This is a genomic window from Amycolatopsis sp. NPDC043887 (genome assembly GCF_056435665.1).
Genome location: NZ_JBWKEB010000006.1, coordinates 279,821 through 337,491 on the forward strand (window position 1 = coordinate 279,821; position 57,671 = coordinate 337,491).

Annotated in this window: 38 protein-coding genes and 1 pseudogene (2 of these 39 running past the window's edge); 22 read left to right on the forward strand and 17 right to left on the reverse strand. The window is 71.0% G+C overall.

Annotated features, from left to right (window positions below; translation table 11 throughout):
* The 11 genes and pseudogenes from AC069H_RS18445 to AC069H_RS18495 all read right to left on the reverse strand — a co-directional run.
* A protein-coding gene (locus AC069H_RS18445; RefSeq protein ID WP_478228029.1) for a phosphatase PAP2 family protein crosses the window boundary here: on the reverse strand, nt 1-78 show its 5' end (the start). The gene continues 432 nt to the left of window position 1, outside the view; only the first 78 of its 510 coding nucleotides appear in the window; its start codon is at nt 76-78; its stop codon lies beyond the left edge, outside the window.
* A 63-nt stretch (nt 79-141) separates the two neighbouring features.
* Nucleotides 142-730, reverse strand: a pseudogene (gene ligD / locus AC069H_RS18450) (non-homologous end-joining DNA ligase LigD); the annotation flags it as partial.
* Nucleotides 731-987: 257 nt separating this feature from the next.
* On the reverse strand, nt 988-2,451 hold the full coding sequence (locus tag AC069H_RS18455; RefSeq protein WP_478233121.1) for a class I adenylate-forming enzyme family protein: 1,464 nt from the start codon (nt 2,449-2,451) through the stop codon (nt 988-990).
* Nucleotides 2,448-3,821: a CoA transferase gene (locus AC069H_RS18460; RefSeq protein WP_478233122.1), complete on the reverse strand. Its 1,374-nt coding sequence runs from the start codon at nt 3,819-3,821 to the stop codon at nt 2,448-2,450. The genes AC069H_RS18455 and AC069H_RS18460 overlap by 4 nt, the downstream gene beginning before the upstream one ends.
* Nucleotides 3,818-4,609, reverse strand: coding sequence for a class I SAM-dependent methyltransferase (locus AC069H_RS18465; protein ID WP_478233123.1), 792 nt, complete (start codon nt 4,607-4,609; stop codon nt 3,818-3,820). Before AC069H_RS18465 ends, AC069H_RS18460 begins: the two co-directional genes overlap by 4 nt.
* Nucleotides 4,600-6,093, reverse strand: a complete 1,494-nt coding sequence (locus AC069H_RS18470; protein WP_478228033.1) for a class I adenylate-forming enzyme family protein — start codon at nt 6,091-6,093, stop codon at nt 4,600-4,602. The genes AC069H_RS18465 and AC069H_RS18470 overlap by 10 nt, the downstream gene beginning before the upstream one ends.
* Nucleotides 6,090-7,394 (reverse strand): FAD-dependent oxidoreductase, encoded by a 1,305-nt coding sequence (locus tag AC069H_RS18475; protein ID WP_478233124.1) that lies wholly within the window; start codon nt 7,392-7,394, stop codon nt 6,090-6,092. Before AC069H_RS18475 ends, AC069H_RS18470 begins: the two co-directional genes overlap by 4 nt.
* Nucleotides 7,391-8,314 (reverse strand): UbiA family prenyltransferase, encoded by a 924-nt coding sequence (locus tag AC069H_RS18480; RefSeq protein WP_478233125.1) that lies wholly within the window; start codon nt 8,312-8,314, stop codon nt 7,391-7,393. Before AC069H_RS18480 ends, AC069H_RS18475 begins: the two co-directional genes overlap by 4 nt.
* Entirely contained in the window at nt 8,311-8,952 is a 642-nt protein-coding gene (locus AC069H_RS18485; RefSeq protein ID WP_478233126.1) for a class I SAM-dependent methyltransferase, read from the reverse strand. Before AC069H_RS18485 ends, AC069H_RS18480 begins: the two co-directional genes overlap by 4 nt.
* On the reverse strand, nt 8,952-10,073 hold the full coding sequence (locus AC069H_RS18490; protein WP_478233127.1) for a DegT/DnrJ/EryC1/StrS family aminotransferase: 1,122 nt from the start codon (nt 10,071-10,073) through the stop codon (nt 8,952-8,954). The genes AC069H_RS18485 and AC069H_RS18490 overlap by 1 nt, the downstream gene beginning before the upstream one ends.
* Nucleotides 10,070-11,218 (reverse strand): DegT/DnrJ/EryC1/StrS family aminotransferase, encoded by a 1,149-nt coding sequence (locus tag AC069H_RS18495; RefSeq protein ID WP_478228038.1) that lies wholly within the window; start codon nt 11,216-11,218, stop codon nt 10,070-10,072. Before AC069H_RS18495 ends, AC069H_RS18490 begins: the two co-directional genes overlap by 4 nt.
* Nucleotides 11,219-11,385: 167 nt before the next feature.
* Between AC069H_RS18495 and AC069H_RS18500 the strand changes: the two genes are divergently transcribed.
* Genes AC069H_RS18500 through AC069H_RS18525 form a run of 6 tightly spaced genes read left to right on the forward strand, consistent with a single transcriptional unit; the run spans nt 11,386 to nt 16,751 of the window.
* The gene (locus tag AC069H_RS18500; protein WP_478233128.1) at nt 11,386-12,405 is read left to right on the forward strand and encodes a Gfo/Idh/MocA family oxidoreductase; all 1,020 of its coding nucleotides are present in this window, start codon (nt 11,386-11,388) and stop codon (nt 12,403-12,405) included.
* Nucleotides 12,395-13,213: a sugar phosphate isomerase/epimerase family protein gene (locus AC069H_RS18505; RefSeq protein WP_478233129.1), complete on the forward strand. Its 819-nt coding sequence runs from the start codon at nt 12,395-12,397 to the stop codon at nt 13,211-13,213. The genes AC069H_RS18500 and AC069H_RS18505 overlap by 11 nt, the downstream gene beginning before the upstream one ends.
* Nucleotides 13,210-14,430, forward strand: coding sequence for a M20/M25/M40 family metallo-hydrolase (locus tag AC069H_RS18510; RefSeq protein WP_478233130.1), 1,221 nt, complete (start codon nt 13,210-13,212; stop codon nt 14,428-14,430). The genes AC069H_RS18505 and AC069H_RS18510 overlap by 4 nt, the downstream gene beginning before the upstream one ends.
* Nucleotides 14,427-15,476, forward strand: coding sequence for an Ldh family oxidoreductase (locus tag AC069H_RS18515; protein WP_478228042.1), 1,050 nt, complete (start codon nt 14,427-14,429; stop codon nt 15,474-15,476). The genes AC069H_RS18510 and AC069H_RS18515 overlap by 4 nt, the downstream gene beginning before the upstream one ends.
* Nucleotides 15,473-16,417 carry a Gfo/Idh/MocA family protein gene (locus tag AC069H_RS18520; RefSeq protein WP_478233131.1) on the forward strand — a complete coding sequence of 315 codons (945 nt, stop codon included), beginning with the start codon at nt 15,473-15,475 and terminating at the stop codon, nt 16,415-16,417. The genes AC069H_RS18515 and AC069H_RS18520 overlap by 4 nt, the downstream gene beginning before the upstream one ends.
* The gene (locus tag AC069H_RS18525; protein WP_478228044.1) at nt 16,350-16,751 is read left to right on the forward strand and encodes a DUF6917 domain-containing protein; all 402 of its coding nucleotides are present in this window, start codon (nt 16,350-16,352) and stop codon (nt 16,749-16,751) included. The genes AC069H_RS18520 and AC069H_RS18525 overlap by 68 nt, the downstream gene beginning before the upstream one ends.
* A 45-nt stretch (nt 16,752-16,796) precedes the next feature.
* Here AC069H_RS18525 and AC069H_RS18530 read toward each other — a convergent pair whose 3' ends face one another.
* The 3 genes from AC069H_RS18530 to AC069H_RS18540 form a co-directional block, all read right to left on the reverse strand.
* A complete protein-coding gene (locus AC069H_RS18530; RefSeq protein ID WP_478228045.1) occupies nt 16,797-17,333 on the reverse strand; it encodes an EF-hand domain-containing protein in 537 nt (178 codons plus the stop codon).
* A gap of 81 nt (nt 17,334-17,414) precedes the next feature.
* Nucleotides 17,415-18,662 carry a nucleotide sugar dehydrogenase gene (locus AC069H_RS18535; protein WP_478228046.1) on the reverse strand — a complete coding sequence of 416 codons (1,248 nt, stop codon included), beginning with the start codon at nt 18,660-18,662 and terminating at the stop codon, nt 17,415-17,417.
* Between the two features lie 35 nt (nt 18,663-18,697).
* Nucleotides 18,698-19,006: a hypothetical protein gene (locus AC069H_RS18540; RefSeq protein ID WP_478228047.1), complete on the reverse strand. Its 309-nt coding sequence runs from the start codon at nt 19,004-19,006 to the stop codon at nt 18,698-18,700.
* A 589-nt stretch (nt 19,007-19,595) separates the two neighbouring features.
* On the opposite strand from AC069H_RS18540, the gene AC069H_RS18545 reads away from it, so the two are divergent.
* The 15 genes from AC069H_RS18545 to AC069H_RS18615 all read left to right on the forward strand — a co-directional run bounded on the left by AC069H_RS18545 (nt 19,596) and on the right by AC069H_RS18615 (nt 51,131).
* Nucleotides 19,596-20,003, forward strand: coding sequence for a hypothetical protein (locus tag AC069H_RS18545; RefSeq protein WP_478233132.1), 408 nt, complete (start codon nt 19,596-19,598; stop codon nt 20,001-20,003).
* A 195-nt stretch (nt 20,004-20,198) separates the two neighbouring features.
* Complete coding sequence (locus AC069H_RS18550) at nt 20,199-20,537, forward strand: hypothetical protein (RefSeq protein ID WP_478233133.1); 339 nt, start codon at nt 20,199-20,201, stop codon at nt 20,535-20,537.
* 507 nt (nt 20,538-21,044) lie between these two features.
* Nucleotides 21,045-21,905 (forward strand): peptidase inhibitor family I36 protein, encoded by an 861-nt coding sequence (locus AC069H_RS18555; RefSeq protein WP_478233134.1) that lies wholly within the window; start codon nt 21,045-21,047, stop codon nt 21,903-21,905.
* A gap of 165 nt (nt 21,906-22,070) precedes the next feature.
* Entirely contained in the window at nt 22,071-22,412 is a 342-nt protein-coding gene (locus AC069H_RS18560) for a helix-turn-helix domain-containing protein (protein WP_478228051.1), read from the forward strand.
* Nucleotides 22,409-22,924 carry a hypothetical protein gene (locus AC069H_RS18565; RefSeq protein WP_478233135.1) on the forward strand — a complete coding sequence of 172 codons (516 nt, stop codon included), beginning with the start codon at nt 22,409-22,411 and terminating at the stop codon, nt 22,922-22,924. The genes AC069H_RS18560 and AC069H_RS18565 overlap by 4 nt, the downstream gene beginning before the upstream one ends.
* A gap of 38 nt (nt 22,925-22,962) precedes the next feature.
* Nucleotides 22,963-24,834: a S1 family peptidase gene (locus tag AC069H_RS18570; RefSeq protein ID WP_478233136.1), complete on the forward strand. Its 1,872-nt coding sequence runs from the start codon at nt 22,963-22,965 to the stop codon at nt 24,832-24,834.
* 50 nt (nt 24,835-24,884) lie between these two features.
* Nucleotides 24,885-28,307 carry an ALF repeat-containing protein gene (locus AC069H_RS18575; protein WP_478233137.1) on the forward strand — a complete coding sequence of 1,141 codons (3,423 nt, stop codon included), beginning with the start codon at nt 24,885-24,887 and terminating at the stop codon, nt 28,305-28,307.
* Between the two features lie 588 nt (nt 28,308-28,895).
* Nucleotides 28,896-31,343, forward strand: coding sequence for an ATP-binding protein (locus tag AC069H_RS18580; protein WP_478233138.1), 2,448 nt, complete (start codon nt 28,896-28,898; stop codon nt 31,341-31,343).
* A 133-nt stretch (nt 31,344-31,476) separates the two neighbouring features.
* Entirely contained in the window at nt 31,477-39,576 is an 8,100-nt protein-coding gene (locus AC069H_RS18585; RefSeq protein WP_478233139.1) for an amino acid adenylation domain-containing protein, read from the forward strand.
* The gene (locus AC069H_RS18590) at nt 39,573-46,508 is read left to right on the forward strand and encodes an amino acid adenylation domain-containing protein (protein WP_478233140.1); all 6,936 of its coding nucleotides are present in this window, start codon (nt 39,573-39,575) and stop codon (nt 46,506-46,508) included. Before AC069H_RS18585 ends, AC069H_RS18590 begins: the two co-directional genes overlap by 4 nt.
* A 5-nt stretch (nt 46,509-46,513) precedes the next feature.
* Nucleotides 46,514-47,452 carry a threonine ammonia-lyase gene (locus tag AC069H_RS18595; protein WP_478233141.1) on the forward strand — a complete coding sequence of 313 codons (939 nt, stop codon included), beginning with the start codon at nt 46,514-46,516 and terminating at the stop codon, nt 47,450-47,452.
* Nucleotides 47,439-48,443: a 2,3-diaminopropionate biosynthesis protein SbnA gene (gene sbnA / locus AC069H_RS18600; protein WP_478233142.1), complete on the forward strand. Its 1,005-nt coding sequence runs from the start codon at nt 47,439-47,441 to the stop codon at nt 48,441-48,443. The genes AC069H_RS18595 and sbnA overlap by 14 nt, the downstream gene beginning before the upstream one ends.
* A gap of 9 nt (nt 48,444-48,452) precedes the next feature.
* On the forward strand, nt 48,453-49,376 hold the full coding sequence (locus AC069H_RS18605; protein ID WP_478233143.1) for an ornithine carbamoyltransferase: 924 nt from the start codon (nt 48,453-48,455) through the stop codon (nt 49,374-49,376).
* Nucleotides 49,373-50,419, forward strand: coding sequence for an ornithine cyclodeaminase (locus AC069H_RS18610; RefSeq protein WP_478233144.1), 1,047 nt, complete (start codon nt 49,373-49,375; stop codon nt 50,417-50,419). Before AC069H_RS18605 ends, AC069H_RS18610 begins: the two co-directional genes overlap by 4 nt.
* Nucleotides 50,420-50,579: 160 nt before the next feature.
* Nucleotides 50,580-51,131, forward strand: a complete 552-nt coding sequence (locus AC069H_RS18615) for a hypothetical protein (RefSeq protein WP_478233145.1) — start codon at nt 50,580-50,582, stop codon at nt 51,129-51,131.
* 72 nt (nt 51,132-51,203) lie between these two features.
* Here AC069H_RS18615 and AC069H_RS18620 read toward each other — a convergent pair whose 3' ends face one another.
* Nucleotides 51,204-53,690, reverse strand: a complete 2,487-nt coding sequence (locus tag AC069H_RS18620) for a tetratricopeptide repeat protein (protein WP_478233146.1) — start codon at nt 53,688-53,690, stop codon at nt 51,204-51,206.
* A gap of 263 nt (nt 53,691-53,953) precedes the next feature.
* Between AC069H_RS18620 and AC069H_RS18625 the strand changes: the two genes are divergently transcribed.
* Entirely contained in the window at nt 53,954-56,488 is a 2,535-nt protein-coding gene (locus tag AC069H_RS18625; protein ID WP_478233147.1) for an ATP-binding protein, read from the forward strand.
* A gap of 7 nt (nt 56,489-56,495) precedes the next feature.
* On the opposite strand, the gene AC069H_RS18630 is transcribed toward AC069H_RS18625, so the two are convergent.
* Both AC069H_RS18630 and AC069H_RS18635 read right to left on the reverse strand, forming a co-directional pair.
* The gene (locus tag AC069H_RS18630) at nt 56,496-57,314 is read right to left on the reverse strand and encodes a carbohydrate ABC transporter permease (protein ID WP_478228065.1); all 819 of its coding nucleotides are present in this window, start codon (nt 57,312-57,314) and stop codon (nt 56,496-56,498) included.
* Nucleotides 57,314-57,671, reverse strand: partial view of a carbohydrate ABC transporter permease gene (locus tag AC069H_RS18635; RefSeq protein ID WP_478228066.1) — the 3' end only. 611 nt of this gene lie beyond the right edge of the window; the window shows 358 of its 969 coding nt (coding positions 612-969); its start codon lies beyond the right edge, outside the window; it ends in the stop codon at nt 57,314-57,316. The genes AC069H_RS18630 and AC069H_RS18635 overlap by 1 nt, the downstream gene beginning before the upstream one ends.

Genomic DNA, 57,671 nt, shown 5'->3' on the forward strand with positions numbered 1-57,671 from the left:
CACGACCGGATGCGCCCGCGAGGTCGGCAGGCCATGGTCGTCCAGTTTCCGTAGCGCTTCTTCACCTACCGGCCACATCGGTTGTGGACACCTCCTGCCGATGACTTACCCCGAATGGGCGAAGATCATTCGGGGTAAGTCCTAAGGCAGAGACGCCCGTTTGCTGTCGAGATCGGCGAGCAGGTCACCGTATTCGGCGGCGCGGTCGCGCACGTCGTCCGCGGTGAACACCAGCTGTGTCGCGCGGCGGCAGGCGCGGACCTCGTCCCAGTTCACCGGGGGTCGAGTCGGTGGGACGGTCGCGGCCGCGCAGCGAGTACGGCGCCACCGTGGTCTTGGCGGGGTTGTTCTGGGACCGGTCGATGAACACCCGCCCGGCCCGCTGGGCTTTGGCCATCACGGCGGTCACCCGGTCCGGTGTCTCGCGGGCCAGGCGCTGGGCGAGTTTCTTGGCGTAGGCCGACGGGGGGGCCGCGGGGTCGTCTGTGGTGATGGCGCAGTAGAGCTGCACGCCTTTCGAACCAGATGTCTTCGCCAGCGGGGAAAGTCCGTCTTCGGCCAGTGCGTCGTGCAGTCGTTCGGCGACGCGACAGCAGTGCACGATCGAGGTTCCCGGACCGGGGTCGAGATCGAACACCAGCCGGTCCGGCGGACGGCGGGCACCGTCGTCGCCGACGGTCCATTGTGGAACGTGGAGTTCGAGGGCCACCATGTTCGCCGCCCACACCACGGCGCGGCCGAGCGCCGCGCCCTTCCGCCGAACTGAGACCGTGCCGGCTACCGATCAACTATGGAGGTCCTTGTGCGAGGGCAAGGACCATCACGCGGTCGGGCGCCCCGAGTGTCCGCCCGCACTCGATCTTCACGCCGCCGCCGCGGCCCGGCGCGATCACGCCGGTAACAGGACCGGGCCAACCGGCTCGTATCGAGAATGTTCGTCAGCGATTCCTCGCCACGATTCCGCCGGTGAGGCACGTCAGTGTCACCTCAAGACGTACTCCGGTACAAGCGAGCCGCGAGATCGGCCAGCGTGCGGTGGCAGGTCTTACCGGTGCGGCCCAGCGGAAGTTCGGGAAGGGTGACCAGGAACTCCGGCAACTTGCGCACGGCGAGGCCTTGGGCGGTGAGGAACGCCGCGAGTTCGGGCAGCGTCGGCGTGTGGCCGTTCCGGGTCGCCACACAGGCGCAGAGCCGTTCGCCCAGTTCGGTGTCCGGTACCGCGACACAGGCGACCTCCCTGATCGCGGGATGGTCGCCGAGCGTGCGCTCCACCTCCGCCGGGCTGATCGTGTACCCACCGCGGATCACCACGCGTTTACTCCTGCCGGTGACGTGGAGCCCGCCGCGCTCGTCGAAACGGCCGTTGTCGCCGGTCCGCACCCAGCCACCGTCCGGCCGGTATGCGGCGTCCAGCTCCGGCGCGGCGACGTGGCACAGCGGTGTCATCGGGCCTCGGGCGTGGATTTCGCCGTCGGTGATCCGGATCTCGCACACCGCGGGATCCGGTACGCCCACGCCGTTCTCCGGTCGCGTCGTATGACAGTTGACGCCGTCCGACGAGCCGTAGACGTCGATCATCTCGACGCCGAACCGTTCACGGCACGCGGCCAACGTCGACGGGGGCAACATGTCGCCGCTCGACACGATGGCCGCGAGCCCGGCGGTGTCCACGGTCGCGGGATGGTCGGCCATGCGCCGCCACATCGCGGGTACGGCGAACACGTGGGTCGGGCGGTGCTCGGTGATCAGGCGCAGCGCCGCGCCCGCCTCGAACCGGCGCGTCGAGATCAGCGTGCCACCGAGGCGGCACAGCGTCACCGGCGCCCCGAACGAGCCGAATCCCGACGTCGGCGAGACCAGGACGAGATCGCGGGGAACCTCCGTCCCGCCGTGGACGGCACGGAGGTAGTTCGCCCGCCCGCCGGCGAAGGCGTTGTGCGAGTAGGCGACCATCTTCGGCGCCGACTCCGAACCGGAGGACACCAGGATCCGTGCCGGGGCCTCCGGATTCGGACGGACGATACGCGTCGCACGGCTGGATTCACCCACCACCCGCCCGTTCCCGACGACGAACCGCACACGCGCGCGTTCGAGGAGATCGCCCGAGCCCGGCGGCAACGGCAGCACGACGGCGCCGAGCGCGAACACGGCCAGTTCCGCGACCACCGCCGCTCGTCCGGCCGGTTCCCGCACCCCGACGATGTCGGTCGAGCCGCATCCGGCGGCAGCCAATCGGGCTGCCAGCTCGCGTACGGCGGCGTCCAAGCGCGCGTAATCGAGCGATCCCTCGTCGTCGATCACCGCCGTGCGAAGCGGATGTTCGCGCACCCGGTCGCCGAAGAGCGAGTACAGATCCCTGTCCGGGCAGTGTCCACATCGGACCCATTCGCGGCGGAGCCCGGCCGGCACGAGGTCGCGCAGCACCACCCCGGTCGCGGACACCCAAGTCATGACGTGAATTCCCACGGCGACGCGACGAGTACGCAGTCATCGTGGATCAGCGCGCGGGAAAACCGGGGGTCCGCGGCGAGCGCGGCGAGGTCGTCACACACCGGCACGCTCACCGGACGGGCGCAGCGCCGCCGGGCGCCCGCGTTGAGCCTGCTCGCCGCGGACAGGAGCGACGAGTCGGCCCGCGTGGCGCCGCGGGCCAGGGCCGTCACGATGCCGTGCGCGCAGACGACCCCGCCGAACACGTCGACGATCGTCATCAGCGTCGGCGGAACGCCCGCGTAGGCCTGCACGACGAAATCCGTGCCCACCGGCGGTTCCGGCCCCAGCTCGGCACCCCACCCCGACGCGTGCGCGTACAGGATTCCGGGCCGGGCACGCGCCAGGTCGAGTGCGCTCAACGCCCACTGCCCTGCCTTTCCGGGCGCCCAGTTGTGCAGGAAGACGTCGGCGCCGACGGCGAGGTCGAGCAAATGGCCTCTGCCGTCCCGGGTGCTCAAGTCGATCTCGATGACTTCCTTGCCGTCGTTGAGCGCACGGAACCTGGCCGACGCGTCGCCGGCGATCGGCGGGACCCACCGCAGCGGGTCGCCACCCGGCGGCTCGATCCGCAGCACCGTGGCACCGAGCAGCCGCAGCAGGTGACCGGCCAGCGGGCCCTGTACCCGGCGGCATGATTCGAGGACCACCAAACCGGACAACGGGAGCGGCACCGACGGCCGGGCCTGCCGGTGCCCGCGGCCCAGCCCGCTCACCGCGAACGCGGGCAGCCGGTCGAGCCTCCGATCCGCCACCCTCACCAGCGTCATCCCGGTACGGACCGCGATCCGCTCCGCCTCCGCGACCGGCCGTGCCGCGAGAGCTTTCACCAGCCCCGGTGGCAGCGGGCAGGTCGCGGTGGCGAACCGGAGCAGGAACGGCCGCCAGGCATTCGAGATCACCCGCCCGTCGATGCCGAGTGTCCTCCAGAACCGTTGCCACACCGCCGGATCGAGTGTCTCGATCTCGTACGCGACACCGTCGGACGAACGGAACGGCGGCCCGCCGGGGAAGAAGTCCTCGGCATGGTCGTCTTCGGCCGTCGCCGCGGCCAGATACTGGGAGACGGCCAGCAAAGCCGCCTGCGCCATCGAGGTGGACACGCCGCGCAGCGGGATCCCGCGATCACGAGCGAGCCCCAATGCGACGCCGCCCAACTCGGCGAGTTCGGCCGCGAGGATGGACGCGTAGTCCAGTCCGAGCGGGGTCGGTTCGCCGAAGCGCCGGCCATGTACGTGCATGATCCCGCAGGCGGCCTGCACGTCGAGCTCACCGGCCAGCGGCAGGTCGATCGGACCCGCGACGGTCACGGCGTCCACCTCGGTGATCATGCGGGGCGCCTCCCGTGCACGGAGTACAGCACGCACGACGAGGCCCGGAACCCCGGATCCGCCATGACCGAACGCACCTCGGCGAGTTCCTCGTCGGTCATCCCCGCGGCGATCAGCCGGTCCCGCAGATGATGGGTGTGGTGGATCAGCAGCCGCAGGCCGGGCGATCCCGCCCGCCACGGGAAGACCAGCGGTACCGGGTCGACGTCGACCAGGCCCGCGTCGGCCATCGACGCGGCGACCCTGCGGCCCCACGTGCCGTCTCCGCCCGCGGTCCTGAACGTCTTTTCCTTGGCCGCCAGGAAAGCCTCGTAGACACCCGCCGCACGGGCGTCGGGTGCGAGCAGCACCGGACCGTAGGAGATGTCGAACTCGTCGATCTGCATCCAGCCACCCGGCTTCAGTGCCTGTGCCAGCTTCCGGAGGACGGCCTCCCGCTCCGGCAGATGCTGCAGGACCAGCCGGGCGTGGACGAGGTCGAACTCGCCACCCGGCAACGGATCGTGGACGACGTCGTGCCGGAGGACGGTCAGCCCCGGCCCGGTTCCGATGTGGTCGGGCTTGATGTCGGTCGCCAGCACCGATCCGGTCGGTGCCACCCTGGCGGCGAGCCACCGCGCGACGCCGCTGCCGCCCGCGCCGACTTCGAGACAGGACCAGCCCTCCCGCACGCCGGTCCGGTCCAGCCGCGCGAAGGTGGCCGGGTCGTACGCCTCGGAGAGGCACCGATGCTGCTCGGTCGCGTGGTCACTGTGGTTGTCGAAGACGTAGGCCGTCGTCACGTCCACCTTCCCGATCCGTTCGTGGCGGCCGTCCCGGTCAGCCGCTCCAGCAGTTCCAGCCGCCGCACCTTCCCGGTGCCGGTGCGCGGTACCTCGTCCCACGTGAGCGTCACCGGCTCCCCCATCGGCGGCAGATCGGCCACGGCCGCCCGCCACCGCGCCGGCTCCAGTCCGGTGTCGGTCACGACGACCGGGATCGGCGCCCGTCCCGCCGCGGAAAGCACGACGCATTCGGCGATGGCCGGAAGCCGGTCCTCGATCGCGTCCTCCACCGAGAGACAGCTCAGCCCGGGGACGCTGTCGACCTCCCGGTCCAGCAACGTCACCGCGCCGGTCCGGCTCACCACGCCGAGATCGCCGGTGTTCCACCACGATCCGTGTGCCTTGTCCTCCCAGCGGTCCTGTTCGCCCACGTAGGCCACACAGCGAGCACGGGTGCGTGCCAGGAGGAGTCCCGGAGTGCCGCGCGGGACCGGTTCGGCGGTCTCCGGGTCGACGACCCGCAGTCTGGCGAGGCCGGGCAGTGGCCTGCCGATGTCCCGCGTCGCCCGCACGGAGCGCCTGGTGAAGAACCGGAACGAGAGGGGGCCGGTCTCCGATTGACCCCAGCCTTCCATCCACAGTGGACGTTTGCGGCGGGTGGCGTTCAGCATCGTCCTGATCACCGGTGGGTGCACGGCGTCGTAGGTGCTGACGAACCGCCGGACCCGGCGAAACGGGTTCTCCGGCGAGTGCGCGAGTGGCCGCCAGCGCACGAACGTCGACGGGAGGGCTTCGATGACCGTCGGCCGATGCCGTCCGAACACCCGCTCCGCCGAGGTGGGCTCGCTCAGGATCACGATCTCCCGTGGCGCGAGGCACAGCGCCGACGCCGTCCAACAGAAGGTCCGGCCGTGCGCGTAGGCGCTGGCGTTGCCCAGCACGTCGTCGCGCCGGACGCCGAGGACAGGCCAGCGGACCGCCTCCGGCCGGGCCAGCCGGTCGATGATCGTCCGCGTCGTGTGGACCACCAGTTTCGGTGTCCCGGTCGTCCCCGACGTATGGCAGATGAGCAGCGGTTCGTCGGCGTTCCTTCGGTACGGCTCCGGCGATGGGGCGGCGGCGAAACCGTCGATGGGCAAGACCCGGTCTCCGCGTAGGGAAGGCCGATCGGTGACCACGACCGCGGCGTCCAGCCGTTTCAGCAGCACTTCCAGCGTGTCGTCCGGCAGGTGACCGGACAGCTTCGCCGCGACGGCACCGATCCGCACCGCGGCACACGCCAGCAGGTCGTAGTCCCAGTGGTTCCGCTTGACGATGGCGACCCGGTCCCCCGGCCGCACACCGGCTTCGGAGAGCCATCCCGCCACGTCCCGCACCAGCTCGGCGAGCCCGGCGACCGGGTACACGGTTCCGCGCTCGGGCGCGATGTCGAAGGGCCGGTCGAGGCGCACCGTCGTCCGCGTATGCGCGCATTCGTCGAACAACTTTCCCATGTCGTGCGGTTTCATCCGGCTCGTTCCTCCTTCACGGGGCACGCGATCCGATCGGTCAAGCGCCGCGCGGCCCGCACGCCGGAGCGGACGGCCGCTTCGCTGCACGGGCTCAGGAAAACCCAGTCGCCCGCGTAGTCGACAGCGCTCCGGCCGAGGCCTGCCTCGAAGGAAGCACGCAAGGCGAGCGCGCGGGGCGTCACCTCGGGCGCAGCGTGCCGCACCCGCCGGACCAGTGCGCGGCGGGTCGCCGCCCGCAGGCCGGGGACGAGACGCTCGGCCGCGCCGGTCAAGCGGGTCACCGCGTCCTCGTCGGTGGCGGTCAGCAGCTCCGGCACCGCGTCCGGATGGGCCATGACCGTGACCAGGCCGCGGCCCGCGGGCGCGCGGCCAGGGTGCTTCAGGTGGTCGAAGATGATCGTGGCCACCGTGCCGTTCTCCGCCGTCGGCACGATCAAGGCGTAGTCGGGACCGCCGAGCGGACGATCGAGCAGCAGATGGGCCTTGACCACCGGCGTGAACGAGCAGGCGGCGAGGAAAGCCGACCCGTGCCGCGGATACAGCTCGGCCGCGGCAGGGGCGGGCACGGCCAGCACCACGGCTTTCGCGCTGATTTCGCGCGTACCGCCGATGATCCGCGCCACGGAACCGTCGTCGACGACCTGATCGACACGAAAGCCGGTGCTGACGTCGACCCTTTCGGCGAGAGCGCGGGCGAAGGTGTCCATTCCGTCGCGGTACGCCCGCCACGTCGGCGGCGGGCCGACCGAGGTGAGCAGGGCGAGCAAGGGCGCGGCCGCCGAACGCGCCGGATCCCAGCCGAAGAACCCGGAGACGACCGGTTGCAGCAGGTAGTCCAGCAGATCCCGGTGGTGGGGCGCGGCGAACTCGGCGACGGTGCGCCCGCCCAGCCGGGAGACCTCCGGCCGCTCGGTGTCGAACTCACCCCGCATCGCCCGTACCCCGGCCAGCCGTGCCCGGAGGGACAACCCCGCTCCGGTGAGCAGCCCCCTCGTCTCCGCGACGCCGGACCTGGGTCTGCCCCGCCACATCGCGATGCCGCGGCCGATCCGGGGAGCGGCGGCGTCGTCGATGCCCAGCTCCGCCAGCAGCCGCCAGGTCTCGCGATAGCCCTGCTCGGCCATCTGTTCGGCGCAGGTGTCGATCAGGAAGCCGTCCTCGCGCAGCGTCGTCATCCGGCCACCGACCACGTCGGCCGCTTCGAACACCCGTACTTCGCGCCCGGACTTGCCGAGCTGGTACGCGGTGGTGAGCCCGGCGACGCCGGCGCCGACCACCGCCACCTCGACATCGGTCACGCGATCACCACCAGGTTCACCACGACCAGGCTCAGCACGGTGATCCGGTGGATGCGGATGCCGAGCAGCCGGGCCCGCATGATGTCGCCCAGCGCGAACCCGAGCCAGAGTTGCCAGACCCGCGACACGAGGGTCGGGAGCAACGCGAGGGGGAACCACCACGGGCCACCGAGCGCGGGCACGGCGAAGATCAGGGCGAACTCCGCGGCCGACACGGCGATCACGAAGAACATGTTGCCTCGCGGCGAGGTCAGCGCCGCGACCGTCGGCCTGCCGACCCGCCGGTCACCGTCGACGTCGTTGGTGTTGGAGTACACGCCGAACAGCAGCGGCCCCAGCCCGAAGAGCAACGCCTGGGCGAGCGCGAAACCGGTGAACTCGCCGGACGCGAGGCCGTACGGCGCCAGTACGAGCGCCCAGCCGAGCGCGGCGATGAAGAACTCCTGGAAGCCGTGGTAGCTGAGCTTCACGCCCCAGGAGTACTGCAGCGAGAAGAAATAGGTGACCACGATCAGCACGACAGTCCACACAGGACGGTGCGGCGCGATCGCGACGGCCGTCAGCCAGAGCAGGGCGCCGACGACGGCCGTCGCCCACGCGAACCGCAGCACCTGGCCCTCGTCCAGGGTTCCCGCCACCAGCGGTTTGCGGTACCGCTTGCGCTGGGGGTCGTCCGGTGAGTAGTTCGTGATGTCGCTGCCGTCCCGGTATCCCGTGAGATCGTCGAGGGCGACCATCGCCGCGATCACGAAGACCTCGCCGAGCAGGAACACGCCGACAGAGGCCAGGACTCCGCTGTCGAACCTCACCGCCGGCGCGAGCAGCGTCCACACCACGACCACGCCGAGGTAGTAGTCGACGATGTCGAGTTTCGCGAGCCGGAAATACGCCTTGCCGCGAGTGGCGGCCAGTGTCGTCATCGCCGGTCGTCCAACGCGATCAACGCGGCGAAGGACCGGTCACCGCCGTAATGCAGGTCGTGCCGTTCGAGCAGGCGGGAGCCCGGGAGCAGGGCCAGGTACTCCTCGACGGTCCGCAACCGCGAGAACCTGCCGACAGGGATGTCCGCTTCCTCGTATTCCACGAGAACGAGGTGACGGGCCGCCGCGGCGATCGCCCGGCACGCTTCGACGATCTCGTCGTCGTCCAGTACATGCATCAGCACCCAGACGCAGACGGCGACGTCGAACCACTTGTCCTGCCACGGCAGCCGCTGGACCGTCGTCCGCACGAATTCCACAGTGGACAGATGTGCGCAGTTCTCCCTTGCCAGCGCGAGCATGCGCGGGGTCATGTCGATCGCCGTCACCGTACGGGCCCGCGCCGCGATCGCCGGGGTGATCCGGCCCATCCCGCAGCCGATCTCCAGCGCGGCCCCGACATCGCCCAGTGAACGCAAAAGGCCGGTGACGAGCCGGATGGTGCGGGTGGTCGTCTCGGCCGCGAGTTCGGCGGGCTGCGAAGCGCGCATGACGCGGGACAGCCCGGCGCGTTCCGCACGCCTGTGCCACTCCTCGGCGACCTCGCTCGGTGCGGGCGTCCGGGTGATCTGCTGCATCACGACTCCTTCGCGAACTCGCACACCGCGTCCGCGATGCGTTCCACCTGCTCGTCCGTCAGATGGGGGTAGATGGGTATGGCGAGAGTGCGCCGCGCGGCCAGGTCCGCCGCGGGCCAGGTGTCCGACAGGCGGGTGTACCGCGCGAACGCGGGTTGCCGCGGCAGCGGTGCCGGGTAGTAGACGTGCGAGCCGATCCCCCGCGCCGCCAGATGGGCACGGAGTTCGTCCCTGCGCTCGGCGAGCAGCGAATAGACGTAGTAGCACCGCCCGTCCTTCGCCGGGGGCGGCGCCAGCACCCCGCAGCCCGCCAGGTCGGCGAAGCGCTCGGTGTAGTACTCCCCGATCCGTGCCCGGCGTGCGAGCCGCCCGGGAAGACCCGGGAACCGGTACAGCTGGAACGCGGCCATGATCTCGTCGAACCGGCTGTTGTAGCCGACCCGGTGGTACAGGAACCGGTTCTTGCCGTCCTGGCCGTGATTGCGCAGCATCCGCACCGCCGAGGCGAGTTCCGGATCGTCGGTCACGACCATGCCGCCCTCACCCGGCATACCGAACGTCTTCACCTGGACGAACGAGTACACACCCGCGTCGCCCCATCTCCCGGCGGGCGTGCCCGCGAGGGTTCCTCCTTGCGCGACCGCGGAATCCTCCAGCAGCCGCACGCCCGCGCCGGACGCGATCCGGCGCAGCGCGGGCATGTCCGCCATGACCGAGAACATATGCGCCGGCATGATCACTTTGGTCCGCGCGGTGACCAGCCGGGCGACCGCTTCGGGATCGACGACCATGGACCACGGGTCGATGTCGGCGAACACCGGCGTCGCGCCGAGCGAGGCGGGCGCGGCCGCGAGCGGTGCGCAGCCGAACGCGGGCACGATCACCTCGTCGCCGTCGCCGACGCCCATCGCGCGCAGCACCAGCGTCAGCGCCGAAGTTCCGCTGCCGCAAGCGATCGCGTCCGCCGCGCCGACCGAGTCACGGATCGCCGCTTCGAAACGGGCCGTCTGGTCGCCGAGGATGAACTTCTGCTCCGCCGCGAGGCCGACGCGGCGGACGATGTCCAGCAGTTCGGCACGGTCCTCGTCGAAGAGATCGGGCGGGAAGAACGGCAGTGTCATCCACGCCGCCCGCGGTAGAACGCGCGGATCGAGTCGCAGACACGGTCACAGTCCCCGGTGGACATGTCCGGATACAGCGGCAGCGCGAGGGTACGACGACAGGCGTTCTCGGCGTTCGGGAAATCGCCCTTCCGGTGGCCGAGCCCGGCGAAGCAGGGTTGCAGAGGCAGCGGCGACGGGTAATAGACCTCGGTCCGCACACCGTCGGCCGACAGATGCGCCGCCAAGTCGTCGCGCGACTCGACCTCCACCACGTAGACGTAGAACACGCTGTCCGGACGCGCCGATGGCAGCTTGCGTACCCCCTCGACGTCCGCGAGCGCCGCCGTGTACCGGGCGGCCAGTTCCGCGCGGCGAACGATGTCGAGGTCCAGCCTGGTGAGCTTCGCGAGGAGGACGGCGGCCTGGATGTCGTCCATCTTGCTGTTCACGCCGGGCAGGCCGGTCGCCGTGGCGATGGCGGGGAAATCGGCGATCGTGCCGCCGAACCGGCCGTGGTGGCGGAGCGCGTCGGCGGTCTCGGCGATCCGCCGGTCGTCGGTGAGGACCGCGCCCGCGTCACCGAGCGCGCCCAGCGTCTTGGTCGGGAAGAACGACAGCACCCCGCCCGCCCCGAAAAGCCCGGCGTGCTTGCCACGATGGCGCATGCCGATGGCCTCCGCGCTGTCCTCCACCACGGTGAGCCCGAGCCGCTGAGCCACGGCGAGGACGCCGTCGATGTCCGCGAGCCGGGAGAACAGATGCGTCGGCATGACGAACCGGGAGCGCTCCCCCGCGGCGTCCGCCACCGCGGCGGGGTCGATGCCGTACCCGTCCGGCTCGATGTCGGCGAAGACCGGCCGGCCGCCCGCGAGCACGACCGAGGTGGCCGACGCACCGAAGGAGAAGGCGGGGACGACCACTTCGTCACCCGGCCGCAGACCCGCCGCCCGCAACAGCAGGACCAACGCGTCCGTGCCACTGTTGACCCCGATGACGAACTTCGCGCCGGTGTAGCCGGCCAGCGCGGATTCCAGCTCGGCCACCTTGCGGCCGTGCGAATACTTGCCATTTTCGATGACATCGAGAATATGTCGTCTGGCACTGGGCCACGTTCGCTCGAATGTGCTCGATTGGTTGAAAAATGACACCGACAGCGTACCCACCTCCGATGGCGTTGAGACCCGTTCCCGAGCGTAGGTCAGGAAAACCGGCCACTCGGCAGGTTCGCACTTCCTGGTCAACTCACGCGGAAAGTATTGACACTCGATCATCGCGGATGTCAGTTTTGCGATGTATTCCGAATGGGAAACTCCGAGGAGCAGGCTCACCAGTGCGTTCACTCATTGTGGGACTCGGCCGGGCAGGCGCGGGTCTGCATCTGCCGGTCTTGGCCAAACTCCGTACCCGAACCCCGCAGCTCTTCGACGACGCTCCCGTCACCGCGTGCGAATTGCGACCGAACGTCGCCGCACGGGCAGGTCTCGAGGTCATGTCGACCATCGAGGCCGCGGCCGCCGGGCTCGATCCCTCCCGCACCGTCGCGCACGTCTGCACACCGCCGACCGAACGTCTCACCGTGCTCTCCGAACTGGCCACGCTGGGCTTCCGCAAGGTGATCGTCGAGAAGCCGCTCGCCGCCGACATCGACGACCTCGCGCGGATCATCCGCCTGCGCCGCAAGTACAAACTGCATATCGAGGTCGTCGAGCCCTGGCTCGCCAGCACGCTCACCGCGCGGTTGGCCGAGCTGATCCGCAGCGGCCGCTTCGGCGCTCCGAAGTCCATCGGCATCGTGCAGAACAAACCGCGCTTCCGCCGGTCGCTCGTGACGCCGGGACATCCGACCGCCTTCGACGTCGAGCTGCCGCACGGAGTCGCGCTCGCGCTGCGGCTCGCGGGCGCCGCGCGGGTCACCCACGCGTCCGGGACCGATCTCGAGGTCGCCGGGAACGTCGGCCCCCGGATGGGCGGGGCCACCGTCGGTCTCCGGCACAATTCGGGGATCCACACGGAGATTTGTTCGGATCTCACCTCACCGGTACGTGAGCGGCGGGTCACCGTCGACTTCGAAACGGGTACCGCGGTCGGGCATTTCGCGGTGAGCGGCGACGACCACCATTCGCAGCTGACCCTGCGGTCGAGCGGCCGGTCCGAGCACGTCGTGCTGCGCGACGACGCCATGACGGAGTGGATGTCCGTGGCCTACCGGAAGTTCCAGGTGGACGGGGAGCAGACGCAGGGGTTCACCTTCGCCACCGAGGTGGTGCAACTGCTGTCGGTGGCCAAGAACATCTGCGCGGAACCGGTCTCGCGCCCCGAACCCGACGCGGTGGCGGCCCATGCCGACTGACCCGGTGTTCGCCGGCATCACCGATGAGGCGGCCGACGACCTCGGCGGCCAGATCGCGGCGCTCGACGCACTGGGCTGGCGGATGATGGAGCTGCGCACCCTCGATCGGATCCCCGTCGCCGACCTCACCGACGAGCGGTTCGACGAGGTCGCGACGACGCTGGCGGACAAGGCGATGAGCGTGGTCTGCCTGGCGTCCCGGATCGGTGGCTGGGGCAGGCCGATCACCGGCGACTTCCGGCACGACCTCACGGAACTGGACGTCCTCGCCAGGCGAGCCCGATCGATCGGCACCCGCTACCTCCGGATCATGTCGTATCCCGATGACGGCCTGAGTGAGCACGACTGGCGTCGCCGGGCCATCGCGAGGATCACCGTTCTCGCCGAACGCGCCGAACACCACGGCGTGACGCTGCTGCACGAGAACTGCTCGGGCTGGGCGGGCACGAGTGCCGAGCGGACACTCGAACTGCTGGACGAGGTCGCGAGCCCGGCACTGAAGTTGTTGTTCGACACCGGAAACGGCGTGGCCCACGGCTACGATGGATTCGACCTGCTCGCCGATATCGCCGACCATGTCGAGCACGTGCACGTCAAGGACGCGGACGAGCACGGCTTCACCGTCCCCGGCGAGGGTGAAGCACGCGTGGCGGACTGTGTGAAGTTTTTACAGGCCAACGGATACAGCGGCGCGTGGTCGCTGGAGCCGCATCTCGCGATCAAACCCCACGAGCCGGGTGTGCTCGCCAGGGACGCCGCGGCCACGTTCGTCGCCGCGGGCCGGGCGATGGCAGGGCTGTTCCGGTGATCCGCGAGGACCGGGATCTGCTGCTACGGCTGCTCGCCCTGCCGACGGCCGGTCCGCTCGAAACGTCCGGCGAAATCCGCCTCTGGGAGGCGATGCGGGACTACGCCGACGCGGCGGCCGGGATCGGTTTCGAGACGCTGTACCTCGGCAGCCCGGAACCCTCGGTGCTGGGCCGGCCCGGTGTCCCGGTCGCGGTCCGCGAAGCCGGACCGGAATTCCTCCCCTGTCAGCCGAGCCTGGTCCTCCGGCTCGGCCCGCCCACTCCCGCCGTGATGTTCAACGTCCACCTCGACACCGTGGCGCCGTTCGAACCGGCGGGTTTCGACGGAGTCCGGTTCACCGGCCGTGGCGCGATCGACGCCAAAGGGCCCGCGGTGGCGCTGCTGGCCGGGGTCCGGGCCGCCGTCGCGGCGGATCCGGCGGTGGGCAGGGACGCCGGTGTGCTCATCCAGGCCGTGTCCGGTGAAGAGGGCGGCGCGATGGGCACGTTCGGCACGCGGCCGCTCGTCGAGGCCGGATTCCACGGCGAACTCAACATCTTCTGCGAGCCGACCGGCCTGCGCTACCTGCCCCGCTGCTCGGCGTCGATGACCGCGTGCGTGCGAGTGCGCGGGGACGACGCGATCGACGACGAACCGCACCGGGGACACAACGCCACCGTCCTGCTCGGCTTCCTCGCTCAGCATCTGGCGCTCGACCTGGCGGAACACGGTCGAGTCTGCCTAGCGGGGCTGCACACCGGCCGCCTGCACAACAGGGTGTACGGCAGCGGCGAGCTTCTGCTCAACATTCCTTACGACAGCCGGGAAGCGGCGTCGAAGATGACCTCCGCGCTGGAGGACGGCCTGCGGTCGGGGCTCGCCGAGTTCGGCACCCGGTTCCGCGAAACACCCGCCTTCGCCCGTACCGCGGCCGACGCCGTGGCGATCACCGAGGTCCGCTGGCTCAAACGCGACCTGCCCGTCCTGACCGCGCGGGACATCCCGCTGCTGGACGGGCTGGCTCCCCGCTGGCCCGACGACGAGCCCGGCTTCACCTGCGACGCCCTCTGGCTCGCCGACGTCCCCGGCACCCGGACGGCCGTCCTCGGCCCCGGTTCCCTGGGCGGCAACAACGCGCACTCCGCCGGGGAGTACGCCGGCGTCGAAGAACTCGACAGGTTCAGTGATCTCGTCCGCGAGATCGTCGTGCGATTCAGCCGGAACGAAGGAGCTTGACCGTGCTGATGCCCTATCCGGAGCTTCTCTCCCTGGTCACCAGGATCTTCGTGGACCGTGGCGTTCCCGGGGACCGGGCGGCGATCGCGGCCACCGCGTTGTGTCATGGTGACCTGACCGGGGTGACCTCACACGGACTGGTCAACCTGAGGCGGCTGTACCTGCCACTGCTCGACGACGGACGCGCCGATCCGGCGGCGGATATGGTGATCCAGACCGATCTCGGCGCCTGCGTCCTCGCCGACGCCCGGCGCACACTGGGGTTGTGGTCGGCGTCGCAGGCCATGGAACTGGCGTGTGCCAGGGCGTCACGGTACGGCATCGGGATGGTGTCCCTGCGGGGCGCCACGCATATCGGCTGCGCCGGTCACCACGCCGCGCGCGCCGTCACCCACGGCATGATCGGCCTCGTCGCGTCGAACTGCGGCGGGCAGCGCATCGCCCCGCCCCCGGGCGGCGCGGCTACGATGCTCGGCACGAACCCGCTCGCGCTGGCCTGCCCCGCCGGTGACGCGCACCCGTTCGTCCTCGACATGAGCACCACCGTCGTGCCGACCGGGCGCGTGCGGGCCGCGGCGAGGGAAGGCCGGGCGATCCCGCCGGGGTGGCTCGCCACCGACGACGGCGCACCGGTGACCGACGCCGCCGCGTTCGACCGAGGGGACGCCCACCTGCTGTGGCTGGGCGGCGACCCCGAAACGGGCGCCTACAAGGGATTCGGGCTGGGCCTGCTCGTCGAAGTGCTCGGCGCGCTGGTCTCCGGCGCCGCGCTCGGCGCGCTGTCCGCCGACGGGAACCGTGACGACGACATCGGCGTCCTGACGCTGGCGATCGCACCGGAACTCCTGCGCGGCGGATTCGCCGCCGACGCGACCGCGCTCTTCGCCGCCGTGCGTGGCTGGCCCGCCCGTGACGCCGCCGTCCCGGTCGTCTATCCCGGCTGGCACGAGGGTGAACGCGCGGCCCGCTTCCGTGCGCACGGAGTGCCGGTGCCCGACGAGGTCTACGCGGAACTGCACGCGGTGCGGGAAAAGGCGGCCGGATGATCCGGGTCGGTGTCGTGGGGCTCGGTGTCATCTCGCGCTTCTACCTCGCCGCGGTGGAAAGGTCCCGGGCGTTCGAGCTCGCCGCGGTCTGCGATCTCGACCCGGCGGCGCTCGCCGGAATCACCGTGCCCGGCTACCGGGATCACCGGGAGATGCTCGCCGCCGGAGGGCTCGACGCGGTGATCGTGACCGCGCCCAACGACGTCCACGCGTCCGTGTGCCGGGAGGTGCTGGACGCCGGCCTGCCGGTGTGCGTGGAGAAACCGCTCGCCACCGGGCTCCCCGACGGCGAGGATCTCGTGGCGAGAGCGGCGCGGCGGGATGTCGCCCTGTTCACCGCGTTCCACCGCAGGTACAACGCCAACGTGCGGACGCTGCACGAGGCCCTGGCGGGCCGGGCACCGATCGCTTCGCTGACGGTGCGCTATCTGGAGCGGATCGAAGAACACGTCGGCGGTGATCGCTGGTACCTCGACACCGCGCGCTGCGGTGGCGGCTGCGTGGCGGACAACGGCCCGAACGCGCTCGATCTCGTCCAGCTGTTCCTCGGATCGGTGGCGCTGCGGAGCGCGCGGATCACGCGGGACGCCAACGGCGTCGACAGGCAGGCGACACTCGTGCTCGAGAACGCGGTCGTGGAACTCGACTGGTCGTTTCCCGGAGAAGTCAAGGACATCGAAGTGACCCTGACCGACGGCACCGTCCTGCGGGCCGACATGCTCGACGGCTTCCCGGAGTTCAAGGAATCGCTCTGGCACGAGTACGACGGGTTGCTGCGGGACTTCGAGGAAGCCGTGCGCAAGGGCGGGGCCTGGCGCGACAGCGGTCTCACCACTCTGTCCATAGTGGACGAGTGCTACCGGAAGGAGTGCGATGCGCGAGGACGGGCCGAAGCGGGAGATCACCGGCACGGTGGTGAAGGTGCTGGTGCATCACCGTGACGATCGGGGAATGAGCCTCGAGCCGTTCGCCAGCCGATGCGTTCGCGCCGGTGAGATCCACGAACTCGTCACGACCAGCCACGACGACACGGAGCCCGGAGCGCCGATCGATCGTGTCGGTTTCCTCGGCTTCGCCGAAATAGACCGGGCAGGCGTGCTCGACCGAGGCGACGAGCTGTGGATCGGCGGCGAACTCGTCGGCACCGTGCTCGGCTTCGACGGATGCCATTTTCCCAATCACTACAACATTCTCATCAGCGTCACGCGGCCCGTCACCGGCGAAGAGCTCGGCTTGAAGCCGGAACTGGAAGTGCGTTTCCGCGGCAGGTGGTGAGCGGCCCGGAGCCGGGCCGCTCACCATATCGCCGCTACGTCACCGTCACTTGCCCAGCAAGGGCACGTCCGATTTGCCGAGATGGTAGTCGCGTACCGCGTGCACGAGTTCGTCGACGGTCAGTTTTCCGTTGCCGTTCACGTCGATGGCCCGGAACGCGGGGGCCACGGCCGAGGACTCGACACCGATGGCCGCCAGCCACTTGGCGAACTCCTGCTGGCTGACCTCGCCGTCGCCGTCGGTGTCGCACAAGCCGACGATCGCCGCGATGGTGGGACGGACCACACGATCGAATCCCGAGTCGCCCTCCTGGAAGATCTGCGCCTCGATCACCTCGGTGAACTGCCTCTCGCTCAGAGCGCCGTTCGGGCCGGCACCCGCCTTACCGGCCAGGTACTCGTACATCGCCACGAAAGAGTCTTTCACCGCACGAGCTTGGGGCGACGCCGGGTCTTCGCCGAACGCGGTGATGATCCGGCCGGCTTCGGCCTCGAGATCGGACTTCTCGATCTTGCCGTTACCGTTGACATCCCACTTCTCGAAACGCTTCTTGAGCCTGTCGTTCTTGACCGCCGTGGTCATTCGTGCACACTCCTTTTCGCGTGGACTCGGAAGAATCTGCGGTACGCGTGTGTCGGCCGGCTCTCGACCCGGCGGACACGGTCAAAGACGGACGACCTCCTCTCCGGGAACCTGTCCCGTCACGTCGAACAGCAGCCTGGCCGTCGAGGTCAGCCGGCTGAGGTCGTAGGCGCGGTGCGCCACCAGCAGGACGGTGACGTCCGCGGCGAGAAGCACCTCGTCGAGGTCGGCGGCCGGTGGCCCCAGTTCGGGTACGGCGCCGGCCACCGGATCGTGGTAAGACACGTCCGCGCCGAGCGCGCGCAACCGGACGGCGATCCGGATGGCGGCGGACTCGCGGGTGTCCGCCACATCGGCCTTGTACGCGACGCCGAGCAGCAGGACTTTCGCTCCCCGCAACGCTTTCCGCTGTCCGGCGAGCAGGCGCGTCACCCGGTCGACCACGTGCTCCGGCATCCGGTCGTCCACGAGGCGGGCGGCGTGCACGACGCCGAGTGAGGTTCCCTCCCGATCCGCCTTGTCCAGCAGGTATTTGGGGTCGACCGGGATGCAGTGCCCGCCGACACCCGGCCCCGGCACGAAGGGCATGAACCCGAAAGGTTTGGTCGCGGCGCAGTGCACCACGTCCCACACGTCGACCCCGATCCGGTCGCAGAAGATGGAGATCTCGTTGACGAGAGCGATGTTCACGTAGCGATAGGTGTTCTCCAGAAGCTTGGCCATCTCCGCTTCCCTGGTGCCGCGCGCCACCACGACCGTGTCGACGAAGCGCCCGTAGAACGCCGCGCAGTATTTGGCGCACAACGGGGTGTGCCCGCTGATCACTTTCGGCGTGTTCCGGACGCCGAAGCGGCGGTTGCCCGGGTCGACGCGCTCGGGCGAGTAGGCGAGCGCGAAGTCCTCGCCCGCGGTCAGGCCGTACTTCTCCAGGATCGGCCGGACGATTTCGTCGGTGGTGCCGGGAAAACTCGTCGACTCGAGCACCACCAGCGTCCCTGGCCGCAGGTGTTCGGCCACCGTCTCCGCCGCGGAGCGGACCGCGGCGAGATCCGGCCCGCCCGCCGGGTCCAGACCGGTCGGGACGCAGAGCACGATCGTTTCCGCGGTGCCGACTACCTCGGGATCGGTCGTCACCGTGAAACCGCTCGCCCGCATGGCCCGCAAACGGCTCGCGGTCACGTCGGGCACATGCGAACGCCCCTCGGCCACGGCGGCCGCGACCCTCGGCGAGGTGTCGTAGCCGGCGACCGACAACCCCGCCCCGCAGGCGGCCTCGGCCAATGGTAACCCGACGTATCCGACTCCGATTACGACAAGATCGACGGACACGGGACCCCCTCAAGTCTCGATGTCGTGCGAACCGATCAGCTGACCGAGAACGAACCGGTTCCCGCCGGGACGTGAGAACCGAACCCTGCTTGGACCCGTATCCCGGGCATCAAGCAGAGCGGATCGCCGTAGATGACCACTTCGGCCGAGGTCAGATTGGCCAGGACATGGGCAGCGATGGGGAGTTTGTGGCAACCCTCGGGGTTCCGGTAGGTGTCCAGACGCTGGAACTCCGTCGAGAAGACCACCACTTCCCCCGCCGCGGCCTGGGCAGGCGGACTCGCGACGATCAGCAGGGCACCGGCGGATGCCGCGCTCAACGCGGCGATGACAAGACGGTTCATCGAATGCCTCCACATCCAAGATCACGACTTCACTCCGCACGCTAACAGTCACTCTTGGCAAAACCGGTGCCCCGCCGGAACTTCACGCGCGCAGGTTGCGGTCCGTTCGGCCGGATCATTCGGATGGCGGCTTCAAGCACTCTGCGCGTGTTCTTCGAGCGCGGGCGGTTCACATGAACGAGTGGTGCGAGCAATGAAGTCAGGGATGATCGGCGGAGATTCGAGACGCTGAGTGTCCCGGGCCCGTTCGGCCGGAAAGGGCTTGTGCGGCCGGGCGTTCTCGAGTCCGGTCGGGTCGCCGACCGAGTCGGCAGCGCGAGCCATCCCCGACCGTCCACAAAGGACAGTACCGGCGATCGAAAGGCCGGCTCGGTTGCTTTTCGTGACGAGGGGGCGTGAGTGATAAGGACGGTTAGAACCGTCCTTATCACTCACGACCTCAACACGGAACCGTACATACATGCATCAATCGGATATTTCGCCAGGATTCACGGACCGACCGCATCCGGGGACCACTCGGCGAGCGCCCCCGGAAGGTGACCGCGTACCGGGGCGGACCGTTCCAGAAGCCGTCGTCGAACGGGGCCCGATGTCCGCGGACCCGGCCATGCGCGACTCGCACGCGAACACGCCCTGGTCCAGTTCGGCCAGCCGGTCCGCGATCGTCCTGTTCGCGGCCGACGAGAGCGACCCCGGCATCCTCGCCGCCTGGAAAGCCGAGGCCGAACGGGTCATGGCGGGGCACGGCCAGGTCCTGATCATCACTCCCGGCCATCTGCCGACGAGTCCCACGGACGGTGTCTTCGCCGACGTACGGAGCGAGGCGCACAACCGCTACGGCGTGCGCCGGCGGGAGAACCCGGACACAGCACCGCGAGTGCGGTCGGCGGCGCCGGCTGACGCCCCCGGTCGTCGTGGTGCGGCCGACCGCCCACTCCGTTGGGTAAGCCGACAATGGTCCGGTACTGCTGGAAATGTTCCCTGTCCGCAATCATGATGGGGTTTTGTACGCGTTTTACCAGCGCGTCCGGACGCCCAGGGAAATGGGCAAAGAAGGCCTTTCTTTTCGGACCGTCCAGCAGCGGCGGCGGTCATGTTTTGTGGTTCGAATGACCCCTGCGCTCGGTACCAGGCCCTCGTTGGCATCGGTCTGCGGCAGCGGGTTGCCGCAGACCGATCCGAAGGGAACGCAATGCGCCGTTTTTCGCGCCTTCTTGCGCCAGTCGCGGCGACAGTGCTGGTTTTTCTGTCGCAGATGTTCGCCACGAAAAATATCTCCGCTGCCGACTACACGAGTATCGATGCAGGGTCTGTCAGCATGGCCACATCGATGGACTGCCTGGGTGAACGGAAGTCCGTGGGTGACGCCTGGGTCACTCTCGACGGGGACCGAATCACCGTGCGAGACCACTGCGCCGACGGGAATCCGGTCATGGCACGGGTGCAGATGACGGTCAACGGCGCCACCCGGTATTGGATGTGCTACAACAACACCGGCGCCGGAACCACAAAAGTGTGCAACAACGATTGACCCGAAGGATTCGCCGGATTCAAGACCGTGATCTTCTTCGCCTGGGACGGTATCCGCGAATACAGAATAGGGACGCTGAGGCACTGGCGGGACGGATAAGCGGTCGACCATCGCCACAACGACACGTGCGGGCCGATGATACCGGGAAAACTTCATGTTCCGCACCGTTAACCCTCCTGACTGCGAACGTGTGGCGCCCCGGTCGAGTGACTCCCGGGACACCACTCTCAGCTCGAGTTCCATCTGGGCCTGACCGTCGCCGACGTCTCGGCCGTATCCGATCCCATGGAGGCAGGCGGGCAATGCTCCCACGCCTGCGCAAACGGTGGCACCGCCGGTGTAGATGTGCTTGTAGTTCGAAGTTCGGGCACGGCGAACTCGCTCCTCCCGTCGAATGAGCGGCAGTTTCCCCTTTACGACTTCCCCTGGCGCCCATCACGTCCGTAGCGTCGTGCACTGGCTGATTCGCCGCATTCAAGGAGAAAGGGAACGTCGTTGAGAAGATTGATGGTCGCACTACTCGGCGCGGCACTGGCATTGGGCAGCACTCTCCTGGCCGCCCCCTCGGCGCAGGCCGCGACGGCACGGAACGGCGTCTGCGAGGACGGCGAGTTCTGCTTGTACTACAACAGCAATCAGCAGGGGTCGGTCAGCGATTTCGACGCGTCGGTCGGTAACTACGGCACGGGTTCCGACTGCTATCACTTCCTCGGCGCGGGTGCGGGGAAGGGCCTGTGCGTGAAGAACAACGCGGCCTCGGTGTGGAACCGGAGGGACGCGGTGGTCACCGTGTTCTTCAAGGGTGGCTGGACCGGCCCGATCGACTCGTTCACGCACGGCGCCAAAGGCAACTTGACCTCGACGTACAACGACAACGTCGGGCACCTGCTCGGCCTGGTGGGGAACGACTGGCTGGAAACCGGGCTGTACCACAGCGACTCCGGCCGCATCACCTCCTATTTCGACGGCTACGTGAACACGTCGGGCAGGCACGAGGGGATCGACTTCGCGCGCGGCTTCGGCGTTCCCTTGTACTCTATGACCCAGGGCTCCGTGATCAGGAAGACCGAGGGCAGCAACGGCAGCGGCGGCCTGTCCACGTTGGCGATCTACAACCGGGATCAGGATTTCACGATCATCTACCTGCATCTCAACCCGTCGAACGGGCTCGCGGTCGGTGAGTTCGTCAGCCGCGGCCGGCAGATCGGCACCGAGGAGTATCGCGGCGCCAGCGCCACGCACACGCATGTCGAGTACCGGCCGGGCAGGCACGAGAGCGCGTCGGACAGCACCGGCGACCCGGTTCTCGACAACCCGAGCCCGTCACTGTTCTGGCGGAACCACGGCTACAACATCTGCTGCGGATAAACGTCGTCAAGCCCGCTCTGCTCGCCCGAGCCGAGCGGGCGCCCGACGTCCTGACGTCGAACCGGCACTTCTTCGCGGAAGTTTCCGGTTGTCCGCGCCCTGCCGCTTTCCGACCATGATGCGGCATCGGTGACGCGAGTCGCTGAGCGAACGCGGAGGACGCCAGTGACTCAAGGTGTTCACACCATCCTGCCCGGCAGGCAAGCGACCGTGCCGTACGCGCTGGAGGCGACGATCCCGGCGGATGAGAGCCCGGCCCGCTTCGGCAAGTTGCTGCGAAGCCACCGGCACAGTCTCGGCACGACCCAGCGGCTTCTCGCCGCCCGCTCCACCGTCAGCGTCCGAGCGATCAGAGACCTCGAGCACGGCCGGGTCGGCAGGCCCCGCCGCGACACGGTCCGGCTCATCGCGGCCGGGCTCGGCCTGTCCGGCCAGGCTCGCGCCGAATTCGAACGAGCAGCGGTTTCGTATCGACCGACCACCCACCGCAAGAGGAGACCCGTATGAAGCATCCGTTGAGAGCGGCGATGGCCGCCACGCTCGCCGCTCTCGTCGCCTTCGCCCTCGGCGCCGTGCCCGCCGGTGCCGACGTGACTCCGCAGGCCGACGACCTGCCACCACTCGCGATCGAGGACTTCAACTACCCGCAGGCCGCACAAATCCAGGCGGAGCGCGGGTTTCTGCTCAAACGCGGCGACGGCCACATCGTGCTGCTCGCCACCTGCCCTGCCGACACGACGGATCCGGATCTGCTGCGGATCGCCGAGCGGGGCCAGCCCGGCTCCGGTTACGTGTGCTTCCGCGTCTCCGGGAAGACCGGGCACCTGACCGTCGAGATGCCGTCCGTTTACGGCGTGAGCACCGGGAACTTCACCAGCGACGTCGTGCTGACTCCCGACGACGGGGCGACGAAGAAGACGTACAAGGTGCCGCCGAACAGCTACGCGGGCGTCGGCGAGACCGACCCGGAGGGCACCGGCGGCGAGTACATGCTCCTGGAAATCAAGGTTTCCCGTTGACCGGCCCCCGCTTCCAGCACCGTGTGAGGAACTCAGTCATGACAAGACCCGTCCGGGCCCGTTCGAGAAGGCTGGCCCTGTTGTCCGGCTTGGCCCTTGCCGCCACCGCGGTGACGTCCGCCCCCGCGGCGGCCGTCGTCGGAGGCAACTCCGACCACGCTTTCGTCGTGCGGCTGGACATCGGCGGCGGCACCCGCGCCTGCACGGGCGCGCTGGTCGCGCCTGGCTGGGTGCTCACGGCCGCGAGCTGCTTCGCGGCCACCCCCGGCACGAGCCTCCCGCCGTCGGGCACACCTCCCCAGCCCGTCACCGCGACCATCGGCCGCCCCGATCTCACGACCACCGCCGGCGTGGTGCGGACGGTGCTCCGGCTGGTGCCGCACGAGTCACGGGACCTGATGATGGCCCAGCTCAACCTTTCCGTCCCGGGCGTCACGCCGGTCGCGGTCAGCTCGGCCGTACCGACGGCAGGCGAGCAGCTGACACTCCCGGCCTACGGCCGGACCGCCACCGAGTGGGCGCCGCTGCGCCAGCACGCGGGCACCTTCACGGTCGACGCGGTCACCGGTGGGAACCTCGCGCTCACCGGGCAGAACGGCGCCGCCGTCTGCGCCGGTGACACCGGCGGTCCCGCGTTGCGCACCACTGCCTCCGGCGTCGAGGTGGCCGCGGTGAACAGCCGCTCCTGGCAAGGCGGCTGTTTCGGCACGCCGTCGACCGAGACCCGGACCGGGGCCGTCGACACCCGCGTCGACGACGTGCGGCCGTGGATCGCGAACGTCGCACTGGGCGTCCACTGGACCGACGCGGCCACGGTCTCCGGCGACAACCAGACCGACTCGGCGGTCGCGACCTCGCGCAACGGCGCGATGACCGCGGTGGTCTGGGAGGACGACCGGCTGGGCACCAATCCCGCCGACACCGTCGGCACCAACGTCTACCTGCGGCTGTACCAGAACGGACAGCCCAAGTTCACCCGCGCGGTCACCTCGGCCGGAGCGGCGAACTGGAAGCACATCCAGCCGGACGTCGCGGTCCGTGACGACGGCACGACCATCGTCACCTACGCGGACGACCACGACGGCAACGGGTACTACGACATCAAGGTGAAGACGTTCGACTCCACCGCACGCGAGACCGGCGCGGCCACGGTCAACGCGAACGCGGCCGGACAGCAGCAGAACCCCCGGATCGCCGCCGACCCGGACGGCACGGGCTTCGCCATCGCCTTCGAAACCTGGAACGGTGCCCCGAAACAGGTGCGCCTGGCGTTCTATTCCGCCATCACCCTCAAGAAGTGGGAACAGATCATCAGCCCCGGCGCCGGTCCCAGCCAGAACCCCGACGTGGCGATGGGCGCGAACGGGAACGCGGTCGTGGTCTGGGAAATGGACACCGGCAGCGGCGCGTTCGCCATCCGCATCCGCGGGTTCGCCCCGGACGGCTCGGAGGCACTGGGATACCGCGCCCCCGGCGGCACCGGGGATCAGCGGGACGCGAGCGTCGCCGCCGACTTCGCGGGCAACTTCGTCGTCGGCTGGCAGAACGACAACGCGGGCACCAGGCAGGTCGCGGTCCGGTCGTACACCGCGGCGGGCGCCGGGGGCGCCGTCAACTACGGCCCGAACGGGGCGGAACCGAAGGTCGGCATCGACGGCCAGCGGCGCGCCGTCGTCGCCTGGCGGTACGGCGGCGACGTGTACGTGCGAGGCGTCAACGCGGACGGCACCACCACCGGCAGGTTGCCGACGCTGCGGACCACCCCCGTGGCCAACTCCAGTCCCGACGTCGAGCCCGCGGTGGCCGTCGATCCGGTCGGCGCGATCACGCTGACCCACACCAAGACGGTCAACACGGCCGGGTTCAACCAAATCCAGTACGGCACCGGCTTGAGCAATTTCAGCTGGTAAGCCCCTGCCTCCGCTCTGAAGCAAGCTCCGCTCTGGAAAGGAAATCCGTGATGTCCTCGAACGAATGGTCCAGACGCCAAGCGCTTCACGCGCTAGGTGGTGCCGCCGCCCTGACCGTATTGCCTGCCGGGCTCTCACTCGCCACGGCACCTCCGGCACTCGCCGCCGCCGACCCGACGGCGACGGGGCTGCCGGACACCATCCGGGGGCGGGCCGTGTGGCAGTACAAAATCGGCGGCAAGGCGGTGCGCCGCGAGGCGATGGCCGCGCTGGCCGGTTCCGACGCGGACATCACGGATTTCCTGAACAACCGGCTCCAGCCGGCCATCCACGAAGACAACCAGTTCGCCCTGTTCGCCGCGCTGCCCTTCGCGGGCCGCGCGGCCACCAGCGCGATCGGCAACGCCCTGGACGGCGGCGGCGCCGCGATGTCGGGCTTCATGCAGGACGGCTACGCCGCCGCGGTCACCGAGGACAAGCGGGTCGAGGTACTGACCATCAAGAACACGGGTGGGACCTCGGTGCAGCGGGCGGCCACCGAAGCGCTGAACACCAACACCCTCGCCGCGTTCACCGCGTTCATCGACGACGGCCAGTACCCGGCCCACGACGAGGACAACCGGGTCCTTGTCTTCAAAATGCTCGCCACGGCTTCACCGCAGGTGAAGCTCTACGCCCAGCGGGCACTCGACTCCGGTACCCCGGGAGCGATCAACTGGTTCCTGCGCACCGGCCAGTACATCGCGCGTGCCCGCGACGAAGAGGCCGCCACCATCGAGCAGCTGGTCGGGATCGTCGAGCGGGAAGGCCGGATCGCGCAACGGTGCACCGACCAGGCCGTTGCCCTGTCCAACGCCGCGAAAGAGGCGGCGCTCAAAGCGAAACAGGCCGCACTCGCCGCACTGGCCGAGGCCCGCGCCGCGCAGAACGACGTGCGCCGCTCGGCGAAGGCGGCCAACGCCGCCGCCCGCGCGGCGAAGGGCGCGGCCTCCTGCGCGGCCACCGCGATCAGCGCGTCCCGTGCCGCACAGCAAGCCGCGCGCCGCGCCGCTTACGCCTCCCAGGCCGCCGCGCACGCCACGGCCGCGGCGGGCCGGGCGGCCGCTCGCGCGTACAACGCCGCCATCTCCGCGTCCCAGAACGCGAGCGCCGCGGCAGCCGCACGGCAGGCCGCCGTCACCGCCCGCAACGCCGCCGGCCAGGCGCGTAACGCCGCGCGCGCCGCCGAGCAGGCACGAATCGCCAGCTGGAGCGCGGTCTCGGCCGGTACCTCGGCCGCGGCCGCCGCGACCGACGCGGCATCGGCGGCGAACGCGTCGGCCGACGCCGCGGCGGCCGCCGGGGTGGCACAGGCCGAGGCCGCGGAAGCCCGTCAAGCCGCTGCCGTGGCCAACGCCGCGGCGGCGCGCGCCAACCGTGCGGCGGCCGCCGCGCGAGCGTTCGCCAACCAGGCCTCATCGGCGGCCGCCGCCGCGCGCGACGCCGCGAACAGCGCGGCCGACCACGCGGACGCCGCGGCGGACGCCGCGGAGGAGGCCGCCGACCACGCCGGTCAGGCGATCGACTACGCCAACAGGTCGACGGCCGCCGCCCAGCGCGCCGTCGCGGCCGCCACCCTGGCCATGGACACGGTCAATCAGGCACGAGCCGTCGAGCAGGCGGCCAGGGACGCCGAGACCGCCTCGCTGGCCGAGGAGACCGAACTCGGCGTGGAACTCGCCCAGCGGGACGCACGGGCCGAGGCGGACGGGCGAGCCAGAATCGCCCGGCAGCAAACGCAGAGCGCACTGACCGACGAAGCGACCCGCACCTTGATCGCAAGCGCCGAAACCGCGTTGCGGGAGGGCGACACCGGCCGAGCGGTCACACTGGGACGGCAGGCCGCGCTCAAACTGATCACCAACGGTGTCACCAGGAGCTGGACGAGATCGGCGGCGGAATTCGCCGTCGCGGGCGGCGACGAGGACGTGCTCGCCTGGCTCCGCGCCGACCGGGTGCTGTCACAGCGCCAGGACGACAGCGAATCCGTCGCCGCCGTCGCCGCTGTGGCGACCGTCGCGGTCGCCGACGCCGCCACCCGGGCACTGCAGAACGACGATCCCGCCGCGGTCACCGAATTCCTCACGACCGGCGCCATCGGGGCCGCGGCGGAGGACAACAGGGTGGCGATCTTCGACATCCTCGCCGGCAATCCCGGGACGGCGACGCGCACCGCCGCGCAGGCGGCACTGGACGACGGATCGGCCGCGGCGTTGCACCACTTCCTCAAGGTGGCCATCGTCGACGCGGCCGCCGAGGACGACCAGGTCGAGGCTTATCGGCTGCTCAACGAGGGCGGCCCGTACACGAAGGCGGCGGCGCAGATCGCGCTCGCGGGCACCACCAACATGCGCCACAACTTCGTCGTCGGCACCCAGTTCGACACCATTCAGCTCGACCAGGACCGGGCCGCCCACGTCGCCGCGATCCGGGCGGCCATCGCGCACGCGGCCAGGATCGCGTCGAACGCGCTGGCGGACGCGGCGCTGGCGTCCAAGGCCGCGGCGGAGGCGAGGAAGGCCGCCGCCGAAGCGGTCACCTGGGCGAACCGGGCGGCCGGGTACGCGGCGGACGCCCAGCGGTCCGCCACTGAAGCCGCGAACAACGCCGCGGCCGCCGAGCAGTCCGCCGCGGACGCCCGGCGCTCCGCCGAGCAGGCGGCGGCCGCGGCGGCCGTCGCGAACCGGGCACGGCGGGCGGCGAACTACTCGATGTTGCGCGCCATCGACTCCGCCGACCGGGCGGTCGGGTACGCCGGCAGCGCCCAGGTCTCGGCGAACAATGCCCGCGCATCCGCACTCCAGGCAGGCCAGGACGCTGCCACGGCGGCGGAAGCGGCGAGCCGGGCACGGTTCATCGCCACCGAGGCCGCGAAAGCCGAGGCCGCGCTCGCCGCGCAGCGGGCATGGATGAAGGCCCGGGAACACAAGGACGCCGGCAGTGACCTCTGCACCGACGATCCCCACGCGCGCGGCGACTGCTCGATCTTCGCCGTGTGGCCGTTCGAATCCTGGAACAGCAGGGACATCGCCGCACTCATGTCCCGCTATTACAACGGACTTTCCGACATAACCGGCTTGATCGACGGCATCATCGCGGTCGCCACGTTCGGCATGAGCAGGAAGCCCTGGCAGTTGTACGTCGTCAGCGGCGCACTCAAGATCATGTCCATCAATGCCGGATATCTCGCAGCAGGCACGTCCGGCTACGCGTACGGCTGGGAAAGCAAGGAGTTCCACACGGCCCTCGGCAAGGCGATGGTGAACCACGGCCTCACCCTGATCGGATCGATCGAGATCTACGGCCGCAGCCTCCGGGTCGGCACGTCGCCCATCGGGAAGAATTTGCTCGAGCACCGTTACGAAGAGATCGGCGCTTGGGGGGATCACAAGGTGGAGGACGCCATCGGCTGGGTGCACAGGCTCTTCGACTGACCTGGCCTGACCGCGGCCTGGTAGACCACCTCACGCCGGGCGAGCAGGCGCCACCGGGACTCAAGTTGATCTTGAATGCCTCGGGTTGGTCGCGAGTGGCGATCACCACGGTAGTGAAGGCCTCCTTACCAACCCTCAGGGTAGGCAAGGAGGCCTTCACGGACCGGGCCTGGGATCAACCGCAGCCGGAATCCACATAGGTACCCAAGAAACCGTTCGGGTTCTGACCTGAATCGCCACTCACGACCCACGCCACCTTTGCATCACCCCTCCGAAGGGGACTTTCCCATCAGCGTCATGCGATGTGGGGAAAGCTCCCTTCACCGCATGAGACGAGGGGAAGGACCCCTTCAGCCCCGACTACCTCACCCTAAAATCAGGCATATCGCCATCAACCGGACATTCCATCTGGCGGAAGTGTCTCCTGTGGACAGTCAGGCGGGATGCATCTCAGCTCCGCCGACGTCCCCTCATGGTGTTCCGGTGTGGACTGAGCGTGAGCAGGATCCGGCGTTTTCGACCAATTTCGATCAAAATCGTCGGCGAACCACGGCTTTTCGTCGTCGCACCCGCTCTAACATCCGCAAAATGGACCGTCGTCCGAGTTCGTTGCTGGGTGAGTCGAGGCGGGAAGCCGGGCTCACCCAGGAGGAGTTGGCGGAACGCACCGGGCTGACGGTGCGCAGCATCAGCAACATCGAGCGCGGCCGGGTCGCCCGGCCGCGGCGCCATTCGGTGGAGGCGCTTGCGGTGGGGCTGGGTCTCCAGGGCGAGCAAGCGAGCCGGTTCGTGCGGCACTACTGCCCGGACGCGGTGTCGGCCCCGAGAACGCCGGTCGCTTCGGTGCCCGCGCAACTGCCCTCTGGTATCACGTCGTTCATCGGGCGGCAGCGGGAGATAGACGCGCTCGACGCCCTCCTCGGCGAGGGGGACGGCGGGGGTGTCGTCGTGGCGGTACTGGAGGGTATGGCCGGGGTCGGCAAGACCTCCTTGGCCGTGCAGTGGGCGCAGCGGGTCAAACAGGACTTCCCCGACGGGCAGTTGTTCGCGAACCTGCGTGGGTACGGGCCGGGGGCGCCCGCCGACCCGGGCGAGGTGCTGCGGTCGTTCCTGCGGGCGCTCGGCGTGCCCGTGGCGGACGTGCCCGCCGACCTCGACGACCGGGCCGCGTCGCTGCGCAGTGTGCTGGCAGGCCGCTCGGTCCTCATCGTGCTGGACAACGCCCGCTCGGCGGACCAGGTCCGGCCGCTGCTGCCGGGCCACGCGGGCTGCGCGGTGGTGGTGACGAGCCGCGCGGCACTGCACGGGCTGACGATCAGCGCCGACGCGCACCGGGTGCCGGTGCCGCTGCTGACCGACCAGGAGTCGTTCTCCCTGCTCGACCGGTTGGCGGGCAACGGACGGAGGTTCGCCGACCGCACCGCGCTCGCCGACATGGTGTCGGGGTGCGGCGGCCTGCCCCTCGCCTTGCGCATCGTCGGTGAGCGGCTCGCGCACAACCGGAACCTGGCGAACGTGGCGTCCTCGATGCGTTCGGCCGGGGACCGGCTCGCCGCACTGACCACCGAAGAGAAGACGACCTCACTGCCCTCCGTGCTGTCCTGGTCCTACGACGCGCTACCCGGCGACGTGGCCTCGGCCCTGCGTCTGCTCGGACTCCATCCCGGCCCGCACTGGGATATCGCCGCGGCGGCGGCGCTGCTGGGCACGGATCCGCCGGAGACCGGCAGGCTCCTCGACGCGCTCGTCGACAGCCACCTGCTGCTCGCGCACCGCGCGGACGGACGGTTCGAATTCCACGACCTGGTCCGCGACTACGCGCGCGGCCGCGCCGACGAGGAACCGGCGCAGCGGCGGTCGGCGGCCCAGCGCCGCCTCGCCGAGCACTGTGTGGCCGGGGCGGCCGACGCGGCCGGGTCGCTGACGGCGGGCGACCCCAACCGAAGACCGCTGCTCACCCCGATCGCCGAGAACATCAGGTTCACCGGCGCCGACGACGCGGCGACCTGGCTGGCGGCGGAACTGCCCACCTTGATCGCCATCGCGGAACAGTCGTCGGCCACCGGCGACACCTACGCCCGCGACCTCTCGACCGTGCTGTGGCAGGCGTTGCGGGTGCACGGTCACTACGGCGCCCTGCGCACACTGCACCGTCTCGCGCTCGCCGAGGCACAGCGGGCGGGCGACGCCATCGGCATCCAGCAGGCGCTCGTCGATCTGGCCGCGATCTGCGCCAGGCTCGGCCATTTCGACGAGGCGGTGACGCACCTGACCCGCTGCCTCGACGTCGACGGGAGCCCGGTCGTCACCGGCCGCGCGCTGAACACCCTCGGCACCGTGTACGCGCAGCTGGGCCGGTACGCCGACGCGGCAGATCACCTGAGCAAGGCGGTCACGGTTTCCCAGGAGACCGGCGACCGCCTCAACGAAGGACGCTCGCTGTCCAACCTCGGCTTCGTCCACGAACGCCGGGGCGAACTGGTCGCCGCTCTCGACTGCTATCGGCAGTGCCTGACCAATGCCCAAAGCATCGGTGACCGGCTGAGCGAGGCGATCTCGCTGCACAATCTCGGGGACGTGTACCGCGCGCTGGGCCGGTGGGCGGAAGCCCACGACCACCTCGACCGATCGCTGACGGTCAGCAGGGCCGAAGGTCACCGGGAGGCCGAAGGGTACGCACTGGCCTATCTCGGGCTGGTGCATCTCCGGCAGGGCGACGCGGCAGCGGCCCGCCTGCATCAGGAAGCGGCGCTCGACATCGCGATGACAACCGGCATCCGGCCGCTGGAGACCCTCGTGCACAACGGGCTCGCGGACAGCGCGCTGGCGTGCGGCGACCGGTCGGCCGCGCTGGCGCACTACACACGGGCCGCCGAACTCGCCCGGCTCACCCGCGAACCGCACGAGGAGGCCCGCGCGCTGACCGGTATCGCCGCGACCCACGACGACGTAGGGGCTCCGGACAAGGCCAGGCCGTACCGCGAACGCGCGCGGTCGCTTTACGACGCGATGGGCATCGCGATGGTGGCTTCGTGACCGGAACTTGCCGTCCGCATTGTTCCGGTCGGAATTCCTGGACCGGGCGCCGAACCGGAAGTTCAATCTGCCGAGGCCTGTGAAGTCCGGCCGGGTCACGAGGGGGTTCAGCGGGTTGCGGGTAGATCTGGGTGTGTTCGAACGGGTACACGAGGCGTTCGAGGAGCAGGCGAGAAGGACACCCCACCGCTGTGCGCTCGTCGCGGGCGACGAGCGGCTGAGCTACGCCCGGCTGGACGAGGTCGCGAACACGGTCGCGCACGCCCTGCTCCGCCGTGGGGTTGCTCGCGGAGACCTGGTCGGCGTGTGCCTGCGCCGCGGCCGGTGGCTGGTGCCCACACTGCTGGGGGTGCTGAAGGCGGGCTGCGCGTACGTCCCGCTGGACCCGTCCGCTCCCCCGGCGCACGGCGCGTCGGTCGTCGCGGACTCCGGACTGTCGCTGGTGGTGGCGGACGAACCGGATCCGGTCGCGCTCGCGGACGCCGGCGTGCCGGTGCTGGCCGTCGGGGACGTCGCCGCATCGCCCACGACCTCCCCCGGTGTCCCGGGTTCCGGCACGGACCTCGCGTACGTGATCTACACGTCCGGCTCCACCGGCAGGCCGAAAGGTGTCCAGGTCGAGCATCGCAACGTGCTCGCGTTGCTGGCGTGGGCGGCCGCGACCTACGGCGACGACGAACTGCGTGGCGTGCTCGGCGCCGCGTCGGTCTGCTTCGACGCGTCCGTCGCCGAGGTGTTCCCGCCCCTGGTGACCGGCGGGAGCCTGGTGCTCGCCGAGAACCTGCTCGCGCTGCCCGGACTGGCCGCACGGGACGAGGTGACGTTCGTCCAGGGCGTGCCGTCCGTGCTGGCGGTGCTGGCGCGCACACCGCTGCCGCGTTCGGTGCGGACCGTCGCGATCGCGGGCGAGGCACTGCACCGGTCGCTCGTCGACCGCCTCTACGCCAACGAGGGCGTGCGGCGGATCGTGAACTGCTACGGCCCGACCGAGGCGACCGTGAACTGCTCGTGCCACGAGGTCGCCCGGGACGGGATGGACGACCCGCCGATCGGAACCCCGCTTCCCGGCGCCGCGTTCTCGGTGCGGGACGCCGACGGTCGCGCGCTCGGCGACGACGAGGTCGGTGAACTGTGGGTCAGCGGGACGCTCGTGACCCGCGGGTACCTGGGGCAGCCGGAGCTGACGGCCGAGAAGTTCGTGGCCGACTCCCGCGGCGTCCGGCACTACCGCACCGGTGACCTGGTCCGGCGCCGCGACGGCGTGCACCACTTCGTCGGCCGCGCCGACGACCAGGTGAAGGTGCGTGGCTTCCGGATCGAACCGGGACAGGTCCAGGCGGCGCTCCTCACCCATCCGGCCGTCGGCAACGCCGTGGTGCTCGCGCCTGCCGACGAACACGGGGAGCGCAGGCTCGTCGGGTTCGTCGAACCGGCCGGTGACGGGGTGTCCGAGCCGGAGTTGTCGCGGTGGCTGCGGTCGCGGCTGCCCGCGCACCTGGTGCCGTCACGGATCGCCGTGCTCGACGCGATCCCGCTCGGCACGACCGGAAAGGCGGACCGGACCGCGCTGGCGGCGTGGGTGTTCGACCGCGGGGACACCGAGTACGCCGCCCCGGGCACCGAGGCCGAGCGGCTGGTCGCCGAGGTGGTCGCGACCGCGTTCGGGCTGCCGGGAATCGGTGTGCACGACCGGTTCTCCGAGTCGGGCGGGCACTCCCTCGCCGCGGCTCGTGCGGTCACGCGGCTGCGGGAGAGCACCGGCCGGGTGGTGACGCTGGCGGAATTCCTCTCCGACGGCACGGTGGCGGCGGTCGCGCGGCGGCTCGCCGACGCCCCGGCCGCGGCGTCCTCGGTGGCGCTGGAGGCACACCCGGACCGGGAGTACTACCCACTGACCGGCACGCAACGGGATCTGTGGACCCTCGCCCAGCTCGGCTCGACCGGCACGGCAACGACCGTCGCGTGGCGGCTGCGGTTGCGTGGGCGGGTTTCGGTGCCCGCGCTGCGGGCCGCCGCGGACGGAATCGTCGCGCGGCACGAGGTGCTGCGCGGCACGATCAGCGACCACGACGGCGAACCGGTCATGGTGGTGGGCCCGCCGGTGCCGGTGCGGGTGGACGTGCACGACCTGCGCGGGCTCGCCGACGCGAACCGCCGTGCCGGGGAACTGGCCGCGGCCGCCGCCCGGCACGCGTTCGACCTCACCCGGGACACGCCGCTCCTGCGGATCACGCTGCTCCGCCTCGCCGACGACGTGGCCGACCTGATCGTCGTGTCCGACCACATCGCCACCGACGGCGCGTCCATCGGCGTGCTCATGGCGGAACTGGCCGGCGCGCCCCTTGCTTCCTTCGCACAGGTCGGTGCAGTGGCGTTGCGGGAACGCGCGCTCGCGGAAGTGCCCGGTGAACGAGACCGGGTGGCGGCGTACTGGTCGGGCGAGCTGGCGGGAGCGATCCCGCCGGACGCCCTGTTCGACCGCGTCGTGCACGGACGGCGGCGTTTCGCCGGGGAGCGGATCAGCACGCCACTGCCCGAGTCGCTGGGGTCGGCGGTGCGCGCGCTCGCCGAAGCGACCGGGGTGACGCCGTTCGCGGTGTACCTGTCGGCGCTGGGGGTGCTGGTCGGCGAGCTGGTACGCGGCCAGGACGTGCTGCTGGGGATGGCGGCCGCGCACCGGGACCGGCCCGAGCTCGAACACACCGTCGGGCCGCTGGTCGACGTCCTGCCGGTCCGGTTACGGATCGAGGCGGGCACGTCGTTCCGCGACCTGCTGCGCGCGGCCATGACCACGGCGGCGCACGCCATCGACCATCAGGGCCTGCCCAGCGGTGAACTCGCCGGACTGTGGGGCGGCGACCGGCCGGCCGGGGTACCGCTCACGCCGGTGTCGATCGCGGTGCAGCCGGACGGCATCCCGCTGTCGGCGCACGGGCCGGACACGCGGCTGGACCTGCTCGGTGAGCTGCCGACCGGCGGCAGCCACACTCCGCTGACGGTGTTCGTGAACGCCACCGTGGGCGGCGCCGAGCTGATCGTCGAGCACGACCCGTCGTGGCTCGCCCCCGACCGCGCCCGCTGGTTCACCCGTTCCCTGCTGCACCTTCTGCACGCCGCGGTGTCCACACCGGACATCGCCCTGTCCGCGCTGTCACTGGCGGCGGACGGGGAACTCGCCGAGCTGACGTGGTGGGGAACCGGCCCCGCGCTGCCCGCCGACGACGCGGGTGGTGTGCCGGACGCGGTGTGGCGCAACGCTTCGAGGACACCGGACGCGGTCGCGGTGTCCGCTGAGGGCGGGCAGCTGACGTACGCGGAACTGGTAGGCCACGCCGACCGGATCGCGCGCGTCCTCGCCGCGGCCGGGGTGGCGGCCGGGGACACGATCGGAGTGTGCCTGCCGCGCGACGAGTTCCTGCCCGCCGCGTTGCTCGCCGTGTGGCGGGCAGGTGCGGGGTATCTGCCGCTCGACACCGAGCAACCCGTCGCGCGGCTGGCCCGGCTCGCGAGCGAGGCCGGCCTGCGGGTCGTGCTCACTCGTGGCGGCGCCCAGCCGGTGGCGTCGGAGATCGCCGACGCCGTGCCAGGCCTGTGCGTGGTCGGTGCCGACCGGACCGACGGAGTGCCCTTCGAGCCGGTGCTGCCGGACGGCGACGCACTCGCCTACGTGCTGTACACGTCGGGGTCGACCGGGCGGCCCAAGGGTGTCGAGATCAGCCACGCGAACCTGCACGCGTTCGTCCGGTCCCGCGGGCTCCGCCCCGGCATGACGCGGGACGACGCGATGCTCGCGCTCGCGCCGCTCGCCTTCGACGTGTCAGCCGAGGAACTGTGGTGGCCGCTCGCCACCGGCGCGCGCTGCGTCGTCGCCGATCGCGACAGCGCCGTCGACGGCCACCTGCTCGCGCGGCGGATCGCCGAGGGCGGCGTCACGGTCGTCGATCTGACCCCCACGAGCCTGCGGATGCTGCTCGCCGCGGGCTGGGCGGGTGACCCCGCGCTGCGGCTGCTGCTCGGCGGCGAGGTGCTCGACCCGGACCTCGCCGCACGAACCCTGCCGCTGGTCGGCGAGCTGTGGAACGGCTACGGCCCGACGGAGACCACGGTCGCGGCGACCGCGCACCGGGTCACCGGCCACGACCGGGACCGGGTCCCGATCGGTTCGCCGACGCCGGGCGCCCGGCTGTACGTCATGGACGAGGCGGGCAGGCTCGCGCCGCCCGGCGCGATCGGTGAGCTGTGGATCGGTGGCGCCGGTGTCGCGACCGGCTACCGGGCACGGCCCGAACTGACCGCGTCCGCGTTCGTCGACGACCCCATGCGGCCAGGCGAGCGCTGCTACCGCACCGGCGACCTGGTCCGGTGGCGGCCGGACACGGCACCAGTGTCGCGTGACCCTGCTTGCCTTACGCCGCTGCGGCCCACGCGGCCCCTTGCTGCGTCGGAGAAAAGCCCAAGTACGTCCAGTACGAGCGACTTTTCTCCGTCTTGCCAGGAACCACGTGGATCCACAGCGGACGCAAGGCAACAGGATCACGCGACACTGGAGTTCCTCGGCCGCGCCGACAATCAGGTGAAGGTGCGCGGCAACCGGTTCGAGCTCGGCGAGGTCGAGTCGGTGCTGCGCGGACTGTCCGATGTGGACGACGCGGCGGTGACGGTGGCCGCGGACGGCGTGGACGCGCACGTGATCGGCTACCTCACCCCCGCGACCGTCGACGCGGCGGCCGTCGAGCGACAGGCGCGGCGGCTGCTGCCCACGTACATGGTGCCGAGTTCGTGGCGCACCCTGGACACGCTCCCCTTGCTGCCCAACGGAAAGCTCGACCGGCGCGCGCTCCCGTCGGCGCCCGTCGCCCGACCGGCCGCGACCGCGCCGCTGTCGGATGCCGAGGCGGTGGTCGCACAGGTGTGGCGGGAATGCCTCGAACTCGACGAGAGAATCGGCCCGGACAGCGACTTCTTCGCGCTCGGCGGCCGGTCGCTGGCGGCGACCAGGGTGGTCGGCCTCCTGCACACCCGGCTGAGACGCCGGGTCACCGTCCGCATGGTGTTCGACCACCCGGTGCTCGCCGACTTCACCGCACGGCTCGACGAGGAAGCCGCTTGCGACGACCGCCCGCTCGTCGTCCGCACGGACCCGGACGCACCCGCGCCGCTGTCTTCGGCGCAGCGCATGCTGTGGTTCGCGGCGAAGCTCGACCCGGGCAGCGCCGCCTACAACTCCCCCACCGTGCTGCGGATCCGGGGCGTGCTGGACGAGTCGCGGCTGTACCGCGCGATCCGTGCGCTCACGGCTCGCCATCACGTGCTGCGCAGCCGGTTCACCGAGATCGACGGGGAGCCGGTCGCGCTCCTCGGGCCGGTCGATGCCATACCACTGTCCACTGTAGACATTACAGAGCCGGAGACGGACGCGGCGGTGGCGGCCGAGATCCGGCGGCCGTTCGCGCTGGACGGCGCGCCACCGCTGCGCGTGGTCCTGTTCCGGCTCGCACCGGACCACCACGTGCTGACCCTTACCTGCCACCACATCGCCACCGACGCGGTCTCCCAACGGCTCCTGCTGTCCGAAGTGGACCAGTTCTACCGCACGGAACCCGACGACTGGCCGTCGCCACCGGCGATCCAGTACGCCGACCACGCCACGCGGGAACGCGAACAGGACCGGCCCGAGGGGCTCGACTGGTGGGAACGGCAGCTGGCGGATTTGCCCGCGTTGCGCCTGCCCGCCGACCGGCCCCGCCCCGCCGTCGCGGACTGGACGGCCGACGAGGTCCCGGTCCGGCTGTCCCCGCTCGTCACCGGCCGGGTCCACGCCCTGGCGAACGACACCGGGACCACCCCGTTCACGATCCTGCTCGCGGCCTGGCAGCTGCTGCTCGCCCGGCTGGCCGGAGTACGGGACCTCGCGGTCGCGGTGCCGCACAGCGGCCGCCGCTCCGCCGAGCTGGCCAGGATGGTCGGCTTCTTCGTCGACACCGTGGCCGTCCGTGCCGACCTCGGGGCCGACGCCCGGTCGGGCCTCGACCTCGTGACCAGGACACGCGACGCGGTACTCGACGCGTTCGCGCACGCCGACGTGCCGTTCGACGAGGTCGTGCGGCGGCTCGCGCCCGAGCGGGACGCGGCGAGCACCCCGGTGTGCCAGGTGATGATGAACGTCCTCGACGAGCAGCCGACCGCGGCGCTCGGCGACCTGGCCGTGACGGTGCTGCCGCAACCGGTCGCCACCGCGTTGTACGACCTGAACCTGGACCTCGCCCGCACCGGCGACGGCTACACCGGCAGGCTCGTGTTCCGCACCGACCTGTTCGACCGGACCACGATCGAACGCTGGGCCCGCTGGTACGGCACCCTGCTGGACCGGCTCACCGCCGATCCGGGCGCGGCACTGTCCACACTGGACATACTGGACGACGCGGAACGCGCCGAACTGCTCGCCTGGGGCACCGGTAAACCTTTGCCCGCCACGCGAACCGTGGTGACCGACGTGCTCGCGCAACGGCCGGACGCGGTGGCGACGTCGTCGCCTGCCGGGCGACTGTCCTATGCGGACCTGGCCACCTGGTCGGCACAGGGCGCCCGCGGTCTGCTCGCCGCGGGTGTCACCACCGGGGAGGTGGTCGGCGTGTGCCTGCCCCGCGACGAATACCTGCCCGCCGGGCTGCTCGCGGTGTGGCGGGCGGGTGGTGCGTATCTGCCACTGGATCCCGGCCATCCCGCGGACCGGATCGCGGCGCTCGCCGCCGACGCCGGAATCCGGGTCGTCGCCGCCCGCGGCCACGCGCTGGAAGTGGCCCGCGCCGCGCTGCCGCACCTGACCGTCGTGGACCTCGACACCCCCGTCACGGACACTCGCGCGCTGCGAGAGCCAAGCCAGGACGACCTCGCCTACGTCCTCTACACGTCCGGCTCGACCGGCAGGCCGAAGGGCGTCGCGGTCACGCACGGGAACCTCTCCGCGCTGGTCCATGCCTTCCGCGAAGTCACCGACGTGCGGCCTGCCGACACGTGGCTCGCGGTGGCGCCGCTCGTGTTCGACACGGCCACCGGCGAGATCTGGACGACGCTGACCGCGGGCGCGCACTGCGCGATCGCCGACCGGGACTGTGCCGTCGACGGACACGCGCTGGTACGGCGGCTCGTCGCGACCGGCGCGACCCGGTTCAACCCGACCCCGACCACCTTGCGGATGCTCGTCGCCGCCGGACTTCCCGATCTGCCGGGACTGCACGTGCTCTCCGGCGGTGAAGCCCTCGACGTCGCACTGGCACGGCAGCTCACCGCCCGGGTCGCGAGCGTGCGCAACTGCTACGGCCCCACGGAGACCACCATCACCGCGACCACCCATCTCGTGACCACCGCCGACCTGGCCGCCGACCGGCCGCTACCGATCGGCGGACCGATCCGCGGCACCCTGCTCACGGTCGTCGACCCGTTCGGCCAGGCCGCGCTTCCCGGCGCGGTCGGCGAGTTGCGCATCGGCGGCGCTGGCGTGACACCGGGCTACCGAGACCACCCGGAGCAGACCTCGGCCGCCTTCGGCACCGACCCGTTGCACGGGGTCCGCTCCTACCGCACCGGCGATCTGGTCCGCTGGCGCGCCGACGGCGTTCTGGAGTTCCACGGCCGCGCCGACCACCAGGTGAAGATCCGCGGCAACCGGGTGGAACTCGGCGAGGTGGAGCATGTGCTGCGCACGGTCGCCGGAGTGACCGACGCGGTGGTCGTGGTGCGTGCTGGGGAAGGCGAACCACATCTCGTCGGCTACCTCACTCCGTCCATTGTGGACACCGAAGCGGTGGCGGCCGTGCTGCGCGGACGACTCCCCGACTACGCGGTGCCGCACCGGTGGGTACCGCTCGACGCGTTCCCGGCCACGGCGACCGGCAAGGTGGACCGCGCCGCGCTGCCCGCACCCTCGGCACCGGCGCGACCGGACAGCCCACCGGCGTCGGCGGTCGAGGAGCTCGTCGCGGTGATCTGGGCCGAGGTGCTCGGCCGAGAGCGGGTCGGCGCGCTGGACGACTTCTTCGGCCTCGGCGGACATTCGCTCGCCGCGACCAAGGTCGTCGGCCGCCTCGGCGAGGCGCTCGGTTTCGCCGTCCCGGTGCGGTGCCTGTTCGACCGGCCGGTGCTGCGGGAGTTCGCCGCGGAACTGGAACGGATCGCGATGACCGCACTGGCGGAGGACGACGCCATCGGTGTCCCGACGGGGAGCACGGTATGACCGACTCGCTGGCCACTCCCGCGCAGCGACGCATGCGTGAGCTGCTCGCCGACCGTGCCACCGCCGCACTGCGTGGCGGCGCCCCCGCCGCGGAGCCCGCCATCCCCCGGCTCCCCCGCGACGGGTCGCCGGTGCCGCTGTCGCCCGCGCAGGCCAGATTGTGGTTCCTGGCCCGCTTCGAACCCGGCGGCCACGCCTACAACCTGCCGCTCGTGCTCGAGCTGACGGGACCGGCCGACGAGACCGCGCTGCTCGCCGCGGTCCGTGACGTCGCCGACCGCCACGACGTGCTCAGCGGCGTGTACCGGGAGATCGACGGCGAGCCGATGCGGTGCGCCGGGCCCGCCGTCCCGGTGTCCACTGTGGACGTCACGGCGGCGGAGCTGGACGCTGCGGTGGCCGCCGAGGCCACCCGTCCGTTCGCGCTCGAGGACATGCCACCTATGCGGGCCGTGGTCTTCCGGGTCACCGCCGACCGGCGGGTGCTGGCGTTGACGTTCCACCACATCGCGATGGACGCCCCGTCGGTCGCCGTCGTGCTCGACGACCTCGCCGCCTGCTACGCGGCCCGCCTCGGCGTCCGCGACCTGCCGCCGCCACCGGCTCTCCAGTACGCGGATCTGGTGGCGTGGAACGGTTCCAGGCCGGACACCGCCGAGTCCGGCCTGGACTGGTGGTCCGAGCGGCTCGCCGGGCTCCCTCCGGTGCTGGAGCTGCCGACCGACCGGCCCCGTCCGGCCGTGGCCGGGGACGAGGGCGCCGAGGTCGAAGTCGAAGTGCCCGCCGCGCTCACCGCGCGGCTGCGGGAGATCGGCCGCACCACCGGCGCCACCCCGTTCATGGTGTTCCTGGCGTGCTGGCAGACCCTGCTCGCCAGGCTGGCCGGGACGACCGACGTGCCGGTGGGGGTACCGGAGTCGGGCCGGCGCCATCCGGACGCCGAACGGGTCGTCGGCTGCTTCGTCGACACGCTGGTGCTGCGCACCGACCTGGCCGGGGCGACCACCGGCCGTGAACTGCTCGCCGCCGCCCGGGACACGGTGCTCGACGCGTTCGCGCATACGGACGTGCCGTTCGAGCGGATCGTGGAGCGGGTCGCGCCCCGGCGCGGGCTCGACGCGTCGCCGGTCTTCCAGGTCATGCTCAACGTGCTCGACGAACCGTCGCGGGCACCCGAGCTGCCCGGTCTGGCCGCCCGGGTCACCGAACCGCCGGTGCGCAGCGTCAAGTACGACCTGAACCTCGCGCTGTCCCGGTCCGGCGATGGCTATTCGGGCGGGCTGGCCTACCGCACCGACCTGTTCGACCGGGGCACCGCGGAGCGGATCGCCCGCTGGTTCGTCACGCTCGTCGACGGGATCACCGCGGACCTCGACCGGCCGGTGGCCGACGTACCCATCGAGGTCGTCACCTCCCCGGCGCTGGCGGGACCGGAACCGGAGCGGACCGGACTCCGCCCGGTGCACACGCTGATCGAGGACACCGCCGACCACTGCCCGGACCGGGTCGCCGTGGTCGGCGCGACCGGCACGCTCACCTACCGGCGGCTCGACGAACGCGCCAACCGGATCGCGCACCGGCTGCGAGCGCTCGGCGTCCATGCCGACGAGCCGGTCGGGCTGCTGCTCGAACAGGGCACGGACGTGGCGTGCGCGGTGCTGGGCATCATGAAGTCCGGCGGCGCGTACCTGCCGATGGACACCACCTATCCACAGGCGCGGGTGGCCGCCATCCTCGCCACCGCGGGCGCGCGGATCCTGCTCGCCGAGCCAGGCCTCGACATCACCGTTCCCGGGGTCACGGTGCTGACCGTCGACGATGCGGTCGCTGCCCAGCCCAGCACCCGGCTGGACGTCCCGGTCGCGGGGCACGACCTGATCCACGTGATCTTCACGTCCGGTTCGACCGGTGCGCCGAAGGGGGTCGCGGTCGAGCACCGCAACGTCGCGCACTACCTGTCGGGCATGCTGCCCCGGCTCGGCGACGTGGCGGGCGCGTCGTTCGCGGTCGTCTCCACCCCGGCGGCCGACTTCGGTCTCACCTGCGCGTACGGCGCGCTGACCACCGGCGGCACCGTCCACCTGGTCGACCGGGACACCGCGATGGATCCGGAAGCCTTCGCCGGGTATCTGGCCGAGCATCCGGTCGACGTGCTCAAGTGCGTGCCCAGCCACCTGGAACTCCTTGCCCGGCATGGAGATCTGGCCTCCGTGCTGCCGAGGCGGCTGCTGATCCTCGCCGGCGAGGCGTGCCCGTGGTCGCTCGTCGAGCGAGTCGAGGCGGCCCGTCCCGGTCTGCGGGTGCAGAGCCACTACGGGCACACCGAGAGCACGATGATCTCGATGACGTGCGACGTGGCGGCCGTCCCGCCGCCCGAGCGCACCGGATACGTGCCACTCGGCACGCCACTGCCCGGGGTCGTCGGCCATCTCGTCGACGCGCGCGGCGCGGTCGTGCCCGACGGCATGACCGGCGAACTGGTGATCGGCGGGCCGCAGATCACCCGCGGCTACCTGGGCGACGACACGCAGACCGCGGCCCGGTTCGTACCCGATCCGCTGGGCACCGGCGTGCGGTGCTTCCGCAGCGGCGACCTGTTGCGTGTCCGTGCCGACGGCACCGTGCAGTTCCTCGGCCGCGCCGACGACCAGGTGAAGGTGCGCGGCCACCGGGTGGAACTGGGCGAGGTCACCGCCGCCCTCCGCGACGTCGACGGGGTGGCCGAGGCCGTGGTGCTGCCGGTCGGCGCCGGTCTGGACCGCAGGCTCGCGGCGTGGTTGGTGCCCGCGCCGGGTGCCGATCTCGCGGTCCCGGCCGTGCGGCGGGCGCTGCGTGACCGGTTGCCGGACTACATGGTGCCGGGCTCGCTCTCGATCCTGGACCGCTTGCCGCTCAACGCGAACGGCAAGATCGACCGGGCGGCGCTACCCGACGCGGCCGAGCGGGAGCCTGCCGCGCGGCGGCCGGTGGCGACCCCGGCCGAGCGGCTCGTGGCGCGGGTCTGGGGCGACGTGCTCGGTGTCGCCGACGTCGCCGCTGACGACGACTTCTTCGCCGTGGGCGGTCATTCCTTCGCCGCGGTGCGCGTGGCGGGACGGCTGGGAGAGGCGCTGCGCCGCGACGTCGCCGTGCGCACGGTGTTCGAGCACCCGGTGCTGGCCGACCTCGCCGCCGCGCTGGCCGCCGACCCGGGCGGCGTGTTCGGCGGGGCGCCCATCCCCGTGCGGCCGGACCCCGAAGCACCCGCGCCGCTGTCGTCCGCGCAGGCGCGGCTGTGGTTTCTCGAACTACTCGGCCCGGGGTCGGCCTATCACGCCGATCTCGTGCTGCGGCTGCGCGGGCCGCTGGACGCGACGGCGATGGCGCTCGCGGTCCGGGACGTCGCCGCACGGCACACCGTCCTGCGCAGCGTGATCGAGGAGCGGGACGGCACCCCGGTGGCCGTGCCAGTGCCCGCCGACCGCGTGCCCGTGTCCATTGTGGACATCGCGGCCGACCGGGTGGACGCGGCGTGCCGGGCCGAGCTGGCGCGGCCGTTCGCGCTGGACCGGCAGCCGCCGCTGCGGGCTTCGCTGTTCCGGATCGCCGCCGATGAGCACGTCCTCGCGCTCACCGTGCACCACATCGCGACGGACAACTGGTCGCGCGGCGTCATCGGCAAGGACCTCGCCGACGCGTACGCCGCCCGGCTCGCGGGATCGGCACCCGACGCGGCCCTGCCCGTCCAGTACGCGGACTACGCCGCCTGGCTGGCCGCCCGCGGGCGCGACGAGGACCTGGACTGGTGGTGCGACCGCCTGTCCGGGCTGCCGCCGCTGCTCGCGTTGCCGACCGACCGGCCCCGCCCGGCGGTGGCCGACTGGTCCGGCGGGCACGTCCGGTTCGCCCTCCCGGCCGCGCTCACCGCACGCGTCCGGCAGGTCGCGGCCGAGGCGGGCGTGACGCCGTTCATGGTGCTGCTGGCCTGCTGGCAGGAACTGCTCGGCCGCCGCGCCGGGACCGACGACGTCGCGGTCGGCGTACCGGAGTCCGGACGGCATCACCCGGACGTCGAGTCGACGGTGGGCTGTTTCGTGAACACGCTCGTATTGCGCACGGACCTCGGCGGCGACCCGACCGTGCGCGAGTTGCTCGGCCGGTCCCGCGAGACCGTGCTCGGCGCGTTCGCGCACGCCGAGACACCCCTCGAAGGGATCATCGAGCGGCTGCGGCCGGAGCGGTCCGTGGCCGCGACGCCGATCTTCCAGGTAGTGCTGAACGTCCTCGACCAGCCGGCGACACCGCCCGCCATCCCGGGTGTCGAAGTGACGGCCGTCCGCGACGCGGGCGAACAGGTGAAGTTCGACCTCAGCATGGTGCTGGTCAACGACGGCGACACCTACCTCGGTGGCCTCGCCTACCGGGCCGACCTCTTCGACGCCGGCACCGCGGAAGGGATCGTCGCCGACTTCCAGGCACTCCTGACCGGCTTGCTGTCCAATGTGGACCAGCCGGTCGCCGCGGTCGGCCCGGCCCGCGCCGGGTCCCGCCCGGTCACCGAGCCCACCGACAGGCCCCTTGCCGCGCCGGTGACCGGATCGGGCGCGCCGGAAACGCCGACCGAGCAACGCGTCGCTAAGGTGTGGGCACAGGTGCTCGATGTACCCGACGTCCGTGCGGACGACGACTTCTTCGCCCTCGGCGGCCATTCGTTCACCGCGGTCCGCGCGGTCCGGCTGATCGACGAGCGGCTTCGGGTCATCGACCTGTTCCTGCACCCGACCGTCCGCGAACTGGCGGCTCATCTCGACGCCGGGCAGGAGACCGGCGACGGGCGCCTGCTGCACCGTCTCTCCCCCGCCCGCGCGGGCACACCGGACGTGACGCTCGTCTGCGTGCCCTACGGCGGCGGCTCGGCCGCGGTGTTCCAGCCTCTGGCCACCGAACTCGCCGCCGCCACACCGGACATCGACCTGCTCGCCGTCGAACTGCCCGGACACGACGTGGCCCGGCCCGACGAGGCGTTCCGCACCGTCGACGAGGTCGTGGACCTGCTGGCCGACGAGATCGGCCGGACCGTCACCGGCCCGGTCGCGGTGTACGGGCACTGCGTCGGCTCCGCGGTGGCCACCGCGCTCGCCGCCCGGCTCGAAGCCGACGGCCGCACCGTCGCCGGAGTGATCGTGGCGGGCAGCTTCCCCTCCGCACGCCTGCCGGGCAAGCTTTCCGCCTGGCTGCAGCGCCGGTTCCCGCGCGAACGCTGGGTGGCGGACCGGCTCTACCGGGACACGCTGCGGGCCACCGGCGGACTGCTGGACGACATGGACGAGACCGCGAGCGCGGCGATGCTGCGTGCGCTGCGGCACGACGCCGGACAGGCGCAGGCGTGGTTCGGCGGCGCGCTCGACCCGGACGCCGGGCGGACGCCCCGGCTCACGGCGCCGATCCTGTGTGTGGTCGGGTCGAGCGACCCGGCGACCGAGCTGTACCAGGAGCGGTACCGCGAGTGGGGTGTGTTCGCCGACCGGGTCGAGCTGGCCGTGCTGCCCAGGGCCGGGCACTACTTCCTGCGCCACCAGGCCGCCGACGTCGCCGCACTGCTGCGGGACCGGCTGCCCCGCTGGGCCGCCGGTGACCTGCCGCCGGAAGTCGGCGACGTCCCGGTCGCCGCGACCGCGACCCGGCGCGGGCTCCGCGCGTTCTACACCGTGGCGGGCGGCCAAGCCGTGTCGATGATCGGCAACGAACTGAGCGCGTTCGCGCTCGGCGTGTGGGCCTACCAGCTCAGCGGACGCGTCATCGACCTCGCGCTGGTCGTGTTGCTCGCCCGCGTGCCGAGCATGCTCCTGACCCCGGTCGGCGGCGCGCTCGCCGACCGGGTGGACCGCAGGCGGATCATGCTGTGCTGCGACCTGACGAGCGGCGCGGCGATGGCCGCGCTCGCCGTGCTGGTCGCCTTGGGACGGCTCGACCTCGTGGCCGTCTGCGTGATCGTCGGGGTCATGTCGGTGGCGTCGGCGTTCCACCGGCCCGCCTACCTGGCGGCGATCGCCCAGCTGGTGCCGAAGCCGTACCTGCCGCAGGCCAACGCGCTCGCCGACATGGGCGCCGGGCTCGGCACGATACTCGGGCCGGTCCTCGGCGGTGTCCTCATGGGACTGTCCGGACTGACCGCGGTCGTCGTGGCCGACGTCGCCACGTTCGCGATCGGGGTGACCACCCTGGTACTGGTGCGGTTCCCGAACCGGATGTTCTTCACCCAGGCCGAACCGTTCGCGAGGGCGGTCACCGGCGGATGGAAGTTCGTGCTGCGCCGCAAACCGCTGCTGGTGATGATCGGCTACTTCGCGGTGGTCAACTACTTCACCGCCGTGATGTGGGTGGGGCTCACCCCGCTGGTCCTGTCGATCGGCTCGACGGGCGAACTGGGTGTGGTCAGTGCCGTCGGCGGGATCGGCGCCGCGGTCGGCGCGCTCGTCGTGGTCACCTGGGGCGGCACCACCCGCCGTGCCACCGGCATGATCGCGTTCGTCATCGGCTCCGGGCTCGGGGTGGCGCTGATGGGGGCGTGGCCGTCGGTGTTCGTGGTCGCCGCCGGCCTGTTCGTGCGGCTGGCCTGCATGAGCATCGGCAACGCGCACTGGCTGTCGATCGTCCAGACGAAGGTCGGCCAGCAGCTGCAGGGCCGGGTGCTGGCGATCAACGTCATGCTGGCGACCGCCATGCAGCCGCTCGGGTTCCTGACCGCGGGACCGCTCGCCGACCGGCTCGGCGGCTTCGCCACGCTGATGGTGGTCTCCGGTGCCGTGCTGGTGGTGTGGGGTGTGCTCGGGCTGCGGTACCGGCCGCTGCGCGACATCGAGGACCTGCTGCCGGACGCGGCGCCACCGGCGGAGATCGACGCCGACCTCGACCGGGTGCAGGCGCTCGCCGACCGGAATCTGGCGCGGTGACGCCGATGTCCTCTCTCGTCACCCCGGCCGACCTGCGCTCGGCCGCCGAGCGGATCCGGCACGCCGTGCACCGCACTCCCCTGCTCGGCCCGGTCGGCGACCTGTGGCTCAAACCGGAGCACCGGCAGCGCACCGGTTCGTTCAAGGCACGAGGCGCGCTCAACGCGGTCGCCCGGCTCTCCGCGAGCCACGTCCTCGCCCAGTCGTCCGGCAACCACGGTCGTGCGGTGGCCTACGCGGCGGCACAGCACGGCCTGCGCGCCACGGTCGTCCTTCCCGCCACCGCGCCCGCGTTGAAGGTGGACGCGGTGCGCGCGCTCGGCGCGCACGTCGTGGTCGTGCCACCCGCGCTGCGCGAACGGACCACGGCCGATCTGGCGGCGCGGACCGGCGCCACCGTCGTCGGTTCCGCCGACTTCGACGTGATCGCCGGGCACAGCACGGTCGGCACCGAGATCGTGGCGGATCTGCCGGAGGTGCGCACCGTCCTGGTGCCGGTCTGCAACGGCGGCCTGCTCGCCGGAGTCGCCGCCGCCGTGAAGGCCGTCTCCCCCGGCACCCGTGTCGTCGGTGTCGAGCCGGCGCTGGCCGGGGACGCGGCCGAGTCGCTGCGACTGGGCAGGCTGGTGCGGTGGCCGGTGGAGCGGACCTACCGCACGATCGCGGACGGGCTGCGCGCGCCGGTGCTCGGCGAGCTCGCCTGGCGGCATATCAAGGTGCTCGTGGACGACATCGTCACCGTCGACGAGGACGGCATCGTCGCCGCGCGGGAGTTCCTGTCCGACCGGTTCGGTGTGCTCGCGGAGCCGAGCGGCGCGGTGGCGACCGCCGCCCACCTGACCGGACGGTGGCGGGGCGCGACCGTGGCGATCGTGTCCGGCGGCAACGTCGCGGCCACGGTTCCGGTGGCCAGGGGAGAGTGGGTGTCCGTTGAGCACGGGTGACTTGAGCGGAGTGCTCGCGACGATCGGCGACACCCCACTGGTCGCACTGGAGCGGGTCGTGCCGATCGCGGACGTCCAGGTGTTCGCGAAGATGGAGAAGTTCAATCCGGGCGGCAGTGTCAAGGACCGCACCGCGCTGCACATGCTGCGCGGCAAGATCCAGGCCGGTGAGCTGGTACCGGGCCGGTCGGTGGTGGTGGAGTCGACCTCCGGCAACCTCGGCGTCGGCCTCGCCCAGCTGTGTGCCTACTTCGGGCTCGAGCTGATCTGCGTGGTCGACACCCGGACGACCGCGCAGTCCGTCGCGCTGTTGCGGGCCTACGGCGCGGAGGTGGAAGTCGTCTCCGCACCGGGCGGCGACCTGCTCGGCGCGCGGATCGCGCGGGTGCGGGAACTGGTGGCGCTGCTGCCGGACGCGTTCTGGCCCAACCAATACGAGAACCCGCTCAACGCGGCCGCGCACGAGCGGACGATGGCCGAGATCGTCACCGCGCTGGACGGACGGGTCGACTACCTGTTCTGCTCGGTCAGCACCGGCGGGACGCTGCGCGGCTGCGCCGACCACATCCGCGACCACGGCCTGGCCACGAAACTGGTCGCGGTCGACGCGGCGGGCAGCGCCATCTTCCACACTCCGACCGAGCACCGGCTGATCCCCGGGCACGGTGCCGGGTGGCGGCCACCGCTGGTCGGCTCGGTCGATTCCGCCGGTGCGGTCAGCGAAATCGTCCACGTGACGGACCTGGAATGCGTGCGTGCCTGTCGGCTGCTGGTGGCGCGTGAAGCGATCCTGGCAGGCGGGTCGTCGGGCGCGACCGTGTCCGCGCTCGGCAAGCTGCGCCACCGCATCCCCGCCGGATCCCGTTGTGTGCTCGTCTTCCCCGACGACGGCAACCGCTACCTCGACACCATCTACTCGGACTCCTGGGTACTCGAGCACTTCGGCGAAGTACCCGAGGTCAAGACCCGGCCGTTGACCGCCGCCCGGTAAGGAGAAACCTTGCGCCACCTCATTTCGCTCGACGACCTCACCGACGAAGACCTGCGTTCCGTCGTCGCCCGGGCGACGCGACTGGCCGACGACCCGCGGCAAGCGGCCACGGCGCTGTCCGGTGAGGTCATCGGCATCTACTTCAGCAAGACCTCCACGCGCACTCGCACGGCGTTCTCGTCGGGCGCGCTGCGGCTCGGCGCGCGCATCGTCTCCTATGGGCCAGGAGATCTGCAGATCAACACCGGGGAGACCATCGCGGACACGGGCCGGGTGCTGTCCACCATGCTCGACGCGCTCGTGGTGCGCACCACGGGCGATCCGGCGGAACTGCGGGCCATGGCCGGCCAGAAGCGGATGTCGGTGGTCAACGCCATGACCGCGGACGAGCACCCCACCCAGGCGCTCGCGGATCTCACCACGCTGGTCCGCCGGTTCGGGCGCGTCGACGGGCTGCGGGTGCTGTATCTCGGCGAGGGCAACAACTCCGCGGCCGCGCTCGCGTTGGCGCTCACCCGTTTCCCCGGCACCGAACTGCAGCTGCGCACCCCGCCCGGCTACGGCCTCGACCCCGGAGTGCTGGCGCGTGCGCGGTCGCACGCCGCACGACACGGATCGTCCATTGTGGAGCGTCACGACATGGACGACCTGCTCGTGTCCGACGTCGTGTACACCACGCGGTGGGAGACGACGGGGACGACCAAACCGGACCCCGACTGGCGCGAGGTTTTCGCGCCGTTCCAGGTGACGCGGGCGTTGTGGCGGACCAGCCCGGACGCGGTGTTCATGCACGACCTGCCCGCGCACCGCGGCGAAGAGGTCACCGCGGAGGTGCTGGACGGCGGGGACAGCCTCGCGTTCGCCCAGGCGGAGAACAAGATGTACAGCGCGATGGCGGCACTGGAATGGTGCCGCGGCAAGGATTCGGCATGAGCGAGCATTGGTACGACCAGGCGGACACGGGACTGGCGGGCGCGGGCCGGGTGACCGTGCTGTCGCGCGCGGACGTCCGGCGCTGCCTGGCGAGCATCGACCCGGTCGAGGTCGTCCGGCGGACGCTGGCCGACCACGATCGCGGTGAGAGCCTGCTCCCCGCCGAGGCGTACCTGCGGTGGGAGAACTCGCGGGGCGCGTACACCCGGTCGATCGGCATGCCCGGCGCGGTGGGGGCACACCACGGCATGAAGATCATCAACGCCAGCGTGTCCAATCCTGCGGCGGGCCTGGAACGCGCGGGCGGACTGGGCCTGTGCTTCGACGCCGAGACCGCCAGGGTCACGTCGATCATGGAGGCGGGCCTGCTGAGCGCGGTGCGCACGGCGGCGGTGAGCGCGGTCGGCGTCGACGCCACGGGTTATGCCGGCGCCGGTTCGCTCGCGATCGTGGGCTGCGGGGCACAAGGACGGATGCACGCGGCGCTGCTGACCCGCAGGTTGACGGACCTGCGCGCGGTGTCGCTGCACGACCGCGACCCGGCCGTCGCCCACCGTCTCGCGGACCTGCTCTCCCGCGACGGACTCGATGTGACCGTGCACGGCAGTGCCCGCGACGCGGTCGCGGCCGGCGAGATCGCCGTCTTCACCACCACCGCCGACGAGGGCTACGTGACCCCCGATTGGGCGCGGCCCGGCGCGCTGCTGGTCAACGTGTCCTTGGGCGACCTCGCGGACGAGACGTTCCTCGACGCCGCGGCGCTGTACGTGGACGACCTCGACCTGGTGGCGGACAACCCCCGCCGCCCACTCGGCCGCCTGATGGGCGCCGGGCTGGTCACCCGCCCGTCGGACGGCACGGCGAAACCGATCGACGCCACCTTGGGCGGGCTGCTCACCGGCCGGTACACCGGCCGCGGCACCGCCAGGCCGCACGTCGTGCTCAACCCGTTCGGCATGGGTGTGCTGGACGTGGCGCTCTACGGCGCCATCGCCGCGAAAGCCCGTCACTGGGGCATCGGGTCGCTCGTCGATCTCGGCTGATGGCCGGTTCGGCGTTTTCGAACAACTTCGATCAAGGTCGTCGCCCAAGATCACTAGTCGGCTCCGCGCGGGGCCGATAATATCTGCCGTGACCAAGTAATCGGCTGATGGAAAATCACTTACGCGGCCGACCTATCGAATTACCAGAAAGAGATGAACGTTGAAGAAATGGACGACACGGGTCACGACCGGCCTGGTGGCCGCGGGCATGGTGCTCACCGCGCAGACCGCGCCGGCGGTGGCTGACGAGCAGGCGGACACCACCACGGTCACCGAATCGGAGGTCGACGACAGCACGGCCGCGGTCGAGCTCACCGAAGAGGCCGCGGAGAGCGGCGACGTCACCGCCGCCGACTGCGGCGACTGGCGTCGCGCCTTGGCCGGCTTCGGCGAGTGGAAGGTGAGCAAGGCGAGCTGTGGCTACATCAGCCCGGATTCGAAGAAGAACCCGCAGCACCGCCGCTACACGTGGAAGATCCCGGCAGGCAGCAACGGCCGGGTCTGCGTCCAGGCGGAGGGCCACTACTGGAGCACCAAGAAGAAGAGCGTCACGACCTGGACGACGGCGGGCTGCGGAACCGGCGGCACCGTTGTCGTGCGCTGGTCGGGCCCGCCGAAGAAGGGCGGCGGTTATCTCGGCCTCGCCTCGACCCCCCGGGTGCGGGCGAAGGTCCAGCCGGGCTTCGGCGGCGCCGCGTACGTCTGGAAGTGAGCCGGTCACCACGGATCCGGACATCGCCACTCCCCCCTCGATGGCGGCCCCGGATCCGTGGTGCGGCGGCACCTAGCGCAAGCCGATCTCGGTGAGCAGGGCCCGCGCCTTCCGCCCGTGATCGTCGGCCACGCCGGTGTCGCCGGTGACGGCGGCGCCTTGTTCGATCCCCTTGTGCGCCCGTGCCTGCTCGTAGCGGTCGCCCAGTTTCTCGGCGACCGCAAGCGCTTCCCGGTGCCCGGCGATCGAGCCCGCGGCGTCACCCAGGTCGCCGAGTGCGATGCCGATGCCGTTGAGCGCCTTGATTTCGAACTCGCCCAAGCTGTTCCGGCGCGCGAGGTCCAGCGCCTCGGTCAGATGCGCCAGAGCGTCGTCGTACTCACCCAGCCGCGCGAGCAGCACTCCGATGTGGAGCAACGCCTCGGTCTCCGGGAACGGGTAGCCGAACTCGCGTGCGGTGACGAGCGCCCGCCGGTAGTGGTCGAGTGCCTCGGTGAGGTGCCCCTGCTGCTCGTGCACCGTGCCGAGGTTGCCGTAGGTCAGGCATTCCCCGACCCGGTCCCCCATCTCCAGCATGATCGCCAGTGCCTCGTCCAGGTACGTCGCGGCCTTGTCCCAGTCGCCGACGCGCATCGCGCTGTTCCCGAGGTTGCCCAGCGCGCGGCTCTCGCTGGTGCGGTTGCCGGTCGCCCGGTGCACGAGCAACGCCCGCCGGTAGCAGTCTTCGGCCGCCGCGAAGTCGCTGAGCCGGTCGAACGCGTTGCCAAGGTTGTTCAGCGCCCGCGCCCAGCTGGCCCGGTCCCCGCCCGCGTCGTACCGCGCGAGCGCCTGCTTGAACTGGTCGATGCTCTCCTGGTAGCGGTTGGACCGCAGATAGACCGCACCGAGGCTCATCCGCGCACTCGCCTGGACCAGCGGATCGGCGGCGCGGACCGCGATGCCGTGCACGATCTCCGCGTCGGCGAAGTGCAGCGCGTTGTACAGGTACCGGTTCAAGATCGGCGACATCGTGGCCGCGTCCTCGCGTCCGCCCTGCTCTTCGGCCAGCGCGGTGATGCCGACCAGGTTGTGCCGCTCGGCGTCCAGCCACTCGGTCGCCGCCGCGACGTCACCGAAGTCCGGCGACGGAACGTCCGAAGTGGACACTTCGGGCCGTCGGTCGCGTTCGTGCGGGGCGTAGCGGTCCATGGCGCGGGAGGCGGCGTGCCGGTAGTAGCCGAACAACCGGCCGAGCGCGGCCTGCCGCGCGGAGGCGGCGTCCACGTCCCGCGCCAGCCCCGCCGCGTAGAGGCGGACCACGTCGTGCAGGCCGAACCGATCCCGGACGGGCCGCTGCACCAGGCTGCCCGCGACCAGTTCCCCCAGAAGTGCCTCCGCCGTGCGCAGGTCCACCCCGGCGAGCGCGGCCGCCGCGCGCGTGTCGACGTCGCGGCCGGGATGGATCGCGAGAAGTCGCAGCAGCAGCGCGGCCTCGGCGGGCAGGTCGGCGTAGGACAGGCCGATGGCGTTCTCCAGCTCGTCCTCGACCCGCAGGCTGCCCCGGCGTTCCGCGAGCCGGGCGGCGTGGTCGCGCAACGTCCAGCCGCGCCGGTTCCGGATCCGGCCCGCCACCACCGTCAACGCGAGCGGCAGATGACCGACCAGCTCGGCGATCCTCGTGGCGGCCTCGGTGTCCTCGGCGATCTCGGTCGCGCCGACCAGCCTGCGCAACATGTCGAGTGACTCGGTCCCCTGAAACGCCTCCAAGTGCACGATCCGCGCACCGGCCAGGCCGGTCAGGCGCCGTCTGCTGGTGATCAGCACGACGCCGCCCGGCGAGTCCGGCAGCAGCGGGCGCACCTGGTCGGCGTCTGCCGCGTTGTCCAGCACCACGACCGGGCGCCGGTCCGCGAGCAGTTGCCGGTACGTCGCCAGCCTGCCCGCGGGGCCGAGGCGGTGGATCTCGCCGCCCGGCACCCCGAGCCGCCGGAGGAACTCGTCCAGCACCGCGAGCGGGTCGGCGGGCGCGCGGTCGGCGTCGTAGCCACGCAGGTCCGCCCACAACCGGACCGCGGCGCCGTCCCGCTGTGCCAGCCGGTGCGCGGCCCGGACGGCGAGACTGGTCTTGCCGACACCGGCCATCCCGTCGATCACCACCACCGGTGGCCGCGCCTCGTCGTACCCGGTGATCGCGGCCAGCTCGGCGTGCCTGCCGACGAACTCCGTGCTGTCGGCGGGCAGCTCACCCGCCACGGTCACCCAGGACGAGTCGGCGGTGAGCCCGGCGATCACCTGGCACACCTGTCGCCACCGCGCCACCACCGCCTCGTCGGCGGTGAGCGCGCGCACGATATCCGCGACGAGATCCGCATCCATCCGCCGTCTGCCCGGCTGCAGACAGCGGTAGACCGTGTTGAACACCGGCAGATCGGAGTTCCCCGCCGTCCGCCTCCCCCGCACGACACGCCGGTGCAGCTCCCGGTAGGACACGCCGTACCGGCCGCGCAGCGCGTTCAGCCGGGCCGCCAGCTCGTCGAACGAACCGGCGCCCAGCGGCTCCGGTGTCCGGTCGGGATCCATGATCGAAAAGAGTAGACCGTTCGGCCGATCGAAATGGTCCGAACAGGAGAAACCGCCGATGCTGGACCTCCGTGAGGGTGAGCCAAGTCCGTGAAGGCCTCCTTGAGGGACTCTGGGTCCCTCAAGGAGGCCTTCACGGACACGGCAATCGCCACGTGCGCCCCACCGGCACCAGCGGTCGCCGAATCTCGTCTAAGGTCGGTCAGCATTCGGTCCGGGAGTCACCGCCGGACGGATCGGTCTCACGTGTCCAGGGGGTTCCCGTGACGGAGGAACAGCCGCCGAGTCCGGTCGGCGCTCGGTCGTACGACGAGCTCTCCCAGCGGCTGAGGCAGGCGTTGGCCTGGGCGGGGTTGACCCACCGGGAACTGCACCGGCGGGTGCGGCGCCTGCGCACGGCCCGGGGGTCGGCCGACGTCCCCGCCTACAACACCGTGTATCGCTGCCTCCTGCCAGGACGCAAACGCTTGGACGTCGAACTGGTCGTCGACATCGCGGCCGTGCTGCTCGGTATGGACGTCGCGGCGGAATGGCGGCAGGCGCACCGGGTGATCACCGGACACGCCACCGAGGCGGCCGTGATCAGCGTGGCCGATCACCTGCCCGCCGGGGTCGGCAGGTTCGTCGGCAGGCAGGCACACCTGCGCCGGCTGCTGGAGGCCGGGCCGGACGACGCCGGGGTGTGGGCCATCTCCGGAATGGCCGGGGTCGGCAAGACCCGGTTCGCCAGCGAGGTCGCGCGGCTGCTCGCCGAGCGCGGCCGGTTCGCGGACGTACGGCTGGTGGTGAATCTCCGCGGCTTCGACGCGGATCGGCCCGCGGCGGACCCGGCCGCGGTTCTCGAAGGCTTCCTGCGCCGGCTCGGGGCGTCCGGCAGCGAGATCGGATGCCTCACCCTCGCCGACCGGAGCGCGCTCTTCCGCCGTCTGCTGGACGGACGGCGCGCGCTGATCCTGCTGGACAACGCGGAGTCGGTCGACCAGGTGCTGCCGTTGCTGCCCGCCCTTCCGACTTGCCTGGTGCTGGTCACCAGCAGGCGCCGCCTCGCCGGATTGGAGACGGCGCGGCACGTGGCGCTCGACGTGTTCACGCCGGAAGAGTCGGTCGAGTTGCTCCGCGACGGAATCGGCGACGAACGCGTCGACGCGGAGCAGGGCGAGGCCGCCGACATCGTCGAACTGGTGGGACGGCTACCGCTGGCCCTCGCGCTGGTGTCCCGCCGGTTGGCCGCCTCGGACGAGTGGACGATGGCCGACCACCGGGATCGCCTCGCCGATCTGCGGACCATGCTGCGGCTGGACGACGGGGTCGAAGTCGCGTTGCGCACGTCGTATGACGAACTGGCCGAACCGGACCGGGTCCTGCTCGGTCTGCTCGCCGCCTATCCCGGTCGGGACATCGACGACCACGCGGCGGCGGCGCTGGCGGGCGTCGACGTCGACGTCGTCCGACGGCAACTCGACGATCTGGTGGCGGCCAATATGGTGACCGCCCGCGCGTCCCGGTTCGAACTGCACGACCTGGTCCGGGTGTTCGCCGAGAAACGCGTCCGGGAGAACGTCCAGGCCCGGGTGCGCCGGGCCGCGGCGGTCCGGCTGCTCGACTTCCAGCTGGCCACCGCCCGTGCCGCGCTCGTCACCTGTTTCCCCCATGAGGCGGACCGGTGGGCGGGCCTGCCCACGCCCGCGGCACGGGCTCTCGTGTTCGACGGGGCGGACGAGGCGATGGCCTGGCTGGACGCCGAGCGGGTCAACCTCGTCGTCGCGTCCGGCTGGGCGCTGGGCGAGGGGCAGGACGAGCACGTGACGCGGCTCGCGTGCGTGATGACGAGCTATTTCGAGGCCCGCGTGCACGTGAGTGACGCACTCGCCCTGTTCGGCAACGCCGTCCAAGTCGCGTCCGGCGCCACCCGAGGGCACGTGCTGAACGGGCTGGCCATGACCCATTGGCAACGGGGGAACGCGGCAGAATCACTCGCCGTCCTGCAGGACGCGATCAAGGAGTTCGACGCCGCCGGTGAATCCGGCTATGTCTTCAACCTGTCGGGGAACGTCGGCCTGTTGCTGGCCGGTCTCGGTGACTATCGCGCCGCGTTGCCTTGTTTCCGGCGGGCCATGGAATTCGCCGTCGCGAGTAACAACGAGTCGTTCCGGGCCCGGCAGTTGTGCAATATCGGCGTCGCCGAAATGCGACTGGGAAATCATTCCGCCGCCGTCGACCATCTGTCCGAGGCCCTTGACGCGACCAGGGCGAGTGGTGACCACCTCTGTGAATGCCGGACGCTCGACGGCCTCGGCACCACGTTCTGGCGCATGGGAAAGGACACCGACGCCTGGGCCTGCTACGAACAGGCGCTCGCCGTGGCGAGGCAGGCACACAACCGGGCCGACGAGGGCAAGGTACTCAACCATCTCGGTGTCCTGCTCGTCGAGGCAGGACGGTTCGACGAGGCGTTGGCACATCACCGGCAAGCCATCGATCTGGCCAGGGAGATCGGCAGCAGGGAAGGAGTGCTGGCGGCGAACAACGACATGGCGGCGACCCTGCTCGCCGCCGGTCGGGCGGCCGACGCCGTGCACTGCCTGCGGCAGTCGATCGAGTCGGCGACCGCGGCGGACAGCCGTTACGAACTGGCCAGAGCCCGAAGTGGACTCGGCGACGCACTGTCCGCCGCCGGGGATCCGGTCACCGCGCGGAAACACTGGCACGCCGCGCACACCGCGTACACCGAGATGGGCGTGCCGGAGGCCGTCGAGGTCCGCGAGCGTCTCATGTCGGACGCGACGCGAGTTCGATAGCGGGAAGTCAGCCCTTCACGGATCCGGTCAGCCCACCGACGATGCGGCGTTCGGCGAGTACGAAGAACGCGAGGGCGGGGATCATCGACAACGCGGTGAACGCGAGCACGCGTGCGGTGTCCTGGGAGTACTGGGATTGGAAGGTCGCCACGCCGAGCGGCAGCGTGAAGTTCGCGGAGTCGTTGAACACCAGCAGCGGCAGCAGGTAGAAGTTCCAGCTCGTCACGAAAGCGAGCACGGCGACGGTGGTCAGCGCGGGCGCGGACAGCGGCAGCAGGATCCGCCAGAAGAACCCGAGCCTGCTCGCGCCGTCGAGCACGGCGGCGTCCTCGATCTCACCCGGGATCGCCCGCATGAACGGCCGCAGGATCACGATGGTCACCGGGAGCGAGAACGCCGCTTCCGGAATGGCCACACCCCAGAAGCTCTCCAGCATCCCCAGCTGACGCAACCACAGGTACAGCGGCAAAGTCGCCACGCCGAGCGGGAACAGCAGACCGAGCGTGAACAAGGTGTAGAAGCCCTCGCGGCCCTTGAAGGTGTAGCGGGACAGGGCATACGCGGCCATCGATCCGAACGCGACGGTCAGCGTCGTGGCGATGACCGCGATCAGCGCGCTGTTTCCCAAGAACGTCCAGAACGACGAGGAGCCGAGGATGGCCGCGTAGTTGTCCCAGACCCACGGGCCCGGCAGGCCGGCGGGCGAGGCGTTGATCTGCGCGGTGGTGCGGAACCCGCCCAATACCACGAACAACAGCGGCACCACGGTGATCCCGAGGACGGCGATCGCGGCGACGTAGCCGATCGGCGTCCCGGCGCGGCGCATCAGTCCACCATCCTGGTCAGCGCGCCGTCGGTGTCCCGGCGCAACGCGAACCGCTGATACAGCAACGCGAACACGAAACAGATCACGAACAGGATGACCGCGACCGCGCTGCCGAAACCGAATTCGTAGCGTTTGAACCCGTGGTCGACCAGGTACGTCGCCATCGTCGCCGACGAGTTGGCCGGACCGCCGAGGGTCATGATCCACACCAGGTCGAACAGCTGCAGCGAGCCGATCACCGACAGGAACACCCAGATCCGGATGGTCGGTCCGAGCAAGGGCAGTACGACGTGCCGAGTGGTCTGCCAGGCCGACGCGCCGTCGAGCGCGGCCGCTTCCCGTAGTTCGGCGGGCACG

What these genes read in the sequence shown, in the direction of transcription:
- AC069H_RS18595 (WP_478233141.1), top strand. Translation starts at nt 46,514, where the DNA reads ATGTCCTCTCTCGTCACCCCGGCCGACCTGCGCTCGGCCGCCGAGCGG.
- AC069H_RS18485 (WP_478233126.1), bottom strand. Translation starts at nt 8,952, where the DNA reads ATGCAGCAGATCACCCGGACGCCCGCACCGAGCGAGGTCGCCGAGGAG.
- AC069H_RS18470 (WP_478228033.1), bottom strand. Translation starts at nt 6,093, where the DNA reads ATGAAACCGCACGACATGGGAAAGTTGTTCGACGAATGCGCGCATACG.
- AC069H_RS18580 (WP_478233138.1), top strand. Translation starts at nt 28,896, where the DNA reads ATGGACCGTCGTCCGAGTTCGTTGCTGGGTGAGTCGAGGCGGGAAGCC.
- AC069H_RS18550 (WP_478233133.1), top strand. Translation starts at nt 20,199, where the DNA reads ATGCGCCGTTTTTCGCGCCTTCTTGCGCCAGTCGCGGCGACAGTGCTG.
- AC069H_RS18455 (WP_478233121.1), bottom strand. Translation starts at nt 2,451, where the DNA reads ATGACTTGGGTGTCCGCGACCGGGGTGGTGCTGCGCGACCTCGTGCCG.
- AC069H_RS18620 (WP_478233146.1), bottom strand. Translation starts at nt 53,690, where the DNA reads ATGGATCCCGACCGGACACCGGAGCCGCTGGGCGCCGGTTCGTTCGAC.
- AC069H_RS18460 (WP_478233122.1), bottom strand. Translation starts at nt 3,821, where the DNA reads ATGATCACCGAGGTGGACGCCGTGACCGTCGCGGGTCCGATCGACCTG.
- AC069H_RS18590 (WP_478233140.1), top strand. Translation starts at nt 39,573, where the DNA reads ATGACCGACTCGCTGGCCACTCCCGCGCAGCGACGCATGCGTGAGCTG.
- AC069H_RS18610 (WP_478233144.1), top strand. Translation starts at nt 49,373, where the DNA reads ATGAGCGAGCATTGGTACGACCAGGCGGACACGGGACTGGCGGGCGCG.
- AC069H_RS18490 (WP_478233127.1), bottom strand. Translation starts at nt 10,073, where the DNA reads ATGACACTGCCGTTCTTCCCGCCCGATCTCTTCGACGAGGACCGTGCC.
- AC069H_RS18525 (WP_478228044.1), top strand. Translation starts at nt 16,350, where the DNA reads ATGCGCGAGGACGGGCCGAAGCGGGAGATCACCGGCACGGTGGTGAAG.
- AC069H_RS18530 (WP_478228045.1), bottom strand. Translation starts at nt 17,333, where the DNA reads ATGACCACGGCGGTCAAGAACGACAGGCTCAAGAAGCGTTTCGAGAAG.
- AC069H_RS18565 (WP_478233135.1), top strand. Translation starts at nt 22,409, where the DNA reads ATGAAGCATCCGTTGAGAGCGGCGATGGCCGCCACGCTCGCCGCTCTC.
- AC069H_RS18570 (WP_478233136.1), top strand. Translation starts at nt 22,963, where the DNA reads ATGACAAGACCCGTCCGGGCCCGTTCGAGAAGGCTGGCCCTGTTGTCC.
- AC069H_RS18575 (WP_478233137.1), top strand. Translation starts at nt 24,885, where the DNA reads ATGTCCTCGAACGAATGGTCCAGACGCCAAGCGCTTCACGCGCTAGGT.
- AC069H_RS18480 (WP_478233125.1), bottom strand. Translation starts at nt 8,314, where the DNA reads ATGACGACACTGGCCGCCACTCGCGGCAAGGCGTATTTCCGGCTCGCG.
- AC069H_RS18540 (WP_478228047.1), bottom strand. Translation starts at nt 19,006, where the DNA reads ATGAACCGTCTTGTCATCGCCGCGTTGAGCGCGGCATCCGCCGGTGCC.
- AC069H_RS18520 (WP_478233131.1), top strand. Translation starts at nt 15,473, where the DNA reads ATGATCCGGGTCGGTGTCGTGGGGCTCGGTGTCATCTCGCGCTTCTAC.
- AC069H_RS18630 (WP_478228065.1), bottom strand. Translation starts at nt 57,314, where the DNA reads ATGCGCCGCGCCGGGACGCCGATCGGCTACGTCGCCGCGATCGCCGTC.
- AC069H_RS18505 (WP_478233129.1), top strand. Translation starts at nt 12,395, where the DNA reads ATGCCGACTGACCCGGTGTTCGCCGGCATCACCGATGAGGCGGCCGAC.
- AC069H_RS18555 (WP_478233134.1), top strand. Translation starts at nt 21,045, where the DNA reads ATGGTCGCACTACTCGGCGCGGCACTGGCATTGGGCAGCACTCTCCTG.
- AC069H_RS18545 (WP_478233132.1), top strand. Translation starts at nt 19,596, where the DNA reads ATGTCCGCGGACCCGGCCATGCGCGACTCGCACGCGAACACGCCCTGG.